The organism is Nevskia sp., assembly GCF_051860985.1.
Lineage (GTDB): Bacteria > Pseudomonadota > Gammaproteobacteria > Nevskiales > Nevskiaceae > Nevskia.
Map to the genome: position 1 here is coordinate 225,142 of NZ_JBIMKV010000004.1, position 57,008 is coordinate 282,149.

51 protein-coding genes and 1 pseudogene (1 of these 52 running past the window's edge) are annotated in these 57,008 nt (G+C 67.4%); 26 read left to right on the forward strand and 26 right to left on the reverse strand.

Going from position 1 to position 57,008, the window contains the following annotated elements:
• Nucleotides 1-88 precede the first annotated feature (88 nt).
• Entirely contained in the window at nt 89-1,501 is a 1,413-nt protein-coding gene (locus ACTIGJ_RS05995) for an OmpA family protein (protein WP_439639369.1), read from the reverse strand.
• Nucleotides 1,502-1,681: 180 nt separating this feature from the next.
• Here ACTIGJ_RS05995 and prfB point away from each other — a divergent pair.
• Together prfB and lysS are read left to right on the forward strand one after the other, a co-directional pair.
• A protein-coding gene (prfB, locus tag ACTIGJ_RS06000) for a peptide chain release factor 2 (RefSeq protein ID WP_439639370.1) occupies nt 1,682-2,777 on the forward strand; the annotation gives its coding sequence in 2 pieces (ribosomal slippage) (nt 1,682-1,753 and nt 1,755-2,777; 1,095 coding nt in all).
• A gap of 152 nt (nt 2,778-2,929) precedes the next feature.
• Nucleotides 2,930-4,465, forward strand: a complete 1,536-nt coding sequence (gene lysS / locus ACTIGJ_RS06005; protein WP_439639371.1) for a lysine--tRNA ligase — start codon at nt 2,930-2,932, stop codon at nt 4,463-4,465.
• Between the two features lie 89 nt (nt 4,466-4,554).
• Here lysS and ACTIGJ_RS06010 read toward each other — a convergent pair.
• The 6 genes and pseudogenes from ACTIGJ_RS06010 to ACTIGJ_RS06035 all read right to left on the reverse strand — a co-directional run.
• Nucleotides 4,555-4,872: pseudogene (locus ACTIGJ_RS06010) on the reverse strand (SDR family oxidoreductase); the annotation flags it as partial.
• 181 nt (nt 4,873-5,053) lie between these two features.
• Entirely contained in the window at nt 5,054-6,187 is a 1,134-nt protein-coding gene (locus tag ACTIGJ_RS06015) for a sulfate/molybdate ABC transporter ATP-binding protein (RefSeq protein ID WP_439639372.1), read from the reverse strand.
• A 34-nt stretch (nt 6,188-6,221) separates the two neighbouring features.
• Nucleotides 6,222-7,127 carry a sulfate ABC transporter permease subunit CysW gene (gene cysW / locus ACTIGJ_RS06020; protein ID WP_439639373.1) on the reverse strand — a complete coding sequence of 302 codons (906 nt, stop codon included), beginning with the start codon at nt 7,125-7,127 and terminating at the stop codon, nt 6,222-6,224.
• A complete protein-coding gene (gene cysT / locus ACTIGJ_RS06025) occupies nt 7,124-7,966 on the reverse strand; it encodes a sulfate ABC transporter permease subunit CysT (RefSeq protein ID WP_439639374.1) in 843 nt (280 codons plus the stop codon). The genes cysW and cysT overlap by 4 nt, the downstream gene beginning before the upstream one ends.
• Nucleotides 7,967-8,021: 55 nt before the next feature.
• Nucleotides 8,022-9,014 carry a sulfate ABC transporter substrate-binding protein gene (locus ACTIGJ_RS06030; RefSeq protein ID WP_439639375.1) on the reverse strand — a complete coding sequence of 331 codons (993 nt, stop codon included), beginning with the start codon at nt 9,012-9,014 and terminating at the stop codon, nt 8,022-8,024.
• 24 nt (nt 9,015-9,038) lie between these two features.
• Nucleotides 9,039-10,055, reverse strand: coding sequence for a sulfate ABC transporter substrate-binding protein (locus tag ACTIGJ_RS06035; RefSeq protein ID WP_439639376.1), 1,017 nt, complete (start codon nt 10,053-10,055; stop codon nt 9,039-9,041).
• 273 nt (nt 10,056-10,328) lie between these two features.
• Between ACTIGJ_RS06035 and ACTIGJ_RS06040 the strand changes: the two genes are divergently transcribed.
• Both ACTIGJ_RS06040 and ACTIGJ_RS06045 read left to right on the forward strand, forming a co-directional pair.
• Entirely contained in the window at nt 10,329-12,836 is a 2,508-nt protein-coding gene (locus tag ACTIGJ_RS06040; RefSeq protein WP_439639377.1) for a TonB-dependent receptor, read from the forward strand.
• A 249-nt stretch (nt 12,837-13,085) separates the two neighbouring features.
• Nucleotides 13,086-14,495, forward strand: a complete 1,410-nt coding sequence (locus ACTIGJ_RS06045) for an alginate export family protein (RefSeq protein ID WP_439639378.1) — start codon at nt 13,086-13,088, stop codon at nt 14,493-14,495.
• A gap of 19 nt (nt 14,496-14,514) precedes the next feature.
• Here ACTIGJ_RS06045 and ygfZ read toward each other — a convergent pair whose 3' ends face one another.
• Nucleotides 14,515-15,573 carry a CAF17-like 4Fe-4S cluster assembly/insertion protein YgfZ gene (ygfZ, locus tag ACTIGJ_RS06050; protein WP_439639379.1) on the reverse strand — a complete coding sequence of 353 codons (1,059 nt, stop codon included), beginning with the start codon at nt 15,571-15,573 and terminating at the stop codon, nt 14,515-14,517.
• Between the two features lie 192 nt (nt 15,574-15,765).
• On the opposite strand from ygfZ, the gene ACTIGJ_RS06055 reads away from it, so the two are divergent.
• The 13 genes from ACTIGJ_RS06055 (at nt 15,766) to ACTIGJ_RS06115 (ending at nt 23,891) form a co-directional block, all read left to right on the forward strand.
• Complete coding sequence (locus ACTIGJ_RS06055; RefSeq protein WP_439639427.1) at nt 15,766-15,852, forward strand: DUF1674 domain-containing protein; 87 nt, start codon at nt 15,766-15,768, stop codon at nt 15,850-15,852.
• A 63-nt stretch (nt 15,853-15,915) separates the two neighbouring features.
• Nucleotides 15,916-16,317 carry a succinate dehydrogenase, cytochrome b556 subunit gene (gene sdhC / locus ACTIGJ_RS06060; RefSeq protein WP_439639380.1) on the forward strand — a complete coding sequence of 134 codons (402 nt, stop codon included), beginning with the start codon at nt 15,916-15,918 and terminating at the stop codon, nt 16,315-16,317.
• A 74-nt stretch (nt 16,318-16,391) separates the two neighbouring features.
• Complete coding sequence (sdhD, locus tag ACTIGJ_RS06065; protein WP_439639381.1) at nt 16,392-16,772, forward strand: succinate dehydrogenase, hydrophobic membrane anchor protein; 381 nt, start codon at nt 16,392-16,394, stop codon at nt 16,770-16,772.
• 7 nt (nt 16,773-16,779) lie between these two features.
• Complete coding sequence (gene sdhA, locus ACTIGJ_RS06070; protein WP_439639382.1) at nt 16,780-18,567, forward strand: succinate dehydrogenase flavoprotein subunit; 1,788 nt, start codon at nt 16,780-16,782, stop codon at nt 18,565-18,567.
• A gap of 1 nt (nt 18,568) precedes the next feature.
• Complete coding sequence (locus tag ACTIGJ_RS06075) at nt 18,569-19,075, forward strand: DUF2939 domain-containing protein (RefSeq protein WP_439639383.1); 507 nt, start codon at nt 18,569-18,571, stop codon at nt 19,073-19,075.
• A gap of 59 nt (nt 19,076-19,134) precedes the next feature.
• A complete protein-coding gene (locus ACTIGJ_RS06080) occupies nt 19,135-19,920 on the forward strand; it encodes a succinate dehydrogenase iron-sulfur subunit (protein WP_439639384.1) in 786 nt (261 codons plus the stop codon).
• A gap of 89 nt (nt 19,921-20,009) precedes the next feature.
• Nucleotides 20,010-20,369: a YkgJ family cysteine cluster protein gene (locus ACTIGJ_RS06085; protein WP_439639385.1), complete on the forward strand. Its 360-nt coding sequence runs from the start codon at nt 20,010-20,012 to the stop codon at nt 20,367-20,369.
• Between the two features lie 83 nt (nt 20,370-20,452).
• Nucleotides 20,453-20,686: a succinate dehydrogenase assembly factor 2 gene (locus tag ACTIGJ_RS06090; RefSeq protein WP_439639386.1), complete on the forward strand. Its 234-nt coding sequence runs from the start codon at nt 20,453-20,455 to the stop codon at nt 20,684-20,686.
• A complete protein-coding gene (locus tag ACTIGJ_RS06095) occupies nt 20,655-21,116 on the forward strand; it encodes a protein YgfX (RefSeq protein ID WP_439639387.1) in 462 nt (153 codons plus the stop codon). Before ACTIGJ_RS06090 ends, ACTIGJ_RS06095 begins: the two co-directional genes overlap by 32 nt.
• Nucleotides 21,113-22,018: a DNA-3-methyladenine glycosylase family protein gene (locus ACTIGJ_RS06100; protein WP_439639388.1), complete on the forward strand. Its 906-nt coding sequence runs from the start codon at nt 21,113-21,115 to the stop codon at nt 22,016-22,018. The genes ACTIGJ_RS06095 and ACTIGJ_RS06100 overlap by 4 nt, the downstream gene beginning before the upstream one ends.
• Nucleotides 22,019-22,564: a methylated-DNA--[protein]-cysteine S-methyltransferase gene (locus ACTIGJ_RS06105; protein WP_439639389.1), complete on the forward strand. Its 546-nt coding sequence runs from the start codon at nt 22,019-22,021 to the stop codon at nt 22,562-22,564.
• Nucleotides 22,565-22,696: 132 nt separating this feature from the next.
• Nucleotides 22,697-23,326 (forward strand): urease accessory protein UreG, encoded by a 630-nt coding sequence (gene ureG / locus ACTIGJ_RS06110; protein WP_439639390.1) that lies wholly within the window; start codon nt 22,697-22,699, stop codon nt 23,324-23,326.
• Between the two features lie 61 nt (nt 23,327-23,387).
• The gene (locus ACTIGJ_RS06115; protein ID WP_439639391.1) at nt 23,388-23,891 is read left to right on the forward strand and encodes a D-Ala-D-Ala carboxypeptidase family metallohydrolase; all 504 of its coding nucleotides are present in this window, start codon (nt 23,388-23,390) and stop codon (nt 23,889-23,891) included.
• A gap of 21 nt (nt 23,892-23,912) precedes the next feature.
• On the opposite strand, the gene ACTIGJ_RS06120 is transcribed toward ACTIGJ_RS06115, so the two are convergent.
• The 16 genes from ACTIGJ_RS06120 to ACTIGJ_RS06195 all read right to left on the reverse strand — a co-directional run bounded on the left by ACTIGJ_RS06120 (nt 23,913) and on the right by ACTIGJ_RS06195 (nt 41,764).
• Nucleotides 23,913-25,175, reverse strand: coding sequence for a patatin-like phospholipase family protein (locus ACTIGJ_RS06120; RefSeq protein WP_439639392.1), 1,263 nt, complete (start codon nt 25,173-25,175; stop codon nt 23,913-23,915).
• Nucleotides 25,176-25,288: 113 nt separating this feature from the next.
• Entirely contained in the window at nt 25,289-25,969 is a 681-nt protein-coding gene (locus ACTIGJ_RS06125) for an urease accessory protein UreF (RefSeq protein WP_439639393.1), read from the reverse strand.
• Nucleotides 25,970-25,980: 11 nt separating this feature from the next.
• Nucleotides 25,981-26,439 (reverse strand): urease accessory protein UreE, encoded by a 459-nt coding sequence (gene ureE / locus ACTIGJ_RS06130; protein ID WP_439639394.1) that lies wholly within the window; start codon nt 26,437-26,439, stop codon nt 25,981-25,983.
• Nucleotides 26,440-26,456: 17 nt separating this feature from the next.
• Nucleotides 26,457-28,157, reverse strand: coding sequence for an urease subunit alpha (ureC, locus tag ACTIGJ_RS06135; RefSeq protein WP_439639395.1), 1,701 nt, complete (start codon nt 28,155-28,157; stop codon nt 26,457-26,459).
• On the reverse strand, nt 28,154-28,462 hold the full coding sequence (locus tag ACTIGJ_RS06140) for an urease subunit beta (protein WP_439639396.1): 309 nt from the start codon (nt 28,460-28,462) through the stop codon (nt 28,154-28,156). The genes ureC and ACTIGJ_RS06140 overlap by 4 nt, the downstream gene beginning before the upstream one ends.
• 7 nt (nt 28,463-28,469) lie before the next feature.
• A complete protein-coding gene (locus ACTIGJ_RS06145; RefSeq protein ID WP_439639397.1) occupies nt 28,470-29,045 on the reverse strand; it encodes a HupE/UreJ family protein in 576 nt (191 codons plus the stop codon).
• A gap of 19 nt (nt 29,046-29,064) precedes the next feature.
• Nucleotides 29,065-29,367, reverse strand: coding sequence for an urease subunit gamma (ureA, locus tag ACTIGJ_RS06150; protein ID WP_439639398.1), 303 nt, complete (start codon nt 29,365-29,367; stop codon nt 29,065-29,067).
• A 55-nt stretch (nt 29,368-29,422) separates the two neighbouring features.
• Nucleotides 29,423-30,292 (reverse strand): urease accessory protein UreD, encoded by an 870-nt coding sequence (locus tag ACTIGJ_RS06155; RefSeq protein ID WP_439639399.1) that lies wholly within the window; start codon nt 30,290-30,292, stop codon nt 29,423-29,425.
• Between the two features lie 54 nt (nt 30,293-30,346).
• A complete protein-coding gene (urtE, locus tag ACTIGJ_RS06160; protein WP_439639428.1) occupies nt 30,347-31,054 on the reverse strand; it encodes an urea ABC transporter ATP-binding subunit UrtE in 708 nt (235 codons plus the stop codon).
• Nucleotides 31,055-31,077: 23 nt separating this feature from the next.
• Nucleotides 31,078-31,875, reverse strand: a complete 798-nt coding sequence (urtD, locus tag ACTIGJ_RS06165) for an urea ABC transporter ATP-binding protein UrtD (protein WP_439639429.1) — start codon at nt 31,873-31,875, stop codon at nt 31,078-31,080.
• Between the two features lie 32 nt (nt 31,876-31,907).
• Nucleotides 31,908-33,011: an urea ABC transporter permease subunit UrtC gene (urtC, locus tag ACTIGJ_RS06170; protein WP_439639400.1), complete on the reverse strand. Its 1,104-nt coding sequence runs from the start codon at nt 33,009-33,011 to the stop codon at nt 31,908-31,910.
• Complete coding sequence (gene urtB, locus ACTIGJ_RS06175) at nt 33,011-34,708, reverse strand: urea ABC transporter permease subunit UrtB (protein ID WP_439639401.1); 1,698 nt, start codon at nt 34,706-34,708, stop codon at nt 33,011-33,013. Before urtB ends, urtC begins: the two co-directional genes overlap by 1 nt.
• A gap of 157 nt (nt 34,709-34,865) precedes the next feature.
• On the reverse strand, nt 34,866-36,131 hold the full coding sequence (urtA, locus tag ACTIGJ_RS06180; protein WP_439639430.1) for an urea ABC transporter substrate-binding protein: 1,266 nt from the start codon (nt 36,129-36,131) through the stop codon (nt 34,866-34,868).
• Nucleotides 36,132-36,191: 60 nt separating this feature from the next.
• Nucleotides 36,192-37,292, reverse strand: a complete 1,101-nt coding sequence (locus ACTIGJ_RS06185; RefSeq protein ID WP_439639402.1) for a hypothetical protein — start codon at nt 37,290-37,292, stop codon at nt 36,192-36,194.
• A gap of 174 nt (nt 37,293-37,466) precedes the next feature.
• On the reverse strand, nt 37,467-38,366 hold the full coding sequence (locus ACTIGJ_RS06190; RefSeq protein ID WP_439639403.1) for a response regulator: 900 nt from the start codon (nt 38,364-38,366) through the stop codon (nt 37,467-37,469).
• Nucleotides 38,363-41,764 (reverse strand): ATP-binding protein, encoded by a 3,402-nt coding sequence (locus ACTIGJ_RS06195; protein ID WP_439639404.1) that lies wholly within the window; start codon nt 41,762-41,764, stop codon nt 38,363-38,365. Before ACTIGJ_RS06195 ends, ACTIGJ_RS06190 begins: the two co-directional genes overlap by 4 nt.
• Nucleotides 41,765-42,011: 247 nt before the next feature.
• Here ACTIGJ_RS06195 and atzF point away from each other — a divergent pair, with 247 nt between their 5' ends.
• The 7 genes from atzF to ACTIGJ_RS06230 all read left to right on the forward strand — a co-directional run bounded on the left by atzF (nt 42,012) and on the right by ACTIGJ_RS06230 (nt 49,584).
• Nucleotides 42,012-43,811 (forward strand): allophanate hydrolase, encoded by a 1,800-nt coding sequence (atzF, locus tag ACTIGJ_RS06200; protein ID WP_439639405.1) that lies wholly within the window; start codon nt 42,012-42,014, stop codon nt 43,809-43,811.
• Between the two features lie 25 nt (nt 43,812-43,836).
• A complete protein-coding gene (gene biuH / locus ACTIGJ_RS06205; protein ID WP_439639406.1) occupies nt 43,837-44,520 on the forward strand; it encodes a biuret amidohydrolase in 684 nt (227 codons plus the stop codon).
• 88 nt (nt 44,521-44,608) lie between these two features.
• Nucleotides 44,609-44,995: an oxalurate catabolism protein HpxZ gene (gene hpxZ / locus ACTIGJ_RS06210; RefSeq protein WP_439639407.1), complete on the forward strand. Its 387-nt coding sequence runs from the start codon at nt 44,609-44,611 to the stop codon at nt 44,993-44,995.
• Nucleotides 44,996-45,061: 66 nt separating this feature from the next.
• Nucleotides 45,062-45,754 carry a GntR family transcriptional regulator gene (locus ACTIGJ_RS06215; RefSeq protein ID WP_439639408.1) on the forward strand — a complete coding sequence of 231 codons (693 nt, stop codon included), beginning with the start codon at nt 45,062-45,064 and terminating at the stop codon, nt 45,752-45,754.
• Between the two features lie 419 nt (nt 45,755-46,173).
• The gene (locus tag ACTIGJ_RS06220) at nt 46,174-47,079 is read left to right on the forward strand and encodes a hypothetical protein (RefSeq protein WP_439639409.1); all 906 of its coding nucleotides are present in this window, start codon (nt 46,174-46,176) and stop codon (nt 47,077-47,079) included.
• Nucleotides 47,080-47,135: 56 nt separating this feature from the next.
• Entirely contained in the window at nt 47,136-47,834 is a 699-nt protein-coding gene (locus tag ACTIGJ_RS06225) for a cysteine hydrolase family protein (RefSeq protein ID WP_439639410.1), read from the forward strand.
• A 139-nt stretch (nt 47,835-47,973) separates the two neighbouring features.
• Nucleotides 47,974-49,584 (forward strand): regulator, encoded by a 1,611-nt coding sequence (locus tag ACTIGJ_RS06230; RefSeq protein WP_439639411.1) that lies wholly within the window; start codon nt 47,974-47,976, stop codon nt 49,582-49,584.
• A 191-nt stretch (nt 49,585-49,775) separates the two neighbouring features.
• On the opposite strand, the gene ACTIGJ_RS06235 is transcribed toward ACTIGJ_RS06230, so the two are convergent.
• Both ACTIGJ_RS06235 and ACTIGJ_RS06240 read right to left on the reverse strand, forming a co-directional pair.
• On the reverse strand, nt 49,776-52,286 hold the full coding sequence (locus ACTIGJ_RS06235; protein WP_439639431.1) for a glycogen/starch/alpha-glucan phosphorylase: 2,511 nt from the start codon (nt 52,284-52,286) through the stop codon (nt 49,776-49,778).
• A 118-nt stretch (nt 52,287-52,404) separates the two neighbouring features.
• Complete coding sequence (locus ACTIGJ_RS06240; RefSeq protein ID WP_439639412.1) at nt 52,405-53,424, reverse strand: AraC family transcriptional regulator; 1,020 nt, start codon at nt 53,422-53,424, stop codon at nt 52,405-52,407.
• 121 nt (nt 53,425-53,545) lie between these two features.
• Here ACTIGJ_RS06240 and ACTIGJ_RS06245 point away from each other — a divergent pair, with 121 nt between their 5' ends.
• The gene (locus ACTIGJ_RS06245) at nt 53,546-55,072 is read left to right on the forward strand and encodes a flavin-containing monooxygenase (RefSeq protein ID WP_439639413.1); all 1,527 of its coding nucleotides are present in this window, start codon (nt 53,546-53,548) and stop codon (nt 55,070-55,072) included.
• A 587-nt stretch (nt 55,073-55,659) separates the two neighbouring features.
• Nucleotides 55,660-57,008: the 5' portion of a hypothetical protein gene (locus tag ACTIGJ_RS06250; RefSeq protein ID WP_439639414.1), read on the forward strand. 202 nt of this gene lie beyond the right edge of the window; the window shows 1,349 of its 1,551 coding nt (coding positions 1-1,349); the start codon lies at nt 55,660-55,662; its stop codon lies off the right edge, out of view.

The window sequence follows — 57,008 nt, forward strand, 5'->3', positions numbered from 1 at the left end:
GCGCAGGGCACAAAAAACCCCGCAGCGGTCGCCCGGTGCGGGGTCTTCGACGCTGGCCGCGCTAGCGCGGCCAGCGATCAGGTGCTGCTCAGCCTTCGACGGCCGGTTCTTCGGCCGGCGTTTCTTCCGGAGCAGCGGCTTCTTCAGCCGGCGCCTCAGCAGCCGACGATTCAGCGGCCGGGGCTTCTTCGGCGGCCGGCGCAGCGTCTGCCGGCGGCGCGGCTTCTTCAGCAGCCGGAGCGGCTTCTTCCGCCGGGGCGGCTTCTGCCGGAGCCGCTTCAGCCGGCGCAGCTTCCTCAGCCGGCGCGGCTTCCGCAGGTGCAGCTTCTGCCGGTGCCGCTTCCGAGGCCGGCACTTCGTTGGCCGGGGCTGCCGTCACGCCGGGGCCGGCCGATTCGGTGATCTTCAGCTCGACGCGGCGGTTCAGTTCGCGGCCTTCATCGGTCGCGTTGTCCGCCACCGGCTGCGATTCGCCGAAGCCCTTGCTGGTCATCCGGCCGGCGTCGACGCCGCGGCTGACGAGGTAGGCCATCACCGAGGCGGCGCGGGCATCCGACAGCTTCAGATTGTAGGCATCGCTGCCCTTCGAGTCGGTGTGACCATCGACTTCGACCTTGATGTCCGGACGGGCCAGCAGCGCGTCGGCAACCGGGTCGAGCAGGGACTTGGCGTTGACCGTCAGCTTCGACTTGTCGAACTCGAAGTTCACGCCACGCAGCACCAGCGTGTCGCCTTCCTTGCAGCCTTCGAGGCTGATCGGCTGGCCCGGAACCGGCGGTTCGCAGGGCTTCTCGGCCGGCGCGGCTGCCGGCTCTTCGACCGGTGCGGCTTCTGCGACCGGCACCACGGCCACCGGCTCGCTCGGGGCTTCAACCGCCGGGCCGGCACGGCCGCCGAGCGGAATGCGGAAGCCGAGGCCAATCACCAGATCCTGGAAATACTGATCCGGGCCGGAGTCGATGCCGAGCTGGTTGCGGCCATGCGCGTCATGGCGATACAGCGCTTCGAGGCGCATCGACAGGCCGGGGCCGAACGGGCCGAGCGCGTTCTTCGAGATCACGAAGTTGTAGCCGAGGCCGGCGTCGAACAGCGTCGAGGTGTAATCGGCGATCGGACCCTGCGCGTCCTTGCCCTGACCGCGCGACACGGCCAGACGCACGTAGGCGCCGCCGAAGATCGGGTTGGTCGGGAACGGGAAGATGTTGGCGCCCGCGCCGGCACCGTAGAGCTTGAAGTCCTTTCCAGCACCGCCGTTCGGCAGGTTGCTGTAGTGGCCGAAGATTTCGAGGTCGAGGTTGGCGGTGACCTTTTTGCCGATGGCGATGCTGCCGCCGGGGCCGTTGTCGCCCTGCGTCGACCGGCCATTGTCGAAGATCGTGTAGGTGCCCATCGGCGAGACGTAGAACCGACGGTCCTCGTCCTGCGCATGTGCGGTGGTCACCAGGCCCGAGCCGAGGGCCAGAAGCATCAGCCCCTGCGGCCGGATGCGGAAGTTCTTCATCAGTTTCCCCTGCGCTTTTGTTCGTGTGGTACTGCGGGTGGAATGCTCGGGTGATCCCGGCCGAACGATATGGTACCCGTCGACTCGGATTTTTATCACGATGCCGACAGCAGCGACAACCGATGTTCATCCCTCATTGGGCCGCGACTATACTGCGCGCCCGAACAAATCCCCAGTGCCGTGGAAATCAACCCGATCAAGAGCGAGATCACAGCCCTGCAGGCGCGTTTCGACGCCCTGCGGGGCTATCTTTGACTACGATGTGAAATGCGAGCGCCTTGACGAAGTCGTCAAGGAACTCGAGCAGAACGACGTCTGGGACAATCCGGAACGCGCGCAGGCCCTGGGCCGCGAGCGCGCGATGCTCGAAGGCATAACCCAGCCGCTGAACAAGGTTCGCGCCGGGCTTGCCGATGCGCTCGAGCTGCTGCTGATGGCCGCCGAGGAAGGCGACGAAGCTTCCGTCGCCTCGATTGCCCGCGAAGTCGACGGCTTCCGGGCGATCGCCGAGGACATGGAATTCAAGCGGATGTTTGCCGGCGAGGCCGACGCCAACAACTGCTTCCTCGACATCCAGGCCGGTGCCGGCGGTACCGAGGCGCAAGACTGGGCCTCGATGCTGCTGCGCATGTACACGCGCTGGGCCGAAGGCAAGGGTTTCAAGGTCGAGCTGCTGGAACTCAGCGACGGCGATGTCGCCGGCATCAAGTCGGCGGCGCTGCAGATTGAGGGCGAGTACGCCTATGGCTGGCTGCGCACCGAGACCGGCGTGCACCGGCTGGTCCGCAAGTCGCCGTTCGATTCCGGTAACCGTCGCCACACCAGCTTCGCCGGCGTTTACGTGTCGCCGGAGATCGACGACAAGATCGAGATCGACATCAACCCGGCGGACCTGAAGGTCGACACCTTCCGTTCCTCTGGCGCTGGCGGTCAGCACGTCAACAAGACCGAGTCGGCGATCCGCATCACCCACGTGCCGTCCGGCATCGTCGTCGCCTGCCAGACCCAGCGCAGCCAGCACAAGAATCGCGACGCGGCGATGAAGATGCTGCGCTCGCGCCTGTTCGAGCAGGAAATGCAGAAGCGCAATGCCGAGAAGCAGCGCATCGAGGACTCCAAGAGCGACATCGAGTGGGGCCACCAGATCCGCTCGTACGTGCTCGACCAGTCGCGCATCAAGGACCTGCGCACCGGCGTGGAAATCGCCGATACCCAGAAAGTGCTCGACGGCCATCTCGATCCCTACATCGAAGCGAGCCTGAAGTCGGGGTTGTGACGCCCGCAAGTCGTTCTCACGCCGAGAACGCGGAAACGCCGGGAACCATCAATGGCAACTCGAGACGGCCCCCTGAGTTGCGCACTGCTTTTCTCGGCCTACCTGCGTTGCCTGCCTGAGTCATCACGTTTTTCGCTGTCGAGTTTCAAGCCATGACCGACGAACAGAAGCCGCAGGACGAAAACCCCACGACCGGTCCCGACCGGTCGGAAGAAAACCATGTCATCGGCACCCGGCGCGAAAAGCTCGACCGCTTGCGCGCGGCCGGCCAGGCGTTCCCGAACACCTGGCGGCGCGATACCTTGGCCGAGGCGCTGCACGCCCGCTACGGCGCGCTTGAAACCAGCGAAGCCGTCGAGGCCGCCAGCGGTCGCCATCTGCTGGCCGGCCGCCTGATCGCCAAGCGCGTGATGGGCAAGGCCAGCTTCGCGCAGATCCAAGACATGTCCGGCCGCATCCAGACCTTCGTGCAGAACGAGGCGGTCGGCCTCGATCGCTACGCCGAGTTCAAGACCTGGGATGTCGGCGACATCATCGGCGTGGCCGGCACGATGTTCCGCACCAAGACCGGCGAACTGTCGGTGAAGGCCACGCAGATCGAACTGCTGGTCAAGACCGTGCGGCCGCTGCCGGAGAAGTGGGCTGGCCTGACCGACACCGAAATCCGCTATCGCCAGCGTTATGTCGACCTGATCGTCAACCCGGACGTGCGCCGCACGTTCCAGATTCGCGCTGGCACTGTGCGCGCGATCCGGCAGACGCTGGACGGTCTCGGCTTCGTCGAAGTCGAGACGCCGATGCTGCAGCCGCTGGCCGGCGGCGCCACCGCGAGACCGTTCGTGACCCATCACAACGCGCTTGATCGCGACCTGTTCCTGCGCATCGCGCCGGAGCTGTACCTGAAGCGGCTGGTGGTCGGCGGCTTCGAGCGGGTCTACGAGATCAACCGCAATTTCCGCAACGAGGGCCTGAGCACCCGCCACAACCCCGAGTTCACGATGCTCGAGTTCTATCAGGCCTATGCCGATTACCTCGAAGCGATGGACCTAGTCGAAACGCTGATCCGCAACGCCGCGCTGGCCACGCTCGGCACCACGAAGCTCACCTACCAGGACGTCGCGTTCGACCTCGCCGAGCCGTTCCGGCGCGTGTCGATGAAGGATGCGGTGGCCGAGCGCAACCCGACGCTGGATGCTGCACGCCTGTTCAATCGTGACTACCTCGCCGACGCTTGCAAGGCGCTGCACATCCCAGTCAAGCCCGAGTACGGCGCCGGCAAGCTGCTCACCGAAATTTTCGAGAAGACGGTCGAGGCCAAGCTGATCCAGCCAACCTTCATCATCGAATACCCGACCGAAGTCTCGCCGCTGGCCCGCCGCTCCGACACCAATCCGGACGTCACCGACCGTTTCGAGTTCTTCGTCGGCGGCCGCGAAGTCGCCAACGGCTTCTCCGAGCTGAACGATCCGGACGACCAGGCCGACCGCTTCCGCCGCCAGGTTGAAGCCAAGGACGGTGGCGACGACGAAGCGATGCTCTATGACGCCGATTACATCCGCGCCCTCGAATACGGCTTGCCGCCGACCGCTGGTGTGGGCATCGGCATCGACCGGCTGGTGATGTTCCTGACCGACTCGCCTTCGATCCGCGACGTGCTGCTCTTTCCGGCCATGCGGCCGGAAAGTTAAACAGTCCTCCGGCCATGCGGCCGGAAAGTTAAACAGTCTTCCGGCCATGCGGCCGGAAAGCTAAGCGATCTCGCGGCCGTGGCGTCCGGTCAGAGCTGGCTCATGCCGCCGTCGACGATCACCTCGGTGCCGACGATGAACGCGGATTCCGGCGCCGACAGGTGGAGCACGGTCGACGCGATTTCCGCCGGCGTGCCGAAGCGGCCGATCGGAATCTGGCTCTGGATCTGCGCGGCGGTGGCTTCGAGCGCCGGCGCGTCGAGGCCCAGCTTGCCGTAGATCGGCGTGCTCACCGGGCCCGGGCTCAGCACATTGACCCGTGCGCCGAGCGGGATCAGCTCGGCGGACAGTGTCCGGGCGAAGGAGATGACGGCGGCCTTGCTGGCGGCGTAGACCGAACTGTTCGGCTCGAGAAGACGATGGCTGACCCGCGCGAGCCGAACACGCTGTATGTCGGCTGGCGCGGCCAGCCCGGCGGCCGGGCGCTGAACGGGTGGCTCGAACAATTGCGCCAGCCCCGGCTCTGGCGCGCCAGCTGCTGCTGGGCGTCGACAGCCATGCTCTGCGCTAGCGGCGCGGTTGCGCCGTTCAGTTGCGGCTCCGCTCCCGGTGCTCGGCAACGGTCAGGGTCGGGTCGAAGCCGTTCTCCACTTCGGTGATCGTGGCCTTGCGCGGGAACAAGCTGTAGCGCGCCGGCCGCACGCGGATCGCGTCGCCGAGCTGCCAGCGCTGCACGGCCGGGTCCGGGTTCGGCAGTTCGATCTCGATGGTCTCGCCGCTGCTGAGCAGTTGCACGCCGAGGCGCAGCAGCAGGCCGGTGCGCTGGATCTCGACGACGGTGCCGGAGAGCGCGGCGGCGTCGCCGGAATCGGCAATGCGCAGTTCGTTCGGCCGGGTGTAGACGTTGACCGGGCCCTCGGGCGCGGCACCCGCTTCGGCCAGCACGGCGGTGGCCCCGTTGAGCAGCAGCGCGCCGCGTTCGACTCTTGCCGGCAGCACGTTCGGCGTGCCGAGGAAGTCGTAGACGAACGGCGTCGCCGGCGCATCCCAGACCTGGTCGGTGGTGCCGACCTGCTCGATGACGCCGCGGTTCATCACCACCACGCGGTCGGCCAGTTCCAGCGCCTCTTCCTGGTCGTGGGTGACGAAGATCGTCGTGTAGCCGGTTTCGCGATGCAGCTGGCGCAGCCAGCGGCGCAGGTCCTTGCGGACCTTGGCGTCGAGCGCGCCGAACGGTTCGTCCAGCAGCAGCACGCGGGGCTCGATGGCCAGCGCCCGGGCCAGCGCCACGCGCTGCTTCTGGCCGCCGGACAACTGCGCGGGGTAGCGCTTTTCCAGCCCGCCGAGCTGCACCAGTTCCAGCAGTTCGCGCACCCGCTGGTTGATGGTGGCGGTGTCCGGGCGCTGCTTCTTCGGGCGCACGGTCAGGCCGAAGGCGATGTTGTCGAACACCGTCATGTGCTTGAACAGCGCGTACTGCTGGAACACGAAGCCGACCTGGCGCTGCTGCACGGTCAGCGCGGTGGCGTCGATGTCGCCGAACTTCACCTGCCCGCCGTCGAGCGGTTCGAGCCCGGCGATGGCGCGCAGCAGGGTGGTCTTGCCGGAACCGCTTGGGCCGAGCAGCGCCAGCAGTTCGCCGGAGGCGATGTCGAGGTCGATGCCGCGCAGCGCGTGGAAGCTGCCGTAGTGCTTCTGCACGCCGCGAATCTGGATGTCCATGGGTCGTCTGGAAAAGGCTGGAGGCGTGGCGGGATCAGTGGCGGCGGGTGGCGGCCAGCTGATCGGCGTAGCGCCATTCAAGGAAGGACTTCACGGCAAGCGTGACCAGCGCCAGCAGCGCCAGCAGCGAGGCCACCGCGAATGCCGACACGAACTGGTATTCGTTGTAGAGGATCTCGATGTGCAGCGGCATCGTGTTGGTCAGGCCACGAATATGGCCGGACACCACGCTGACCGCGCCGAATTCGCCCATCGCCCGCGCGTTGCACAGCAGCACGCCGTAGAGCAGCGCCCACTTGATGTTTGGCAGCGTGACGCGGGTGAAGGTCTGCCAGCCGGTGGCGCCCAGGCTCAAGGCGGCCTGCTCGTCTTCGGTGCCCTGTTCCTGCATCAGCGGAATCAGCTCGCGGGCGATGAACGGGAAGGTGACGAACACGGTGGCCAGCACGATGCCGGGCGTCGCGAACAGCACCTTGCCGACGTGATCGCCGACAAACGGCTGGGCCCAGCCCTGGGCGCCGAAGATCAGCACGAAGATCAGGCCGGCCACCACCGGTGACACCGAGAACGGCAGGTCGATCAAGGTGATCAGGAACTGCTTGCCGCGGAACTCGAACTTGGTGATCGCCCAGGCCGCGCACAGGCCGAACACCAGGTTCAGCGGCACGGCGATCGCGGCGGCCAGCACCGTGAGCTGGATCGCGGCCAGGGTTTCCGGATCGGCAAAGCTTTCGAAGTACGGGCCGAAGCCCTTGCGCAGCGCCTCGACGAACACCGACAGCAGCGGCAGCAGCAGGAACAGCGCCAGAAAGCCGACCGCCACCGCCACCAGCAGGCCGCGCACCAGCGGCGGCTCGTTGATGACCGAATTGGTCTGCTTCAGCGGCTCGAACGGCAGATGCTGGTGCTGGCCCGGGCTTACATCGAGGGTGCCGCTCATGACTTCCTCCGCGCGCGCGCCTGCAGCAGGTTGATGGCCAGCAGCAGCAGGAACGACAGCACCAGCATCGTCGCGGCGACGGCCGTGGCGCCCTGATAGTCGAATTCCTCGAGCTTGATGATGATCAGCAGCGGCGCGATTTCCGAGACCATCGGGAAATTGCCGGCGATGAAGATCACCGAGCCGTACTCGCCGACCGCGCGTGCGAAGGCCAGCGCGAAGCCGGTGACCAGCGACGGGAACACGGCCGGCGCGATCACCCGCAGCACCGTGGTGAGCCGGTGGGCGCCGAGCGTGGCGGCGGCCTCCTCGAGATCGCGTTCCACTTCCTTGAGTACCGGTTCGACGGTGCGCACCACGAACGGCAGGCCGATGAAGGTCATCGCCACGATCACGCCGAGCGGCGTGTAGGCGACCTTGACGCCGGCCTGCGCCAGCACCGAGCCGATCCAGCCGGATTCTGAATACAGCGCAGTCAGCGCGATGCCGGCGACTGCGGTCGGCAGCGCGAACGGCAGGTCGATCACGGCGTCCAGCAGGCGCTTGCCGGGGAACTCATAGCGCACGAACACCCAAGCGACGATCGAGCCGAACACCGCGTTCAGCACGGCGGCGATCGCGGCGGCGCCGAAACTGAGCTTCAGCGCGGCCAGCACGCGTTCGTCGCTGATCACTTTCCAGATGCCGTCGAGGCCGAGGCCGGAGGCGCGGAAGAACACGCCGGCCAGCGGGATCAGCACGATCAGGCCGAGGTAGAAGATCGTGAAGCCCAGCGTCGGCGTGAGCCCCGGCAGGGTCCGCCGGGCGCGGCGCGGCCGGGGCAAGGCAGTGGCAGTCATCGGATCGGGTGCGGGAAAGCGGGCGGGGCGTCGGTGACGGGTGGGGCGCAGGACGCTAGCGGCGGGCGATGATCTGGTCGAACACCGCGCCGTCGGCGAAGTGCTGCGATTGTGCCTGCGCCCAGCTGCCGAAACCTTGCTCGATGGTGAACGCCGTGAGGGTCGGGAAGCGCGCGGCGTGCGCCTTCAGCACGGCGGCATCGGCGGGTCGGACGCCATGTTCGGCAAACAGCGCCTGGCCCTGCGGGCTGTAGTGATAGTCGAGATAGGCGCGGGCCAGCGCCTCGCTGCCGTGCCGGGCCGCCACCGCATCGACCACCGCCACCGGGTTGTCGGCGCGCACGGTCAGCGACGGCACCACCACCTCGAAGCCGGCGGCGGGGAATTCCTCGCGCAGCAGGGCGATCTCGCTCTCGAAGGTCAGCAGCACGTCGCCGGCGCCGCGCTGGGCGAACGTCGAACTGGCGCCGCGCCCGCCGGTGTCGAGCACCGGCACCTGGGCGAACAGCGCCTTGACGAAGGCCCGGGCGCTGTCATCGCTGCCGCCGGGGCGGGTTCGCGCGTACTGCCAGGCGGCGAGGTAGCTGTAGCGGCCGTTGCCGGATGTCTTCGGGTTGGGAATCACCAGGCTCACGCCGGGCTTGACCAGATCGGCCCAGTCGCGGATGCCCTTCGGATTGCCCTTGCGGACCACGAACAGGATCGCCGACCACGACGGGCTGGCCGCATGCGGGAAGCGGCTCGGCCAATCCTGGGCGATCAGCCCGCGGGCGGCGATGGCATCGATGTCCAGCGGGCTGTTCATCGTCACCACGTCGGCTTCCAGGCCGTCGATCACCGAACGCGCCTGCTTGGCCGAACCGCCGTGGGAGACGTTCAGCTTCGGTTCGATGCCGGTGCGCCGCTTCCATTCAGCGGCGAACGCGGCGTTGTACGCCTTGTAGAAAGGCCGGGCGACGTCGAACGAGGCGTTGAGCAGCTCGGGGGCGGCCGAGGCCGCCGTGGTCAGCGCCAGCAGCAGCCCGGCAAGGGAGAAAGACCGCAACATGGGCACGGCGCGATGCGCGGGAGGTCAGTGCGCCTTGTAGATCTGGTCGAACACGCCGCCATCGGCGAAGTGCACCTTCTGGGCGTTGGCCCAGGAGCCGAACACGCTGTCGAGCTTGAACAGTTCGATCTTCTGGAAGCGGGCAAGATCGGCCGGCGCGGCGTTTTCCGGCTTGGCCGGGCGAAAGTAGTGCTTGGCGGCCAGCTTCTGGCCCGCCGGCGAGTACAGGAAGTTCAGGTAGGCCTCGGCCTCGGCGCGGCTGCCGTGCTTGTCGACGTTCTTGTCGACCAGCGCCACCGGCGGTTCGGCGAGGATCGAATAGGCCGGCGCGACGATGTCGAACTTGTCCGGGCCGAGTTCCTCGATGGCCAGGAACGCCTCGTTCTCCCAGGCCACCAGCACGTCGCCGAGGCCGCGCTGCACGAAGGTGGTGGTCGAGCCGCGCGCGCCGGTATCGAGCACCGGCACGTTCTTGTAGACGGCGCTGACAAAGGCCTTGGCCTTCTCGGCATCGCCCGGGTTCTGCTTCAGCGCGTAGCCCCAGGCGGCCAGGTAATTCCAGCGGGCACCGCCGCTGGTCTTCGGGTTCGGCGTGATCACCGAGATGCCCGGCTTGGCCAGGTCGGACCAATCCTTGATGCCCTTCGGATTGCCCTTGCGGACCAGGAACACGATCGTCGAGGTGTACGGCGAGGAGTTGTTCGGCAGCCGCTTCTGCCAGTCGGCCGGCAGCAGGCCGCCTTTTTCGGCGATCGAATCAATGTCGTAGGCCAACGCCAGGGTCACCACGTCGGCTTCGAGGCCGTCGATCACCGCGCGCGCCTGCTTGCCGGAGCCGCCGTGGGACGCCTGGATGCGGGTGCTCTTGCCGGTCTTGGCTTTCCAGTCGGCGGAAAACTGCGCGTTGACGTCCTTGTACAGCTCCCGGGTCGGGTCGTAGCTGACATTGAGCAGATCGGCGTGGGAGATCGCCGTGCCGCCGGCCAGGGCGGCGACCAGCACCGAGCGGGAGAAACGGGACAGCAGCGGACGGAGGTTCATGCGCGGAACAGAAGGCCTGGAGAGGATTGCGGAGCGCGAATTATTGGCGAGCGACTATGGAACGTAAAAGACTTACAAGAATGTTTGAAATGCCACAGGTGAATAAAAATCTGCGGTTCTACCCGGCGGATCGCGCTTTTGAGGAATAAGAAATCTGGTTTATATCGCCGATGGCGTCTTTGATTAGTCAAATTCGATATTTAAATTTTTGTTTTTAGATCGCTACTGTGTGGCCGCCCGGATTGTCCGAGTTTCCTTCGACCACGCACGACGATGAACCACAACAACATTCCTTCCTCCCGTACCGCGCCTGCTGCGGTCGACGCCGCTGCGCCGCGTCCGTTCCGCCGCCGGCCATTCGGCAGCGTCGCCTCGATCACCGCGCTGTTCCTGCTCGGCGCCCAGGCCCAGGCGCAGACGCAGGAATCGCCTGCAAAGCCGGTGCCGTCGGCCGAAGCTGCCGTCGAACTGGCGCAGGCCGGACCGGCCGGCACCGAAGTGGCGCAGGCCAACACTCCGGTCAGCACCGCAGCGGTGCTGGAGGAAGTGCAGGTCACGGCCCGGCGCAAGACCGAGAACCTGCAGAAGGTGCCGATCGCGGTGTCGGTCGTCGGCGGCGATTTCCTCAATGAAACCGGCGGCTTCAACGTCAACCGCATCAAGGAAGTGCTGCCGACGGTGCAGTTCTACTCGACCAATCCGCGCAACTCGGCGCTGAACATCCGCGGTCTCGGTGCGCCGTACGGCCTGACCAACGACGGCATCGAGCAGGGCGTCGGCCTGTACATCGACGGCGTCTACTTCGCCCGCCCGGCGGCAGCGACGCTCGACTTCATCGACGTCGACCAGATCGAAGTGCTCCGAGGCCCGCAGGGCACGCTGTACGGCAAGAACACCACGGCCGGCGCGATCAACGTGACCACGAAGAAGCCAAGCTTCACGCCGGGCTCGACGGTGGAACTCTCGTACGGCAACTACGGCTTCCTGCAGGCGAAGGCCTCGCTGACCGGCCCGCTGACCGATGACATCGCCGCCCGCGTCTCGTTTTCCGGAACGCAGCGCGACGGCTTCATCTACAACGTTCGTAGCCAGGATGACGTCAACGACCTCAGCAACCTCGGCATCCGCGGCCAGATTCTCTACAACGTCCTCGACAACCTGAGCCTGACCCTGGCCGGCGACTGGACCCGCCAGCGGCCGGAGGGCTACACGCAGGTGATCGCCGGCGTCACGCCGACCCTGCGCGCCTCGAACCGCCAGTACGCCGCGATTGCCGCGTCGCTGAACTACACGCCGCCGAGCTTCAACGCCTTCGACCGCGTCACCGATGTCGATTCGCCGATTCGCTCGTACCAGGATCTCGGCGGCGGCTCGCTGACCGCCGACTGGAACACCGGTTACGGCAAGTTCACCTCGATCACCGCCTACCGCATCTGGGACTGGGACCCGTCGAACGACCGCGACTTCACCGGCCTGCCGGTCAACACCGTGTCGGCGGCGACCTCGTACCAGAAGCAGTGGTCGCAGGAATTCCGCTTCAACGGCGACATCACCAAGGAACTGAACTACGTGGTCGGCCTGTTCGGCTTCCACCAGACCATCAAGTCGAACCCGATCCAGACCACCGCGCTCGGCTCGGCCGCGTCGCGCTGGCTGCTGGCCGGCACCGCCAACGCCGACAACAGCGCGCTGCTCGATGGCCTGACCCAGCGGCTCAGCGTCGATTCGCTGTTCGACAGCGCCGCGCTGTTCGGCCAGCTGGAATGGACGGTCACCGATCAGATCCGCGTGCTGCCGGGCATCCGCCTGAACTACGACCGCAAGAAGGTCGACTACGACGCGCAGGTGACCGGCGGCCAGGACACTTCCGCCAATCCGAGCCTGCGCGCGGTGCAGCTGGCCCAGCTGCCGGCGCAGGTCTACGCGGCGGACATCGACGACACCAACGTCTCCGGCCAGATCACGATCGCCTACAACCCGATCGACAACATCGACACCTACGCCACCTACTCGCGCAGCTTCAAGACCGTCGGCCTGAACACCGCCGGCCTGCCGACCGACGCCAACGGCAATGCCGTGCTGTCGCTGGCCACCGTCAAGCCGGAAGACGTCAGCCACTACGAAGTCGGCGTCAAGGCGCGTCCGTTCCGTCGCGTCAATATCAGCCTGTCGCTGTTCAACACCGACATCGACGACTTCCAGGCGCAGGTCAACAACAACGCCGCCGGCGTGGCCCGTGGCTATCTGGCCAACGCCGACAAGGTGCGGGTGCGCGGCATCGAGTTCGACAGCAACGGCCGTTTCGGCGAGCACTTCAGCGCCTACACCTCGCTGGCCTACACCGACGGCAAGTACCGCCGCTTCACCGATGCCCCGGCGCCGCTGGAAGGCACGGGCGGCCCGGCGGCGGTCGATGCCTCGGGCAAGCGCCTGCCGGGCATCTCGAAGTTCGCCACCAGCTTCGGCGGCGAGTTCTTCACGCCGGTGGTGTTCCTGAAGCGTGACGGCGACTTCTTCGTCGGCCTCGACGGCAGCTACCGCTCGGGCTTCTCGTCGTCGGCCTCGCCGTCGACCGTGCTGAATGTCGAAGGCTACGAGCTGTTCAACGCCCGCATCGGCTTCCGCAGCACTAACGGCTGGGATCTGTGGTTCTGGAGCCGCAACCTGTTCGACAAGCACTACTACGAGCTGCTGTCGCCGGGCTTCGGCGGCACCGGGCTGTATGTCGGCCAGCCCGGCGATCCGCGGACCTTCGGCGTGACCTTCCGCGGCGAGTTCTGAAGAACGGCCGTTCGCCGCCGGTGTGATCCGGCGGCGATCACTGCTGCGTAGCGGACCGCCGGGCATCGGCCACGATGCCCGGCGGTTTTTCGTTGATTATTTTTCTGCCGGTCGGTGATCCGGGGTGGCGCTGGTTTTAGAATGAAGCGGCGCAGTTTCGGCGCTCTTTTAGATCATTACCGCATGTATTTCCTCGCCTCGCCGTCGCCGCGCCCTGTCCACCGGCGGCCCGGATGCTGGCCGGCTGCCGTGCTGGGCGCCGCGCTGCTGCTGACCCAGGCCGGTCCGGCTGGAGCCGAGGCGCTGCCAACATCGGCTAGCGATGCAGGCTCGGCGGCGCAGGATTACTACGTTGAGCGGCGCAGTTACGGCACCCGCCGGGTCAGCGAGCCGCCGCCGTACGTGCAGCAGCTGAACAAGACCTGGCTCGGCGAACTCGACGGTTTCGGTGACATCGACTGGCTTGACATCGGTCTTGACCACCGCACCCGCTTCGAGATCCGCGACAACGATTACCGGCGCGCCGTCAACACCGTCGACCAGCCGTTCCTGCTGCGCACGCGCGCTTACCTGGCGGTCAAGAACCGTTTTGATCCGCTGCGTTTCACGGTCGAGATCAGCGACGCCCGGCGCTACAACGGTGATTTCCCGCGCGACGTCCGCGACTCGAATTTCCAGGAACCGATCCAGTTGTACGGCGAGCTGTTCTTCAAGCAGTCCTGGCTGGCCGATCAGCAGCTCAGCGTGAAGTTCGGCCGCCAGGCCTTCGAATATCTCGACCGCCGGCTGCTGGCGCGCAACGAATTCCGCAACACCACCAACAACTTCGACGGCATCCGCGCGATCCTCGGCAAGCAGTCCGATGCCTGGCAGGTCGATGCGCTGCTGCTGCAGCCGATTCTGCGCGACGACAACGGCTTCGACCGGCGCGACAAGGCCAACACGCTGATCGGCGCGATCGGCGACTACCGGCGCTACTCGAAGTTCATCACCGTGCAGCCGCTGTACCTGGTGCTGAAACAGGACGGCCGGAAATCGCCAACCGGGGTCGAGCGCGAGATCCACACGCTGGGCGTTCGCGGCTACGGCATCGTCGGCAGGACCGGCTTCGACTACGACGCTTCCTACTACCGCCAGCGCGGCAACGACGGCCCGCGCAAGCACGATGCCCAGGCCTACACCGGCGAACTGGGCTACACCTTCGCGCATCCCTGGAAGCCGCGCCTGAGTGCGGCCTACAACTACGCCTCCGGCGACGACAACCCGAACGATGGCCAGAGCGGCCGTTTCGAGCGCCTGTTCGGCTTCGCCCGGCCGTTCTCGCAGAACGATTACTTCCAGTTCGAGAATCTGGAGGCGCCGAAGCTGCGCGCCGAGATTTCTCCGACCCGCGACCTGCAGTTCGACGCCGGCTTCAACTGGTACTTGCTGAACTCGCCGACCGACCGCTGGAACAACGCCGGCCTGCGCGACGCCAGCGGCCAGAGCGGCCGGTTTGTCGGCCACGAAGCCGATGCCCGGGTGGCCTGGCGGCAGTCGCGCTACTTCCAGACCGAGGTGCTGTACGCCTACTTCAAGGCCGGCGAATTCCTGCGCGAGGCCGGGCGGGGCGGCACCTCGAACCTGCTGTTCGTGCAGCTGACCTTCAGCGCCTTCTGAAGCGCCTTCCGGGCGGCGGTTAGCGCAGGACGTCGACGGCCGGGCCTTCGCTGCTGCCGATGCGCAGGTCGCCGGCTTCGGCCTGCGCCGTCTGCAGCACCACCAGCAGGGCCTGCCCGCCCTCCGGGTGCAGCGCGTGGTCGAGCACGTCGCCGACCGCCTGGCCTTCACCGCCGGCGACCACGATCGGCGCGCCGCGCACCACCGTGCCGGCCGGGGTCCGCGCCACGAACATGCGCCGCTTCAGATTGCCGAGGTAATGCAGGCGGGCCACGATTTCCTGGCCCGGATAGCAGCCTTTCGAGAAGCTGACGCCTTCGAGCTTGTCCAGATTCATCATCTGCGCGACGTGCTGCTCGGCAGTTTCCGGATGCAGCGCCGGGAAGCCAGCAAGGATGTCGGTCAGCCGCCAGGCTTCGGTGCCGACCGGGCGCGCATGGGCGGCCAAGGTCGGCCACAGCGCCGCCAGACGGGCCGCCGGGCCGTGCAAGGTGTAGCGGTTCTGCGGGCCGCGCCGGCGCATCACGACGATGCCGTCGACCTCGGCGCACAGGCACAGCACGCTGGGCACCAGCAGGCCGGCGGCGTCGAGCACGCGATCGGCATTCGGGCCGGCGATGCCGATCGACACCACGTCGCTGCCGGCGTCGTCGAGCTGCACTTTCGAGCGCATCACGAACATCTTCAGGCGCTTGAGGGTGGCGGCCAGCAGGCTGCGGCTGGTTTCCATCCAGATCTCGTCACCGGCGCGGATCGCCGCGAAGATCGCCAGTACCCGTCCCTTGGGATTCGAGTAGCTGGTCAGCTGGCCACGGGTCGGCGTCAGTTCGCGCAGGTCGTTGCTGAGCTGGCCCTGTAGGAAGGCATCGGCGTCCGCACCCCGGACCCGCAGGCTGCCGCGATCGGCAAGCGGGGCGACGACGTCGCTGGCCAGCGCCGCTGCCGCCTCGGCGCGGCGATCGCCGAAATCGGGCAGGCCATCGGCGCCAAGCCGGGCGCCGACCGTGTCCAGCCAGTCGAAACCAGGGGGAAACCCGAGGGCCGCGGACGCATTATCAGCGAGCGTTAAGTTGTTCAATCGATACGGTTCGTTGCCATGAATATCGGAATTTTGTCACACTAGACGGGTTACGCAGACCCATCGAACGTGAGCTCCCCGAATCCTCCAGAAGCACCCGCCGCGACCGGCAACCCGCCGATTGCTGCACCGCAGTCTGCCCCCGAGCCGACTGCCGATGCTCTGGTGTCGCCACTTCCCGAACCGGCCGCCGTGCCTGAAATCGGCGGACGGCGGGACGGAACCGATCCGACCCGTTTCGGCGATTGGGAAAAGGGCGGCCGCTGCATCGATTTCTAGGCCGCAACTTTCACGACGATCTCTGCACGTGACGCCATCCTCCCTGCCGGAAAGCCCAAGCCCATGTCCGTGAAGCCTGCATCGTCGAACCGTCCGCTATCGCCTTTCATGATCGGCCCGTACTACCGGGCGCAGCTGACGTCGATGCTGTCGATCACTCACCGTCTGACCGGTCTGGCGCTCGCCTTCGGCACCGTGTTCCTGGCCGCCTGGGTCACCGCTGCCGCCGCCGGTCCGGAAGCCTTCGGCGTGTTTGCCGGGCTGGCGCAGTCGGTCATCGGCAAGCTGCTGCTGGTCGCCTACACCTGGGCGCTGCTCTATCACCTGTGCAACGGCATCCGGCACCTGTTCTGGGATACCGGCCGCGGTTTCGATCTGAAGTCGGCCTATGCCAGCGGCTACACCGTGGTGGCCGCTTCGCTGGTGCTGACGGCTTCCGTCTGGGCGTTCGCCCTGCTCGGCTGAGCCGATCCATCCCCCGGGTCCGCGCCATCGACGACGCGGATGACCGCCCAAGCTTCATCAATCTGGAGAGTGTTATGAGTCTTCGTTCACCGCTGTCGCAGGCCCGTGGCCTGGGTTCGGCCAAGGAAGGTGTCGGTCACTGGTGGGTCCAGCGCCTGACCGCCCTGGCGCTGATCCCGCTGACCCTGTGGTTCGTCGTCAGCGTCGCCCGCTTCCCGCTGCTCGACCACGCCACCCTGGTGGCCTGGATCAAGGCGCCGCTGGTCGCCGTGGCGCTGGTGCTGTTCTTCCTGTCGATGATTCATCACGCCGCGCTCGGCGTGCAGGTGGTCATCGAGGATTACGTTGGCAATGAAGGCGTGAAGCTGGTCAGCATCGTGCTCGCCAAGTTCGCCCTGTACGCCATTGCCGCAGCCAGCGTGTTCGCGGTGCTCAAGATCGCCTTCGGAGCCTGATTCCCCCATGTCTTACAACATCGTTCATCACGAATACGACGTCGTCGTCGTCGGTGCCGGCGGCGCCGGCCTGCGTGCCACCGTCGGCCTGTCGCAGGCCGGCCTGAAGACCGCCGCGCTGACCAAGGTCTTCCCGACCCGCAGCCACACGGTTGCTGCCCAGGGCGGCATCTCGGCCGCGCTCGCCAACATGGGCGAGGACGACTGGCGCTGGCACATGTACGACACCATCAAGGGCTCCGACTGGCTCGGCGACCAGGATGCGATCCAGTACATGTGCCGCGAAGCGATCCCGGCGATCATCGAACTGGAGCACTGGGGCGTGCCGTTCTCGCGCACCCCGGAAGGCAAGATCTACCAGCGTCCGTTCGGTGGCATGACCACCAACTACGGTGAAGGCACCGCGCAGCGCACCTGCGCCGCCGCCGACCGTACCGGCCACGCGATGCTGCACTCGCTGTACCAGCAGTCGCTCAAGAACAAGGCCGAGTTCTTCATCGAATACTTCGCGCTCGATCTGCTGACCGACGCCGACGGCTCGGTGCACGGCGTGCTGGCCTGGGATCTGGCCACCGGCAGCCTGCACCGCTTCCGCGCCAAGCAGGTCATCCTGGCCACCGGCGGCTACGGCCGTGCCTACTTCTCGGCCACCAGCGCCCACACCTGCACCGGCGACGGCAACGCGATGGCGCAGCGCGCCGGGATTCCGCTGCAGGACATGGAATTCGTGCAGTTCCACCCGACCGGCATCTACGGCTCGGGCTGCCTGATCACCGAAGGCGCGCGTGGCGAGGGTGGTTACCTGACCAACTCGAAGGGCGAGCGCTTCATGGAGCGTTACGCGCCGAACCGCAAGGACCTCGCCTCGCGTGACGTGGTCAGCCGCTCGATGACCATCGAGATCCGCGAAGGCCGTGGCGTGGGTCCGGAAGGCGACCACATCCACCTGCATCTGGAGCACCTCGGTCCGGACGTGCTGCACAAGCGCCTGCCGGGCATCTCGGAGACGGCGAAGATCTTCGCCAACGTCGACGTCACCAAGGAGCCGATCCCGGTGCTGCCGACCGTCCACTACAACATGGGCGGCATTCCGGCCAACTTCCACGGCGAAGTGGTGACCAGCCTCGACGGCCAGACCGACACCGTGATCCCGGGCCTGATGGCCGTCGGTGAAGCGGCCTGCGTGTCGGTGCACGGCGCCAACCGCCTCGGCTCGAACTCGCTGCTCGATCTCGTCGTGTTCGGCCGCGCCGCCGCGCTGCACGCCGCCAAGATCGTCAAGCCGGGCTCCAAGCACGGCAAGATCTCCACCGAGTCGGAAGACAAGGCGATCGCCCGCTTCGACAAGCTGCGCCACTCGACGAAGGGCAGCCGCGGCACGGCGGAAATTCGTCTGGAGATGCAGAAGACGATGCAGAACCACGCAGCCGTGTTCCGCACCTCGGCGTCGCTGACCGAGGGCGTGGCGAAGATGAAGAAGACCATCGAGTCGTTCGCCGACGTCAAGGTCGCCGACAGCTCGCTGGTCTGGAACTCCGACCTGATGGAGACGCTGGAACTCGACAACCTGCTCGGCCAGGCGCTGATCACCGTCGCCTCCGCCGAGAACCGCCACGAGTCCAGAGGCGCCCACGCCCACGAGGACTTCCCGGATCGCGACGACGATCAGTGGACCAAGCACACGCTGGCCTGGCGCAACAACAACACCCAGGTGCAGTTCGGCTATCGCCCGGTGCACATGAACGTGCTCGACGACGAAGCCAAGGTCATCCCGCCGCAGAAGCGTACCTACTGACGTGAAGCGCGCCGTTGCCACCGGTGCCGTCGTCGTGCTGCTGATCGCAGCCGTGGCGACGGTTGCGCTGCCGCTGCTGGCCCTGCAGGGCCTGCGCGACGCGCTGACCGCGCGCAACGGCGAGGCGCTGGCGCAGCTGGTCGATGCCGACCGCCTGCGCGGCAGCCTGGCCGCCCGCATCCGTGCCCGCTATGCCCAGGGGCCGGACCAGCGGGTGCCGATCGAGCCGGTCGTCGAGCGGCTGCTGACGCCGTCCGGCCTGATCGCCGCGATCTGCGACGGCGGCGCGCTGACCGTCGATGGCCGGGTTCCGACCGGCTGCGACCTGCACGGCAGGCTCGGCGACCTGCGCTTCGAATCGACGCACCGCTACAGCGCGGCGCTCAGCCGCAACGGCGCGGTGGCGGCCACCGTCGTCATGGATCGCGCCGGCCTGCACTGGCGGCTGGTCGATCTGGTGCTGCCGCCTGCCGCGTATGACCAGTTCAAGGATTCGGTCCTGAACTGATCGCCCACCTCAAAACACCCCGGATTCACATCCCCGGTTTCAAACTCTGGAGCAACCTCATGGCACAGCTCACGCTTCCCAAGAACTCGAAGATCGACCGCAACGCCGGCAAGGTGTTCAAGGCCCCGGCCGGTGCCAAGAACGTTCGCGCGTTCAAGATCTACCGCTACGATCCGGACACCCAGGCCAACCCGCGCGTCGATACCTACGAGATCGACATGGACAAGTGCGGCCCGATGGTTCTCGACGCGCTGATCAAGATCAAGAGCGAGATGGACTCGACCTTGACCTTCCGCCGCTCCTGCCGCGAAGGCATCTGCGGTTCCTGCGCGATGAACATCGACGGCACCAACACGCTGGCCTGCACCAAGGCCTGCGACGACGTGAAGGGCGAGGTCAAGATCTATCCGCTGCCGCACATGCCGGTGGTCAAGGACCTGATCCCGGACCTGACCCACTTCTACGCCCAGTACGCCTCGGTCGAGCCGTGGCTGAAGACCGACACCCCGGCGCCGACCCGCGAGCGCCTGCAGAGCGAGGAAGACCGCGCCAAGCTCGACGGCCTGTACGAGTGCATCCTTTGCGCCTGCTGCTCGACCAGCTGCCCGAGCTACTGGTGGAACGGCGACCGCTACCTCGGCCCGGCCGTGCTGATGGCCGCCTATCGCTGGCTGGTGGATTCGCGCGACGAGGCGACCGGCGAGCGTCTGGACCAGCTCGAAGATCCGTTCAAGCTGTACCGCTGCCACACGATCATGAACTGCTCGAAGACCTGCCCGAAGGGTCTGAACCCGGCCAAGGCGATTGCCGAGACCAAGAAGATGCTGGTGGAACGCCGCGGCTGATAGCCGCTGGTGTCAAAAGCAAAGGCGGCCTGCGGGCCGCCTTTGTCGTTGTGGCGCAAGCTGCTTGAAGCCGATACCGGGATTCCGCCATGAGCCTGTCCGAAGACGACCAGATCATCGACACGCTGCGCCAGCGGATTCCGGCCTTCGCCTGCGTGCCCGGCTGCCACGACTGCTGCGGCCCGGTCACCGCGTCGTCGACCGAGATGGCGCGGCTGCCGCGTCGCAGCTCCGCCGTCCGTGAAGCCGCACTCGACGCGCTGAGCTGCCCGCATCTCGGCCCGCAGGGCTGCACGGTGTACGAGGAGCGGCCGCTGATCTGCCGGCTGTTCGGCACCACGCCAAGCCTGCCGTGCCCGCGCGGCGCGGGGCCGGAGACGAGGGTGGCGCCGGCGGTCGAGCAGCGCATCCACTGGTTCGCCAGGCGGACGCGGCAGGTGCTGGTCTGAGCGGCCGCCGGGAGCGCCGCGCGCTGCGCCGGCCGCGACCCCATCGGCGATAATCCGCCACCCTCTTTCCACCCGTTCCCTCCATGAGCGATCTCGACCGTCTCCGCTTCCTGTGCCGCCGCGGCATGAAGGAACTCGACGTGCTGTTCGGCGGTTTCCTGGCCCGTCACTACGAAACCGCCACCCCCGAGGAAAAGTGGGTGTTCCTGCGCCTGCTCGAATGCGAGGACCCCGACCTCTGGGCCTGGATCATCGGCCAGACCCCGCCACCCGCCGCGTACGCCCATGTCATCGAACGCCTTCAGCGCAACGATTGAACTGCAGCTGCGCGCCAGCCTGCGCGGTATGCAGCTGGTGGTCGGCCTGCATGTGCTGGCCGCCTCGCTGTCGATGGTCGCGCGGCCGCCGGATCACCTCGGCCTGCTGCTGTCCGGGCTGCTGCTGGTCTCCTGGTTCAGCCTGCGTCGCCACCCGCTGATCGGCTTCGGCCCGCGCGCGCTGAGCCGCCTGATCTGGCACGCCGACCGTCCGGACTGGCGCATCGAGACCACGGCCGGCGCCGCAGCCGATGCCACGCTGCTGCCGTCGACGGTGGTCACCCGTTTCGTCATCGTGCTGAATTTCCAGCTCGCCGACGGCAGCCGCCGCAGCCGCGCGCTGTTCGGCGACGAGACCGATCCCGAACTGCTGCGCCGCCTGCGGGCGCGGCTCAAGGCGGGCGACACGCGCACCCGGACCGGCGCGTGACGGCCGCTGCCGGGACGCTGCGGCTGACGCTCGACTACCGGCCGCCGCTGGCCTGGGACGCGCTGCTCGGCTTTCTAGGCGGGCGCGGCGCTGCGGGGGTCGAAGCGGTGGTCGATGGCCGCTATCTGCGCACCGTGCGGATCGGCGAGCGGCAGGGCTGGCTGGCGGTGTCGTCGACCGGCCGGGATGACGCGCTGGCCGTGGAACTGTCGCCGTCGCTGGCATCGGTGGCCGGCCCGCTGACGACCAAGCTGCGCCAGCTGCTGGATCTCGATGCCGATCCGCTCGCGATCGCCGGCGTGCTGGGCGCCGACCCGATCCTGCGGCCGGTCGTCGAAGCGGTGCCGGGCCTGCGCGTGCCCGGCGGCTTCGATGGCTTCGAGCTGACGCTGCGCGCGATCGTCGGCCAGCAGGTCACGGTCAAGGCGGCGACCACCCTGTTCAGCCGCTTCGCCAGCGCCTTCGGCGAACCGGCGCAGACGCCGTTTGCCGAACTGCGCTTCCACACGCCGCGCGCCCGGCTGATCGCGGAGGCCGACCTGCAGACGCTGATCGACCTCGGCCTGACCGAACGCCGGGCGCGCACCATCCATGCGGTGGCGGGCGCCTATGTCGCCGGCGAGCTGAGCCTGGAGCCGGGCTGCGATCAGGCTGCCGAACTGGAACGCTTCCGCCGCATTCCCGGCATCGGCCACTGGACCTCGAACTACGTGGCGATGCGTGCATTGCGCGACGCCGACGCCTTCCCGACCGGCGATCTGGCGCTGTGCAACGCCCTCGGCGGCGTCAAGCCGAAGGAAGCCGACCGTGCCGCCGAGGCCTGGCGGCCATATCGCGCCTATGCGGCGCTGTACCTCTGGCGTCTGCTGCGCATGGGCACGCAGACCGACCGGGGCGGCTGAATGACGCTCGGCAAGCGCGAACTGCGGCAGGCGGTGGCGGCGGTGACGGGCAACCCTCAGGCACCGGCTACCCGCTACTGCATCGCGCCGAGCCCGATCGGCGAACTGCTGCTGTTCGGCGATGGCACGGCGCTGCAGGGCCTGTACATGGAAAGCCACGAGGTCTGGCCGCAGAAGCAGCCGGACTGGATCTGGGACGAAGCGCCGTTCAAGGGGGTCGTGGTTCAGCTGTTCGAATACTTCGCGCGCAAGCGCGCCCGTTTCGAGCTGCCGCTGGCGCCGCAGGGTACGCCGTTCCAGCAGCGTGTCTGGGCGGCGCTGCTGGAGATCCCGTTCGGCGTCACCATCAGCTACGGCGAACTGGCGACCCGCCTGGGTGACCCCAAGGCCAGCCGCGCCGTCGGCCTGGCCAACGGCCGCAACCCGATCTCGATCATCGTGCCCTGCCATCGGGTGATCGGCGCCAACGGCCATCTCACCGGCTACGGCGGCGGGCTCGATCGCAAGGAATGGTTGCTGCGCCACGAAGGCGCGCTGCTGCTCTGACGGTCTGGCAATACGTCATCTGACCGGCGGCCGATAGATCGCCGAGCGCTTCCGGACCGGCCGCCGGCCGTTCGCGTGGTACGCCGCTTGCTGCATGCTGGCGCAATTCCCAGGCACGAGGATGCACCCCAGATGAGCACACGATCCGAAGCCCTGCGGCTGGGCGTTGGCGGGCCGGTCGGTTCCGGCAAGACGGCACTGGTAGACAGCCTCTGCAAGCGGATGCGCGAGCGCTTCAACATCGGCGTCGTCACCAACGACATCTACACCCGCGAGGATCAGGAGTTCCTGATCCGCAGCGCCGCACTCGCCCCGGAGCGCATCCGCGGTGTCGAGACCGGCGGCTGCCCGCATACCGCGATCCGCGAGGACGCCTCGATGAACCTCGCGGCGATCGACGAGCTGAACCGCGATTTCGACAACCTCGACCTGATCATCGTCGAGAGCGGCGGCGACAATCTGGCGGCCACCTTCAGCCCCGAGCTGTCGGACCTGACGCTGTACGTGATCGACGTCTCCGCCGGCGACAAGATCCCGCGCAAGGGCGGGCCGGGCATCACCAAGTCGGACCTGCTGATCATCAACAAGATCGACCTTGCGCCCTATGTTGGTGCGTCGCTGGAAGTCATGGACCGCGATGCCCGAAAGATGCGCGGCGAGCGGCCGTTCGTCTTCACCAACCTGAAGACCGGCCAGGGGCTGGACGAGGTGATCGCCTTCATCGTCCGCCAGGGCATGCTGACGCCGAGCCTGGCTGGCTGAGCTTCTGCCGGCGGCGCGGCTGCACTACGCTGCGGCGGTCCTGCCACCGGAGCCGAGTGCCATGCCGCAGATGATCTCGAAGTACTTCTCGCTGGAAGAGATGTGCCGTTCCGATCTCGCCGATCGCAACGGCATCGACAATCTGGCGCGCGATCCGGCGGTGATCGCCGCGCTGACCGATCTGGCGACCCGGCTGCTCGATCCGATCCGCGAGCACTACGGCCGCTCGATCCGGCCGAACTCCGGCTATCGCTCGCGCAAGCTGGAGGAAAAGCTCTACTTCAAGAAGGTCGCCGAGCTGAAGCGCAGCGGCGGCGCGGCTGCCGTCGACGCCTGGTTCAACGCCAAGCAGCATCCGAAGGGCGAAGCGGCGGACCTGGAAATCCCCGGCGTGCCGAACGCGAAGTTCTACGAGTGGATCAAGGGCAGCGGCCTGGAGTTCGACCAGCTGATCCTCGAAGGCGTGACCCGGCCCGACGACCCGACCTCCGGCTGGGTGCATGTTTCCTACCGTCGCGGCCGCAACCGCCGCAAGGCCTTCCTGATGGCCGACACCGGCCTGTAGGCCGCCAGCAAGCCGGATCGGTCAGTCCTCGGCCTGTCCCCGGCGGTCGCCGGCCGGCGGCTGGCGCAGGAAGGCCTCGATCTCGTCGATCCGCCGCGCGGCGTCCTCGTAGCCGATGCGGATCAGCTCGCGGGTGAACCGGGTGTCGAACAGCAGATAGCTGGTCAGGTCGGCGCTGCGGGCATCCGGTGCGCCGAGCGCGTCGAGCAGGTAGCGCACTGTGGCCGGAATCCGGTGCTTCATCGCGTCGGCGATCATCGCCAGGTCTTCCGACGGCGCGATCGCCAGCGGCTCGACCACCCGGATCGGCTCGCGCATGCGGCCGCTGACCGCTTCGCGGCTGGCTTCCGGCATCGCCGCGATCAGTTCGTTCATCCGTTTCAGATGATCGAGATCGGCGTCGAGGTGATCGAGGAACACCGCGTTCATGAACACGCCGCAGATCTGCGACAGCGGCGGCCGGCGCAGCGACGGGCCGAGGTCGCCGGCCAGCGGCGCCAGTTCGGCACGGGTCAGGTGATCGGCGGTGTTGGCGCAGCGGATACCGATCGCCAGCACCCGGCTGGCGCCGAGGCGGATCGCCGGGCTCATCGGCGTGGTCAGGCGCAGCGCGCCATCGCCGAACCAGGCGGTGGCGCCGTCGATCTCGACCGGCGCCGGCGGAAACACCACCGGAATCGCCGCCGAGGCGCAGATGTGCGGAATGCCGATCTTCGCCTTCAGCGCCACCCGCCGGCTCTTCAGCCACAGCGGATGTCCCGGCTGGCCTTCGATGAAGGTGTAGGACTTGCCGGAGTGATAGCCGGTGGCGGTCACTGCCAGCGCGTACAGCTGGCCGGCCGCCAGCGCCCGGGCCGTGCCGTCGACCGGCAGATGGGCGCGCAGGAAATCCGGCAGCGGCGCGGTGTCGAGCAGCGACTGCAGCCGGCCGGCGCCCAGCAGGCTGCCGGTAGCCGCGTCGAGGCCCAGCCGCAGGCCGTTGCGCAGCAGCGCGCGCAGGTCGGTGCGGTAGACCTGCCGGGCTTCCAGCTGCGACCACAGGAAGGCCAGCCGCCGGGTGGCGCCGTGGAAGTCCTCGCTGCCGCCGGCAATCATCAGGCCGTTGATCGCCCCGGCCGAGGCGCCGGTGACGATCGGGAACGGCGATGGCTTGTGGCGCAGCGCCGGCAGCTCGCCGATGCGCTTCAGCACGCCGGCCTGATAAGCGCCGCGCGAGCCGCCGGCGGTCAGCACCAGGCCGGTCTTGCGGCGGAAGCGCCAGGCGGCGTCGATATGGCCGGTCATCGGAACGGCTGCTGCTGGGGGCTGCGCATGGCGTCTGCTCCGGGGCGCGGGCTGCCGGGGTCGGCTGTTCAGGGCAGCAAGACAGGTGCCAGCCGAGACCGCCGGCCTGGGAATCAGGAGCGGAACAGTCTCGAGTACTGGGTTTCGTGGCGGGCGCTGGCGATGCCCTGCATCGGGCTGGCGATGCCGATGTCGTCATCGTCGATGGCGGCGGCGCTGTCGACGATCTCCGGAATCCGCTGGATCAGCCGGCCGATCAGCCGCTGGCCGGCGTTCTGGCCGAGCGGCACCAGCTTGATCGCCGCCAGCACCTGGTTCTCGCACCAGCTCCACAGGTAGCCGGTCGCGGCATCGGTGGCGCCGATGTCCCAGCGCACCGCCGCCAGCGCGAACAGGGCCGCGTGGCTGGCTTCGGGCTGGCCGACCCAGGTCTTGGCCTCGTTGATGCCGTGCTCGACCAGCACCCGCGCCAGCGCGGTGCCCAGATGACGATCCTCGGCGCGCAGCTCGGCGGTTTCGCGGGCGGCGATCAGCTGGGCACTGAGCCGCCGGGCCCGCGCCGGGCTGCGATCGGTCCACGCGGCGTGCAGGCGTAGCAGCAGCGGCAGGTCCAGTGTCCCGATCGCATGCTCGGCGAGGCCGGCGATCCATTCGCCGCTGCTGGCGGCGTCATGCACGAGGCCATGTTCGACGGCGTCCTCCAGCCCCTGCGAAAAATGGAAGCCGCCGATCGGCAGCGCCGGGCTGGTCAGGTTCAGCAGGCGGAGCAAGGCGGTACCGCCGCTGCCATACATCGGCGCCGTCCTCAGCCGTGACCGTGGGCGTGGCCGTGGCCGTGGCCACCACCGTAGGCGCCGCCTTCCGGCTCGAACGGCGCTTCCTCGACGGTCACCGAAAAGCCCTGGCCGCGCAGCATTTCGTCGAGCGCATGGTCGTGCCGGAAGCGCAGCCAGCCGGCGCCGATCTGCACCGGCACGTGGCGGTTGCCGAGGTGGTAGCTGGCCCGCGCCAGCCGCCAGGGGTCATCGCAGCGGACGGTCGACACGACCTCGTCGGCGGCGACGATCTCGACGATCCGGCCGTCGTCGGCCTGCAGGCGGTCGCCGCCCCGCAAGACCAGGCCGCGTTCCAGCCGCAGGCCGACTTCCTCGCCGGTCGACAGCTTCGCCAGCTGCCGGCTGCGGGTGCGCAGATCGAACGGCAGCTCGATGCGGACGTTGGCGGCGCTGCCGTCGTCGCCGAGGTGCTTGGTGATGGTCAGCATCCGGTCACGGGCTCGGGCTAGAACAGAAAATAGCGCTGCGCCAGCGGCAGTTCGGCCGCCGGCTCGCAGTGCAGGCGCACGCCATCGGCGCGCACCTCGTAGGTCTGGGCGTCGACCTCGATCTTCGGCATCAGATCGTTGTGGATCAGGTCGCGCTTGGTGATCGTGCGGGTGTTGCGGCAAGCGACCAGCCGCTTGCGCAGGCCCAGGCGCTCGCGCAGCCCGCCATCGCGCGCGGCCTTGGAGACGAAGGTCAGCGAGGTCTCGGCCACGGCGCCGCCCAGCGCGCCGAACATCGGCCGGTAGTGCACCGGCTGCGGCGTGGGAATAGAGGCATTCGGGTCGCCCATCGGCGCGGCGGCGATCATGCCGCCCTTGATGATCATCGCCGGCTTGACGCCGAAGAACGCCGGCTGCCACAGCACCAGATCGGCAAGTTTGCCGACTTCCACCGAGCCGATCTCGTCGGCCACGCCGTGGGTGATCGCCGGGTTGATCGTGTACTTGGCGATGTAACGGCGCACGCGGAAGTTGTCGTGCCACGACGGGTCCGGGCCGAGCGCGCCGCGCTGCACCTTCATCTTGTGCGCGGTCTGCCAGGTGCGGGTGATGACCTCGCCGATGCGGCCCATGGCCTGGGAATCGGAGGAGATCATCGAGAACGCGCCGAGGTCGTGCAGGATGTCCTCGGCGGCGATGGTCTCGCGGCGGATGCGGCTTTCGGCAAACGCCACATCCTCCGGAATGCCGGGATCGAGGTGATGGCAGACCATCAGCATGTCGAGGTGCTCGTCGACCGTGTTGACGGTGTACGGCCGGGTCGGGTTGGTCGACGACGGCAGCACGTTCGGCTCGCCGGCCGCCTTGATGATGTCCGGCGCGTGGCCGCCGCCTGCGCCTTCGGTGTGATAGGTGTGGATCGCCCGGCCCTTGAACGCCGCGAGCGTGGCTTCGACGAAGCCGGATTCGTTCAGCGTGTCGGTATGGATCGCCACCTGCACGTCGTACTTCTCGGCGACGCTCAGGCAGTTGTCGATCGCCTTTGGCGTCGTGCCCCAGTCCTCGTGCAGCTTGAGCCCCATCGCGCCGGCTTCGATCTGCTCCTCCACCGCGGCCGGCAGCGCCGCATTGCCCTTGCCGAGAAAGCCGAAGTTCAGCGGCAGGCTTTCCACCGCCTGCAGCATCCGGGCGAGATGCCAGGGCCCCGGCGTGCAGGTGGTGGCATTGGTGCCGGTGGCCGGGCCGGTGCCGCCGCCGATCAAGGTCGTGGTGCCCGACATCAGCGCATCCTCGGCCTGCTGCGGGCAGATGTAGTGGATGTGGGCGTCGATGGCGCCGGCGGTGACGATCTTGCCTTCGCCGGCGATGATCTCGGTGCCCGGGCCGATGACGATGTCGACGCCCGGCTGCACGTCCGGATTGCCGGCCTTGCCGATGCCGCTGATCCGGCCGCCCTTCAGCCCAAGGTCGGCCTTGACGATGCCCCAGTGGTCGATGATCACGACGTTGGTAATCACCGTGTCGGCAGTCAGCCGGCTGACCCGCTGGCTCTGGCCCATGCCGTCGCGGATCACCTTGCCGCCGCCGAAGCTCACTTCGTCGCCGTAGACGGTGTAGTCGCGCTCGATCTCGATGATGAGCTGGGTGTCGGCCAGCCGCAGGCGGTCGCCGGTGGTCGGGCCGTAGAGGCTGGCGTAGTCGGCTCGGCTGATCTTCACAGCGGGCCCTCCACCTTGCCCTGGAAGCCGTGGACGATGCGGTCGCCGTCATAGGCGACCAGTTCGATGTCGCGCGCCTGGCCCGGCTCGAAGCGCACGGCGGTGCCGGCCGGGATGTTCAGCCGGAAGCCGCGCGCAGCAGCCCGGTCGAAGTGCAGCGCGTCGTTGGTTTCGAAGAAGTGGTAGTGCGAGCCGACCTGGATCGGCCGGTCACCGGCATTGGCCACGCGCAGCTGCACGGTGTCGCGGCCGGCGTTGAGTTCGATGTCCGGGCCGTCGAGCGGCAGCAGTTCGCCAGGAATCATGGCCGCCTCAGAGTCCGAGCAGCAGGCCGCCGCCAGCCGCCGCCACGGCGGCACCGGCCAGGCGCAGCCCGAGCGGATGGCGGCGGCTGGCCAGCGCCAGCGCCGCGCCGGCCAGGTGCAGCAGCACGGTGGCGGTGACCATGCCGGACAGCCAGGCGACGGTATCGGCCGACGCCGGCAGCTCGGCGCCATGGGCGTAGCCGTGGAACAGCGCGAGGCCGCCGGCCAGTACGCAGGCCGGCGTCAGCGCCAGCGTCCGGCGCAGCATCATCAGGCTGCCGAACACCAGCAGCGACAGCGCGATCAGCAGCTCGGCCGCCGGCAGCCGCAGCCCGGCGAGGCCGAGCAGGGCGCCGGCCAGCATGCCGGTCGCGAACGCGGCCGGTACCCGCCAGCTGCCGGCCCGCCGGGTGGCGGCCGCCCAGCCGCCGACCGCGAGGATCGCCAGCAGGTGGTCGAGCCCGGTCAGCGGATGCAGCAGGCCGGCGACGAAGCCCGGCGTCTCGTGCCCCGGGTGGGCGAGGGCCAGGCTCGGCAGCAGGCCGAACGCAAGGATCACGGCAGTGAGGCGGGAGGCGGTCATCGCGGGCTCCGGGGGCGGTTCAGGGAATCGGGTTGTGGACGGTGACCAGCTTGGTGCCGTCCGGAAAAGTGGCTTCGACCTGCACGTCGGCGATCATTTCGGGGATGCCGTCCATGACCTCGTCGCGGCTCAGCAAGGTGGTGCCGTAGCTCATCAGCTCGGCAACCGAGCGGCCGTCGCGCGCGCCTTCGAGGATCGCGGCGGAGATGTAGGCGATCGTTTCCGGGTAGTTCAGCTTCACGCCGCGCGCCTTGCGCCGCTCGGCCAGCAGGCCGGCGGTGAAGATCAGCAGCTTGTCCTTCTCGCGGGGACTCAGTTCCATGGTGTTCCTGTCTCGGGTGAGCGGTTGCAGGGAGGCCGGCCGGCGGCGACGCCGTTCATGTCGCCCAGATGCGCGGCAGCACCGCCGGCCGGCCGAGCAGGCGCGGCCGCAGCGCCCGCCACAATGCCAGCAGCGCCCGCATCGCGGCATCGGTCTGGCGCGCCAGCACGCGGCCGATCAGCACGCCGTCGACCAGGCTCAGACCGGCGCTGACGCCGGCCAGCGGCGCCACCGCGTCCCGCGCGGCGCCGAGGTCGTCGGCCGTCGCCGGGCATGCGACAAACGTGCCGAGCGCGGTCGCGCCGTCGAGCCCCCAGCGGCTGCCGAACGCTGCGCCGCCGCCCTGCAGCAGCAGCCGGTCGAGCAGCAGCGGCTGCTCGCCGCGCCACAGCTCGAAGCCCTGCACGACGCGGCCGCTGTCGTAGCGCTCGTCACGGGCCGGCAGGCCGTAGGCGGCCAGATCCCAGCCGATGAAGCGGGCGCTGGCATCGAGCCGCACCAGGGTCTGCTGGCGTACCAGCGCGCCGGGGTAGTGGATGGTTTCCTGCGGCAGCCATTCCAGCGTCGCGCCGTCCTGGAGCCGTATTTCGACGCGCTGCCGCGCCTCCGGCCCGGCGCTGCGATAAAACTTGCCGGCGGCCGGCGTGGTGAGCAGCACCTGGGCGGCGCGTTCGGCGCTGATCCGCAGGTCCAGCCGGTCGCCGCCGACGACGCCGCCCGGCGGGTGGACGATGTAGACGTTGCAGACCGGCCCGTCCGGGTAGAACGGCCGCTGCACGCGCAGCGGTCCGAAGTGGCTGCGCCGCACCAGCCGCGTGTGGGCCGCCGGCAGCGCCGGGTCGCCGGCGAAGCCGAGGTCCAGCCGGGCCTGCCAGCCTCGGCCGGGGACGGTCTGCGGCAGTACATTCGGATCGAGCGCTTCCATGCCGGACGCCTTGCATCCACCGTGCCGGATTTCGCCGGCCCGGCGTCGCGCGGCTCAGACCGTCAGATGCTTTTTGACCAGATCGTCGGTCAGCCCGGCGATCGGGCCACGGGCGACGGCGCGGCCCTTGTCGAGGATCACGAAGTCGCTGGCTACGCGGCGCGCGAACGGCAGCTTCTGTTCGACCAGCAGCACGGTCAGGCCGAGATCCTGGTTGAGCTTGAGGATCAGATCGCCGATGTCGGCGACGATGTTCGGCTGGATGCCTTCGCAGGGCTCGTCGAGGATCAGGAGCCTCGGCTCCAGGGTCAGCGCCCGGCCGATCGCCAGCTGCTGCTGCTGGCCGCCGGACAGATCGCCGCCGCGCCGCGCGCTCATCTGCTTCAGCACGGGAAACAGGCTGTGGACGTAGTCCATCAGCTCTTTCTTCTTCGCTGATTTCAGGCCGCGCGCCTCCAGCCCGACCCGCAGGTTTTCCTCGACCGTGAGCTGCGAAAAGATCTCGCGGCCCTGCGGCACATAGCCGATGCCTAAGCCGGCGCGCTTGTCGGCGGCGACCCCGCGCAGCTCCCGGCCGCCGTCGTAGACGATGCTGCCGGAGGCGGTCGGGATCAGGCCCATCAGGCATTTCAGCAAGGTGGTCTTGCCCATGCCGTTGCGGCCCATCAGGCACAGCCGGGCGCCGCGCGGCACCTCGACATCGAGGTCCCACAAGGTGTGGCTGCCGCCGTAGAACTGGTTCAGGCCGCTGATCTTCACCATCGAATCGCTCATCGTCGCGCCCCTTATTCGCCGAGATACACGCGCTTGACCTGCGGATCGTTCTGCACCTCGTCCATCGAGCCCTCGGCCAGCACATGGCCTTCGTGCAGCACGGTGACCTTGCGGGCGATGGAGCGGACGAAGTTCATGTCGTGCTCGACCACCACCACCGAATGCTTGCCGGCCAGGCCGACCAGCAGCTCGGCGGTGCGCTCGGTTTCCTGCGGCGTCATGCCGGCCACCGGTTCGTCGACCAGCAGCACCAGCGGGTCCTGCATCAGCAGCATGCCGATCTCCAGCCACTGCTTCTGGCCGTGCGACAGCGCGCCGGCACGGGCCGCGCGCTGGTCCTTCAGGCCGATGATGCCGAGCACCTCGTCGATGCGGTCGCGCTGCTGCGGGCTGAGCTTGGCGAACAGGATCTTCCACACCGACTTGTCGCAGGCCATCGCCAGTTCGAGGTTCTCGAACACCGTGTGCTCGGGGAACACGGTCGGTTTCTGGAACTTGCGGCCGATGCCGGCCTGGGCGATTTCCGGCTCGCTCATGCCGAGCAGATCCAGCGTCTGGCCGAACCAGACCGAGCCGGTGTCGGGCTGGGTCTTGCCGGTGATGACATCCATCATCGTGGTCTTGCCGGCACCATTCGGGCCGATGATGCAGCGCAGTTCGCCGGTCTCGATGTAGAGGCTCAGATCGTTGAGCGCCTTGAAGCCGTCGAAGCTTTTGGTCACGCCTTCGACGTACAGGATGATGTTGTGGGACAGATCCGGGCTTGGCGCATTGGTGCTGCGCCGGCGGCCGGTGGGCTTGGTGCGCAGGCCGACCGGGCCTGTCGTGGCGGGAGAAGTGCTCACGAGGCTTTGGCTCCACGGGCAGGGATGAGACCGACGACACCCTTCGGCAGGAACAGCGTGGCGACCACGAACAGCGCGCCCAGCGCGTACAGCCAGATTTCCGGGAACGCGGCGGTGAACCAGGTCTTCGCGTAGTTGACCAGCACCGCGCCGGCGACTGCGCCGTACAAGGTGCCGCGCCCGCCGACCGCCACCCAGATCACCACTTCGATGGAGTTGATCGGCGCGAACTCGCCCGGGTTGATGATGCCGACCTGCGGCACGTACAGCGCCCCGGCGATGCCGGCGAGCATCGCCGAGAACACCCAGATCCACAGCTTGTACGACTCCACCTGATAGCCGATGAAGCGGGTGCGGCCTTCGGCATCGCGCACCGCCTGCACGACTCTGCCGAGCCGGGAGGCGATCACGTAGCGGCAGCCGATGTAGCCGATCGCCAGCGCCAGCGCAGTGACCACGAACAGCGCTACCCGCGTGGCCGGCTGCGTCAGATCGAAGCCGAGCAGTTCCTTGAAATCGGTCAGGCCGTTGTTGCCGCCGAAGCCCATCTCGTTGCGGAAGAAGGCCAGCAGCAGGGCGAAGGTCAGCGCCTGGGTCATGATCGACAGATAGACGCCAGTGACCCGCGAGCGGAACGCCAGCCAGCCGAACCCCAGCGCCAGCAGGCCCGGCACCAGCACCACCATCAGCGCCGCCAGCGGGAAGTGGTTCATGCCTTCCCAGAACCACGGCAGTTCCTTCCAGTTCAGGAACACCATGAAGTCCGGCAGGATGGGGTTGCCGTAGACGCCGCGCGGGCCGATCTGGCGCATCAGGTACATGCCGATCGCGTAGCCGCCGAGCGCGAAGAACGCCGTGTGGCCGAGGCTCAGGATGCCGCAGTAGCCCCAGACCAGATCGACCGCGATCGCCAGCAGCGCGTAGCACAGGTACTTGCCGAACAGGGTCACCGTGTAGGTCGACAGGTGCAGCAGGCTGCCTTCCGGCACCAGCAGGTTGAGCACCGGCACGGCCACCGAGGCGATGGCGAGCAGGCCGAGCAGCACCTGGCCGCCACGGTCGGCCTTCAGCGCCGACAGCAGCAGGGATTGGTTTTTCATCAGTGGCCCTCCGCCGCGCGGCCTTTCTGCGGGAACAGGCCCTGCTTGCGGCGCTGGATGAACAGGATGATGAACACCAGCATCGCGATCTTGGCCATCACCGCGCCCACGGCCGGTTCCAGCAGCTTGCCGGCCACACCCAGCGTCATGCCGCCGATTAAGGTGCCCCACAGGTTTCCGACGCCGCCGAAGACCACCACCATGAACGAATCGATGATGTAGCTCTGGCCGAGGTTGGGACCGACATTGGTCAGCTGCGACAGCGCCACGCCGGCGACGCCGGCGATGCCGGAGCCGAGGCCGAAGGTGATCGCGTCGATACGATCGCTGTTGATGCCCATCGAGCGCGCCATCGCCCGGTTCTGCGACACCGCGCGCACGGTCAGCCCCAGCGAGGTCCGGCGCAGGATCAGCTGCAGGGCTGCGAACACCAGCAAGGTGAACAGCACGATGTAGAGCCGGTTCCAGGTCAGCGACAGTGCATCGTTGATCACCCACTGGCCGCTCATGAACTCCGGTGTCGCCACGGAGCGGTTCAGCGGCGAAAAGATCGAGCGCACCAGCTGCTGCAGGATCAGGCTGATGCCGAAGGTGGCCAGCAGCGTTTCCAGCGGCCGTCCGTACAGGTGCTTGACCACGCCACGCTCGATGGCGATGCCGACCAGCCCGGACACCACGAAGGCGGCCGGAATCGAGATCAGGATCGACGCCGCCAGATGGTTCGGCAGCAGCAGCTGCACGACGTAGGCGGTGTAGGCGCCGATCATCATCAGCTCGCCATGCGCCATGTTGATCACGCCCATCACGCCGAAGGTGATGGCCAGGCCGATCGCCGCCAGCACCAGCACCGAGCCGAGACTCAGGCCGAAGAACAGCGTCTCGATCACCGAGTACAGCGAGCGCTTCAGGCTGATCGAGGAGATCGCCAGGCTGGCGGCGGCGCGCACCCGCTCGTCCGCTTCGTTGGCCGGATCGCGCAGCGCTTCGAGCTTGGCGATGGTTTCACCGGCCAGCGAACCGCTGAGCACCTGGACGGCGGCCAGCCGGAGATCAGCGTTGTCGGAGGCGAGATCGGCGCTGGCCAGACCGAGGTCGATGGCGCGCTGCACGGCGGCATCGGTTTCGGCGGCGCGCCGTTCGCGCAGCAGCGCCAGCGTGGCGTCGTCCGACGCGCGCAGCATTTCCCGCACTGCGCCGAGCCGCACGGCGGCGTCCGGGCTGCCGAGCGTGAACGAGGCCACGGCACTGCGCAGCAGCTTGCGCAAGGCGTTGTTGGAGCCGACCTTGGTGAAGCCGTCAGCGGGTTCCGGGCCGGACTCGGCCAGGGTCACCGGATCGGTCAGCACAAAGGAACTGGCGTCGCCGGCGTCGGATTCGGCGGTGATGAACACCGCGCCGTCGGCGTCGCGGACGTGCAGGTGATCCTCCAGCCAGGCCTTGAGCACGGCAGCGGTGTTCGGGTGGCGGGCGGCCAGCAGCTCGTCGAGCAGTGCCGCGCGCTCGCTCAACGAGGCGCTGCCGAGCGCGCGCAGCACGTCGGGAAAAGTGGTGGGGACAGCGGGTGCCGCTTCGGCACTCGCGACGGCGGCCGCAGCCGGATCGGGTGCGGCTGACGGCTCCTGCGCGAGCAGCGGCAGGCTCGCAGCAAGGCATGCGGCCAGCCAGCATCGTCGCAGCGAGGTCGTGAATCGAATCATCGCGAACGCCTCCGGAAATGGGGAGCAGCCCGATCAGGCAAAGCAAGCTCCGGGCCGGGCCATTTCCGGCCCGGAGACTTGCCCCACCGCGGTGCTGCTTGCTTCGGAAGCGGGCGGCGCGGGCATCGTTGGCCGCGCCGCCCGCCGGATCACAGGCTCAGTTCGAGCACTTCTTGGTCTTGGTGTTGTAGTTGCCGCACTTCAGCTTCACCCAGTCGGACTCCAGATCCTTGGAGCCGTCGAGGAAGTCGGACCAGGCGTCGCCCGGCACTTCGCCCTTGGTCTGCCAGACGGTCTCGAACTGGCCGTCTTCCTTGATCTCGCCGATGTACACCGGCTTGGTGATGTGGTGGTTCGGCAGCAGCTTGGCGGTGCCGCCGGTCAGGTTCGGCACTTCCAGGCCTGGCAGCGTTTCGATGACCTTCGCCGTGTCGGTGGTCTTGGCCTTCTCGACCGCCTTCACCCACAGGTTGAAACCGATGTAGGTCGCTTCCATCGGATCGTTGGTGGTGCGCTTGTCGTTCTTGATGTAGCTCTTCCAGGCCTTGATGAACGCGGTGTTGGCCGGGCTCTTGACGCTCTCGAAGTAGTTCCAGGCGGCGAGATGGCCAACCAGCGGCTTGGTGTCGATGCCCGACAGTTCTTCTTCGCCGACCGAGAACGCGACCACCGGAATGTCTTCGGCCGAAATCTTCTGGTTGCCGAGTTCCTTGTAGAACGGAACATTGGCGTCGCCGTTGATCGTGGAGACAACAGCCGTCTTCTTGCCGGCCGAGCCGAAGGCCTTGATCTTGGAAACTTCGCTCTGCCAGTCGCTGAAGCCGAACGGCGTGTAGTTGACGATGATGTCGTCGGCCTTGACGCCCTTGGCCTTCAGGTAGGCCTCGAGAATCTTGTTGGTGGTGCGTGGATAGACGTAGTCGGTGCCTTCCAGCACCCAGCGCTTCACGCCGAGATCCTTCATCAGGTAGTCCACCGCCGGAATCGCCTGCTGGTTCGGCGCGGCACCGGTGTAGATCACGTTCTTCGACGATTCCTCGCCTTCGTACTGCACCGGGTAGAACAGCAGCGAATTGGACTTCTCGAACACGGGCAGTACCGACTTGCGCGACACCGAGGTCCAGCAGCCGAACACCACCGACACCTTGTTCTTGTCGATCAGCTCGGAGGCCTTTTCGGCGAACAGCGGCCAGTTCGAGGCCGGATCGACGACCACGGCTTCAAGCTTCTTGCCGAGCACGCCGCCCTTCTTGTTCTGCTCGTCGATCAGCATCAGGACCGTGTCCTTCAGCGTCGTTTCGGAGATCGCCATGGTGCCGGACAGCGAATGCAGCACGCCGACCTTGATGGTGTCGTCGGCCGCCTGGGTGGAGAAGCTCAGCGCGGCGGCCACGGCCAGCAGCGCGGTTTTCATCGGATTCATCTTCATCGGGATTCCCTCGTGTTGGGTGATCGAAATGGATTCGGGACAGTCAGCCGGCGACTAGATCTGCACCTGCAGGCCGACGCCGATCTGGGTGGCGTCGGGCAGGCCGGCGTCGAGCTTGGTGTCCTTGTAGAACAGGCTGATCCGGGCATCGAAGGCCTTGATCAGGTAGTTGACGTTGAACTCCAGAGTCGTCTGCTCGTATTCCGGGCCGAGGCCGCTGGTGTCGTTGAAGCGCGCCGCGCCGTACTTGCCGAGCAGCTGCACCTTGCCGATGCCGACCTTCTGCGGAAACAGGTAGGCGCCCAGGCCGTACCAGCCGTTGGAGTCGGTGTAGCTGCCATCGAAGCCGCCGTAGCCGCCCAGCTGGTCGTAGCGCGCCGCTTCGGCTTCCAGCGTCACCACGCCGCCGTTCGGCAGCTTCTTTTCCAGCAGCGCATCGAGTGTGTAGGCGTGCTTGCCGGCCGAGGTCTGGCCGGCGATGCCGACCGCCAGCAGATCCTTCTCGCCGTAGTAGGTGCCGTTCAGGTAGTAGCCGGCTTCGGCATCCCAGAAATCCAGCTGCACGCGGCCGGCGGTGATGACCTCGCCTTCGCCCTGCGTCGACGGTGCATCGAAGACGCCGAGCGACACCTTGGCGATGCCGAACTGGCCCCAGTAGGCGACACCGTTCTGGCGGCCCTGGACATAGAACGGATAGCCGTCCTGCACGCCGTCCTCGTAGACATTCCAGTGGCTGGCGTAGAACGGGCCGTAGAGGTTGGCGCGGTCCGACGGCGGCAGGAAGCGGCCGGCCCAGAAGTTCAGCGTGTCACCGAACTCGAAGCGGGCGACGGCATCCATGACCTGCAGGTTGTCGGACGACGAGGAGTAGTCGGTGTTGAACATCAGCTTGATGTTCTCGGTCACCGAGCCGCCCAGATAGATGCGCGCGTTGTTGACGTTGAAGTCGTTGACGGTATTGCTGCCGCCGCTTGGATTGGTGCTTTCGAACTGCGTGCGCAGGCCGGCGCCGATCGAGATCGGCGGCAGCTTCAGTTCAGCGGCGTGGCTGGTCGCCGGCACCGCGGCCGCCGCGCAGGCCAGCGCGCCGATGGCGGCGGCGGTGATCAGCTTGCTGGGCGATGCGCCGAGCATCCCGGTGTTGCAGTCGTTCATGTGGTTCCCCTGGTCAATGGATGGATCGAAGGCATGGCTCCGCCCGCACCGGGTCGTCGAGACCCGGCGTGTTTGCAGCCCGTCACTGGTGTTTGCCGCTGTTCCGGCGCGCTCCCATGCGCCGTTGTTTCCACTTTTCTGCTTGCGTGGGTACTTGCTGGTGGTCGGTGCTCCTCAGCTGGCCAGCACGCCGAGACGGCTGCGGTTCAGCGCCACGGTGGCGGCCGCCGTGCGCGTCTCCACACCGAGCTTGGTGAAGATGTGTTCGAGGTGCTTGTTGACCGTGCGCGGGCTCATGTCGAGCACGCTGGCGATCTCCGGATTGGTCTTGCCGAGCACGATCCAGTACAGGACATCGGCTTCGCGGGCCGTGATGTTCAGCAGCCGCGCCAGCACTTCCGGCTCCGGCACGCTGGCCATCCGCTGCACCAGCAGGCGGCGTGGACCGAGCCGCGCGAAGCTCAGCCGCTGGCCGTCGGCATGCAGGCTGAAGGTCGGCGAGCCGGCGTCGCCGCAGTCCAGCCAGCGCAGCAGCGGTGCCGGCAGCCGATGGCCGGCATCGCACAGCGGCGCCAGCCAGGTCTGCGCCAGCGGCGTCGCCCAGCTCAGCCGGCCGGCCTCGTCGATGGCGACGATGGCATCGCCGGCGGCATCGGCCGCCGCCTGGGTGTCGGACACCAGCCGCGCGTTGCGGACATGCGACGCGATGCGGGCAATGACCTCGGTGGCGCGGATGGGCTTGGTCACGTAGTCGATGCCGCCGGCCTGGAAGCCCTGCACCACGTGCTCGCTGTCGGTCAGGCCGGTCATGAACACCACCGGGATCGGCCGCGTCGACAGATCGGCCTTCAGCCGCCGGCAGGTCTCGAAACCGTCGAGGCCCGGCATCACCGCATCGAGCAGGATCAGGTCCGGCGGCTGGCGGCGCGCCGATTCCAGCGCCGCCAGCCCGCTGGTGGCGACGCGCACCGTGTAGCCGGCGGCATCGAGCGCGTCGTGCGCCACGGCCAGGTTTTCGGCGACATCGTCGACGATCAGGATGGTCGCGCCGGCGGCGGGCGGGTGGCTGTTCATCGGGCCTCCATGCCGAGCGCGCGCAGATAGTCGGCGAGCTGGAAGGCCTTGACCGAGGCGCGCAGCTTGCGGGTCTGCCGGTGGTAGCGGCTGTCGAGGCGGTCGATCTCGTCGAGCTTGCTCAGGATGCCGCGCACATGACCGAGTGCGCCGAGTTCGCGCAGCGACTGCGCCAGATGATCGGGGAGGGCCTCGTCGTCGGCATCGGCTGCAGTCGCCGCCGGGCCGGCGATCCAGACCAGCCCGAGCGCGTCGCGGATGCGGTCGAGCAGCAGCGCGACGCCGACCGGCTTGACCAGGTAGTCGCGCGGCGCGATGCCGGCGGCGGCGGTGCGGCCGGCTTCGAAGGCATCGGCGGAAATGATGATGATCGGCAGGTGCGGGTGGCCGTTCTGCGCTTCGTTGGCACGCAGCAGCCGCGCCGTTTCCCAGCCGTCGATGCCGGGCATGCCGATGTCGAGCAGCACCAGATCGGGGCGCACATGGGCGACCTGGCGCAGCGCCTCGATGCCGGAGGCGGCTTCGCTCAGCTCGAAGCCGAGCGGCTCCAGCACGTTGATCAGCAGGCGCCGGTCGACGGCTTCGTTGTCGACCACCAGCAGGCGCCGGCGCGGCCCGGCATAGCCGCTGATGTCCGGCAGCGCGGCCGACAGCGGCGCCCGCGGCTCGCGCACTTCGGGCAGGAACAGGCGAATCTCGAAGCGGCTGCCGGCGCCGGGCGTGGAGTCGACGGTCATCTCGCCGCCCATCAGGCTGGTCAGCATCTTGGCGATGGTCAGGCCCAGGCCGGTGCCGGTCTCGCCGCTGGCGGCCACCTGGCTGCCGCGCTCGAACGGCTGGAAGATGCGGTCGATCTCGTCGGCCGGAATGCCGATGCCGGAGTCGCGCACTTCGAAGCTGGCGATGTCGCCGCGCCAGCGCAGCCGGAAGCTGACGCCGCCGGTCTCGGTGAACTTCACCGCGTTGCCGACGATGTTGATCAGGATCTGGCCGAGGCGTTTCTTGTCGGCGCGCACCACGGCCGGCACCTTGCCCTGCTCGTCGTAGACGAAGGTGATGCCCTTGTTGTGCGCCTGCAGCCGGAACATGCCGACCGTCTGGGCGAGGAATTCCGGGAAGCGCAGCTCGTCGATGTCCAAGGTCAGCTTGCCGCTTTCGATGCGGGCGATGTCGAGCAGGCCATCGACCAGCGACAGCAGATGATCGCCGCTGCGGCGGATCACGTTGACGGCATCGCGCCGGGCCGCCGGAATGCTCGGATCGTGCTGCAGCATCTCGGCATAGCCGAGGATCGAGTTCAGCGGCGTGCGCAGCTCGTGACTGATGCCGGTGACATAGCGGCTCTTGGCCTGGTTGGCGCGGTCGGCCGCGCGCTTGGCGGCCTGCAGCTCGATGTCGGTCTTCTTGTGCGCCTCGATCTCGCGCATCAGCAGCGAGGTCTGGCGGTTCGATTCTTCTTGGGCTACGCGCCGGCTTTCGCCGTTCAGCACCAGCCACCAGCAGAGCACGGCGGCGATCACCACCAGCACCGCGTAGAGCTTCAGGAAGCCGGCCTGCAGCGCTTCCTGCAACGCCGCGTCGCTGGCCACCAGCAGCGAGGATTCCTGCACCCAGATCAGCGCCAGCGCAGCGCCCAGCACGCCGGACACGATGCCGAACAGCAGCAGGTAATGGCCGAGGCGCGAATCGAGCCGCGCCGCCAGCGGTGTCGGCAGCAGCCGCTTCAGCGTGGCGTTGATCTGCTCGCGCAGGCTGGCGCCGGGCTTGCAGGCATCGTGGCAGCGGGCGTCGAGCGAGCAGCACAGCGAGCAGATGTTGCCTCGGTAGGCCGGGCACAGCGCCATGTCCTCGCGCTCGTAGACCTTTTCGCAGATTACGCAGCGGTGTTCGGCGGCGGCCTTCAGCGCGGCATCCGGCTGCCGCGCCAGGTAGTAGCGGCCGCGCGTGGCGAAGGCGATCAGCGGCGCGCAGACGAAGGCCGCCAGCAGCGCGATGAACGAGGAAAACGCCTGCGCCAGCGGCCCGAACACGCCGGTGAACGCGGTGATCGACAGCGCCGAGGCGATCACCATGCTGCCGACGCCGACCGGGTTGATGTCGTACAGGTGCGCGCGCTTGAACTCGATGCCGGGCGGCGACAGGCCCAGCGGCTTGTTGATGACCAGGTCGGCGACGATGGCGCCGACCCAGGCGATGGCGACATTGGAGTACAGGCCGAGCACCTGCTCCAGCGCCTTGAACACGCCGAGCTGCATCAGGATCAGCGCGATCGCCACGTTGAACACCACCCAGACCACGCGGCCAGGGTGGCTGTGGGTGACGCGGGCGAAGAAGTTCGACCAGGCCAGCGAGCCGGCATAGGCGTTGGTGACGTTGATCTTCAGCTGGCTCAGCACCACCAGCAGCGTCATCGCGCCGAGTGCCACGGCCGGCGAGTCGAACACATAGCCGAAGCCGATGCGGTACATCTCGGTCGGCTCCAGCGCATTGGCCTGCGGCACACCGGCACGCAGCGCGATGAAGGCGAGGAAGGCGCCGCCCAGCAGCCGCACCGCGCCCATGCCGATCCAGCCCGGGCCGGCGACGATCAGGCAGGCCAGCCAGCGGCGGCGGTTGTCCTGCGTGCGCTCCGGCAGGAAGCGCAGGAAATCCACCTGCTCGCCGATCTGCGTGACCATCGCCATCAGCACGCTGGCGGCTGCACCAAACTGGATCAGCGAGAACGTCGTGCTGCCGCCCGGTGCTGCGAAATCGGGCAGCTCGCGCGCCAGTTCCGGCGCTTTCCAGATCACGAAGAGAAAGGGCAGGACCAGCAGCACCAGCCACAGCGGCTGGGTCCAGGCCTGCAAACGGGAGATCAGGGTGATGCCGTGCGTCACCAGCGGAATCACCACCAGCGCGCAGATCAGGTAGGCCGGCGTCAGCGGAATGCCGAAGCACAGCTTCAGCGCCAGCGCCATGATCGTGGCTTCCAGCGCAAAGAACAGGAAGGTGAACGAGGCGTAGATCAGCGAGGTGATCGTCGAGCCGATGTAGCCGAAGCCGGCGCCCCGGGTCAGCAGATCCATGTCGACGCCGTAGCGCGCGGCGTACCAGCCGATCGGCAGGCCGGTCAGGAAGATCACCAGGCTCACCGCCGCGATCGCCCAGGCGGCATTGGTGAAGCCGTAGGACACCAGCAGCGAGCCGCCGATCGCTTCCAGCAGCAGGAACGAGATCGCGCCGAACGCGGTGTTGGCCACCCGGAACGCGCTCCACTTGCGGGCCGAACGCGCGGTGAAGCGCAGCGCGTAGTCCTCCAGCGTCTCGTTGGCCACCCAGGTGTTGTAGTCGCGGCGGATCTTGATGATCCGCTGCTCCTGAGGGGCGGTGCTGACGGTGGCGGGCTTGGCGCTCATGGCCCGATCCAGCGCGCAAGAAGCCTGCCCCGGGCGGCGCTGGCGGGTACGTCAGATGACGTAGCGCCTGACGCGCCCCGGCGCCGCGCCGTTGCAGACCGCCTGCCGCGCGGCCATCGCGCCTGCCGCGCAGGACGTGCTGGCGGCTTCTGGCATGTCGCTTGCGAGGTCATGTACGCTTACTTGTATACAAAAACAGAGCGAGCCACCTGTGGCGCCCGACGCGGTTTCCGAACCCGACACCCTGATGCCGCTGCGCGTGGCCGAACTGCGCGCCGCGATGCGCCGAGGCGCCTTGACGCCCAGCGCCCTGCTGCGCCGACTGCTGGCCGCGCGCGACCGCGCCGACCGTCCCGAGGTCTGGATCTCCCAGCCGCCGGATCCCGTATTGCTGGCGCAGGCGCAGGCCTTCGATGCGTTGCTGGCGCGCGAAGGCCCGGCGCTGCTTGATCGGCTGCCGCTGTTCGGCCTGCCGTTCGCGGTCAAGGACAACATCGACGTGGCCGGCGAGCCGACCACGGCCGCCTGTCCGGCCTTCGCCTATCGGCCGGAGCGGTCGGCACCGGCAGTCGAACGGCTGCTGGCGGCCGGCGCGCTGTATCTGGGCAAGACCAATCTCGACCAGTTCGCCACCGGCCTGGTCGGCACCCGCTCGCCGTACGGCGTGGTGCGCAATGCGATCGATCCGGACTATCTGTCCGGCGGCTCGAGTTCCGGTTCGGCAGTGGCGGTGGCGCTCGATCTGGCGGTGTTCGCGCTGGGCACCGACACCGCCGGCTCCGGCCGTGTGCCGGCCGGCTTCAACGGCGTCGTCGGCCTGAAGCCGAGCCTCGGGCTGGTGTCGACACGCGGCGTGGTGCCGGCCTGCCGCAGCCTGGACTGCGTGTCGATCTTCGCCGGCAGCGTCACCGATGCCTGGTCGGTGCTGGCGGTGATCGCCGGCGTCGACGCCGAGGACAGCCGCTCCCGCGCCGTGCCGATGCTGGCGCCGCTGGCGCGCGCCGCGCGGATCGGCCTGGCGGCCGAACCGGTGTTCTTCGGCGACTCGCTGGCCGAGACGGCCTACGACGCGACGGTCGAGGCGCTGCGCCGCGAACCGGCGCTTTCGTTTACGGCGGTCGATCTGACGCCGCTGACCGCCGCGGCAGAACTGCTGTACGCCGGTCCGTGGATCGCCGAGCGCCGGATTGCCGTCGGTGAAATGCTCGCGACGCAGCCGGATGCCGTCGATCCGACGGTGCGCGCGGTGATCGCTGCCGCGCCGCCGTTCAGCGCCGAAGACCTGTTCCGCGCCGAAGACCGGATGCGTGGCTACCGCGCCCACGCGGCGCGGCTGTTCGAGCGGATCGACGTGCTGCTGGTACCGACCGCGCCCTGCCATCCGCGGATCGCCGACGTACAGGCCGAGCCGGTGGCCCGCAACAGCGAGCTGGGCTGGTACACGAACTTCGTCAATCTGCTTGACCTCGCCGCGCTCGCAATTCCCGGCCTGCCGCGCGGTGACGGCCTGCCGTCCGGCATCACGCTGATCGGCCCGGCCGGCAGCGATCACCGGCTGGCCGCGCTGGCGGCGCGCCTGCAGCCCCTGCTGTCGTCGGCCGGCGCCGAGACGGCGCCCGGCCTGGCGGCGCTGCCGCTGCCGTTCAACGAGCCGACGATCGCCGTGGCCGTGGTCGGCGCGCACCTGGAAGGCCAGCCGCTGAACTGGCAGCTGATCGAATGTGGTGCGCGCTGCACCGCGCGAACGCACACCGCCGCGCACTACCGGCTGTATGCGCTGGCCAACATGACGCCGGCCAAGCCGGGACTGGTCCGGGTGGCGGGGCAGGGCGCGGCGATCGAGGTCGAGGTCTGGGAAATGCCGCAGCGGCAGTTCGGCCGGCTGATGGCCCAGGTCGGCGCGCCGCTCGGCATCGGCACGCTCGAACTGGCCGATGGCCGCACGGTCAAGGGTTTCATCTGCGAGCCGATCGCCGTGGTCGGCGCGGTCGACATCACCCACCACGGCGGCTGGCGGCATTACCTGGCCGCGAACCGGCCGGCCTGAATTCCTGCGCGAGGATCTATCCGAGATGGCTTTCCCGACCGTTGCCGCCGAACCCTATGCCTGGCCGTTCGATGGCGGCTTCACGCCGGCCCGCACGGCGCTGATCATCATCGACATGCAGACCGACTTCTGCGGCGCCGGCGGCTATGTCGACACCATGGGCTACGACATCGCGCTGACCCGCGCGCCGATCGAGCCGATCCGGCGCCTGCTGGGCCGGATGCGGGAACTGGGTTTCACCATCATCCACACCCGCGAAGGCCACCGGCCGGACCTGTCCGACCTGCCCGCCAACAAGCGCTGGCGCTCGCGCCAGATCGGCGCCGGCATCGGCGATCCTGGCCCCTGCGGCAAGATCCTGGTTCGCGGCGAACCGGGCTGGGACATCATTCCGGAGCTGTACCCGATCGACGGCGAGATCGTGCTCGACAAGCCCGGCAAGGGCAGCTTCTGCGCCACCGACCTCGAACTGATCCTGCGTACCCGGGGCATCACGCATCTGGTGCTGACCGGCATCACCACCGACGTCTGCGTGCACACGACGATGCGTGAAGGCAATGACCGCGGCTTCGAATGCCTGCTGGTCGAGGACTGCTGCGCCGCCACCGATCACGGCAATCATCTGGCGGCGCTGAAGATGGTCAAGATGCAGGGCGGGGTGTTCGGCGCGGTGGCGACCTCGGAGGCCTTGCTGGCCGCGCTGTCCTAGTGCGGCCACCGCGCGCCGCCGCATCGCGATCAGGCCGGGCCTGCGATCGGTCTGCGATCGGTCTGGCGCGGCCCTTATCCTTGGCGTCATGACACCCGACCAGATCAACCGTCCGGCAGCGCGGGCCTCGCTGCGCGCGGCTTTCGACGCCTACGAAGCCGCCCTGCTGCGCCACGACATCGCAGCGCTCGACGCCTTTTTCCACGACGCGCCGGAAACGCTGCGCTACGGCGTGGCCGAACTCGACTACGGCATCGAGGCGATCCGCCGCTATCGCGCGGCCGCAGCGCCGGTGCATCCCGGCCGGACTCTGCGCAACGTCGTGATCCAGACCTTCGGCGAGGATTGCGGCAGCGCCGCCTGCGAGTTCGTCGCGCCAGATACCGCACTGATTGGCCGCCAGACCCAGACTTGGGTGCGCGTCGACGGTGCATGGCGCATCGTGACGGCGCACGTGAGCCTGCTGGCGCCCTGAGCGCGATGCGGGGCGGGATGCGGCGGCGGTAGACTGCGGCGTCTCTTTCCCTTTCTCCGCACGACCATGGCGCAGCAGCCGGCCAACCCGCTGGGTGAACAGATCTACCTGCGGGTGAAGGCGGAAATCTTCGATTTCCATCTGCTGCCGGGCGATCGCTTCACCGAGACCGAACTGGCCGCGCGCCTCGGCGTGTCGCGCACGCCGATCCGCGATGCGCTGTACCGCCTGCGCCGCGAAGGTTATCTGGAGGTCGGCTTCCGCAGTGGCTGGAGCGTGGCGCCGTTCGACTTCGTGCGCTTCGATGAACTCTACGACCTGCGCATCCTGATCGAGTCGCATGCCGTGGAGAAACTGTGCGCCCTGGAAGACGAGTTGCCGCTGGCCGCGCTGAAGGCTGCCTGGCTGGTGCCGGCGGACAGCCGCGAAACCGATCCGCGCAAGATGGCCGGGCTCGACGAAGCCTTCCACTGCGCGCTGGTCGAAGCCGCCGGCAATCGCGAGATGTTGCGGGTGCACCAGGAACTCACCGAGAAGATCCGCATCATCCGCCGGCTCGATTTCCTAAAGGAAAACCGGATCGCCGCGACCTATGACGAGCACGCCAAGATCCTGCGGCTGATCATGCGGCGCAAGTCGACCGAGGCCTTGATCCTGCTGCGCTCGCATATCACCCAGAGCAAGAGCGAGGTGCGCAAGATCACCCTGCACATGCTCCACGATGCGCGCACGACGATGCGCGAATCCGCCGCGACCTGAGCGCCTGAAGGCCGCCGGTCCACAGCACCGGCAGCGACCACCCGCACCGGTGCAAGGCTGAGCCGATCGCGGCCCCGCAGGCGCTGCGGGCCGATCGCTTCTTTTTCGATTCCTGCGCTCGTGATTCCGGCTGCCTGGTTCGGTGGCCGCGGGTCGCGTTCGCGCTCAGCGCCCCGAACCCTGGACCTCCGCCGTTGCAGAGCATCGGCGACGCGCATGGCCGCGTTCGCGCGCCGACGAGTTGGCACGCGCTTTGCTCGTATTAAATCCAAACTTGTATACAAAAAAGGATTCATAAAACGGCAAAGCGAGCTCGGTCTTGGCGCGGACAGGCGAACAGCGGATGCGGTGGGCATCCGGGACCGGGCAACGCGGCACCTTCGTCATTCACCGATTCCGGACCATCCGGGGAGCTTGCGATGCACAAGAAGTCTTGGCGACTCGCGACATTGCTGTCGGGCCTGCTGGCGCTGATGCCAGCTGCAACGCGGGCGGCCGATGCCGCGCCGGGATCGGCGATCCACGGCTTCGCCGACGTGACATTGAAGAACGACTACATCACGCCGCGCGGCCTGCTGGTCACCAACCAGGGCGTGACCACGCAGATTCTCGGCGGGCTGGTCTTCCTGACGCCGGGCGATACCTCGATCGTGGTCGGCATCTGGAACGACATCAATTCCGACGGCGCCGACTACAACCGACCGTCGAACGTCGGTGCCTGGAACGAGTTCGATTACTTTGCCGGCATCAACTGGCAGGCGACACCGAAGCTGAAAGTCGGCGCCAGCTACGTGGTGTTCCTGAGCCCGCCCGGCGTGTTCCAGACCGAACACAACATCGAGTTCAGTGCCTACTACAAGGACCCGTACTCGTTGAACCCGTACCTGAAGGTGTTCTGGGCCGTCGGCGGCGATTCCACCGTGGTGCTCGGCCGGCGCGGCGATACCTTCGACGTGGAGATTGGCGCCAATCCAAGCTACACGTTCAAGTCGATCGGCCTGACGCTGTCGGCCCCGACCTGGATCACCATCGGCCCGAAAAACTTCTGGTGCGATCCGAATTCGGGCGCTGCCCAGTTCGCGTCGACGATCACCGGCAGCAGCTGTGCCGGTTCCAACTTCGGCGTGTTCTCCACCGGCCTGAAGGCCAGCCTGCCGATCACCGCGATCGGCCCCGCTTACGGCGGCTGGTCGTTCAACACCGGCGTCCAGTACTACAACCTGCTGAACGGATCGCTGGTCGACGCCCATGCGCTGACCGTCAATTCACCAAAGGGCTACCGCCACGTCGTGGTGCCGTTCGCCGGTGTCGGCTTCGGCTTCTGAACACCGTTGGCACTGTTCCTGCCCGCCTGCACGAAGCCTACGCCAGGAGATCGCGCATGAGCCCGTCCCCGAATGCCGTCGAGATCGCTGCGGAGCCGTATCCGTTCCTGTTCGACCCGGCGGCGTGCGCGCTGCTGATCATCGACATGCAGCGGGATTTCCTGGAGCCCGGCGGCTTCGGCGAAATGCTCGGCAATGATGTGTCGCAGCTGCGGCGGACCATCGCCCCGAACCAGCGGCTGCTGGCGGCTTGGCGTGCCGCCGGCCTGACGGTGCTGCATACCCGCGAAGGCCATCGCCCGGATCTCTCCGACCTGCCGCCGTGCAAGAAGATTCGTGGCCGCGCTGCGCAGAGCATTGGCGACCGCGGCCCGATGGGCCGCATCCTGGTTCGCGGCGAAGCCGGCCACGACATCATCACCGAGCTGTATCCGCAGCCCGGCGAACCGGTGATCGACAAGCCCGGCAAGGGCGCGTTCTGGGCGACCGACCTGCACGCGATCCTGCAGCACCGGGGCATCCGGCAACTGGTGGTGACGGGCGTGACCACCGAGGTCTGCGTCAACACCACGGTGCGCGAAGCCAACGACCGCGGCTACGACTGCTTCGTGCCCGAAGACTGCGTCGGCAGCTACTTCCCAGCGTTCCAGGACTACGGTCTGCGGATGATCAAGGCGCAGGGCGGCATCTTCGGCTGGGTCGGGCACTCCAGCGCCGTGATGGCCGCCATCGAAAGCAGCACCGCAACCCCATGACGGATCGTGCTCCATCAGTCATTCCGGCGAGAGCCGGAATCCAGAGCCCGGCGACGTTCAGCGCACCGCCGCACCGAACCCGCGCTCCCATCCCTTGCAGAACCCATCCGGCCGCACGACGCAACACGAGGTGATCGACATGGCTAGCACCGCGACCCCTGCATCCGCTTCCCGCTTCAAGCCCGCGCTCTGGGTGCCGGGCGACTGGAACGCCTTCTTCGGCTTCGGCACCAATATTCTGGTCAACATGCTCACGCTCACCGCGCTGCTGCGCTACGTGCTGAAGCTGCCGGATGACCTCGTATTCGGCCGCATCCTGCCGGCCACCGGCCTGATGCTGTTCCTGTCCACGCTCTACTACGCCTGGCTCGGCTACAAGCTGGCCAAGGCGGAAGGCCGCAACACGGTCTGCGCGCTGCCGTCCGGCATCAGCGTGCCGCACATGTTCGTCGTTGTGTTCGTGATCATGCTGCCGATTGCCGGCAGCACTGGCGATCCGGTGAAAGGCTGGGAAGCCGGCCTGACCTGGGTGTTCGTGCAGAGCTTCGTGCTGATGCTGGGCGGCTACATCGCGCCCTACATCAAGAAGATCACCCCGCGCGCAGCGCTGCTCGGCGCACTGGCCGGCGTGTCGATTGCCTTCATCTCGATGCGCCCGGCGCTGGAGATGTACAGCGACCCGGTGATCGGCATCGTCTGTTTCGCGATCCTGCTGGCCAGTTGGTTCGGCGGCGTGCGCTACTTCAAGGGCCTGCCGGCCGGATTGGTGGCGATTGCCGTCGGCTCGCTGATCGCTTGGGGCGGGCTGGCGTTCGGCGTCAATTTGGGCGGAATGAGTGTCGCCAAGCTCGGCGATTCATTCGCCAGCTTCGGCTTCTCAGTGCCGCTGCCGGCCTTCGGCCACATCTTCTCCGGCTTCGAGTTTCTGGCCGTGATCCTGGTCACCGCGATTCCGTTCGGCATCTATGATCTGGTGGAAGCGATGGATAACGTCGAGTCCGCCGAAGCCGGCGGCGACAAGTTCCCGACCACGCGGGTGATCACCGCCGACGGCGTCATCAGCCTGATCGGCTGCTGCCTCGGCAATCCGTTCATCAATGCGGTCTACATCGGCCATCCGGGCTGGAAGGCGATCGGCGGCCGGCTCGGCTACTCGGCGGCGACCGGCGTCATGGTGTTGCTGCTGTCCTGGTTCGGCATCCTGGCCTTGATGAGCGCGCTGATCCCGCTGGTGGCGATCTCGCCGATCCTGCTCTACATCGGCATGCTGATCGGCGCCCAGGCGTTCCAGGAAACCCCGCGCGCCCACGCGCCGGCGGTGATCATCTCGCTGATCCCGCAGGTCGCCGGCTGGGGCAAGCTGATGATCGACAGCGCCTTGGGCGCCGCCGGCACCAATGTCGCCACCGTCGGCCTCGACAAGCTGGCCGGCACCGGCGTGCTGTACCACGGCCTGGAAATCCTCGGCAGCGGCGCCATCCTGACCAGCCTGGTGCTGGCCGGCGTGACCGCCTGCATGATCGACCGCACGTTCGCCAAGGCCGCGACGTTCGCACTGGCCGGCGCGGTGATGACCTTCTTCGGTTTCATGCATTCGGAGGCGATCGGCATCGCCCGCATGCCCGGCGTGGCGCTGGCCTACCTCGGCGTGGCGGCCCTGCTGTATGGCTGCGCCAGGTTCGGGAAGGTGTCCGCCCGTGAGCCGGAGGCGGACGACATGCATGGCGAGGCGATTGCGGCCAGCACCTGAAGTTTTTTTGAAGTGAGCATTCGGGATGAATGCATCAGGTGCTTCATCGCGATCGCCATTCCGGCGAACGCCGGAGTCTTAAGCGTGAGATGTCCCGAGAAATAGCAGGTAGGTCACAAGCCAATTGAATTCCGAAATGGAACGAAAACGCCCGCATTCGCGGGCGCTTTCGTCTCCGATGCAAGGCGAAACTACGACATAAACTCCACCCGCACATCCTCCTGCGACAGTAAAGGCACCGGCACCGCCTTCGCCCCCCAGATATCCGTGCAGTATTCGCCAATGGTCCGATCCGACGAAAACATCCCTGACCGGGCGCTGTTCAGGATCGACATGCGTGTCCAGCTGTCGCTGTTGAGGAAGGCGCTGCCGGCCCGGGTGTGAGCGTCGGAATACGACGCGAAATCGGCGAACAGGCAGTACGGATCGTGGTGGACCAGGCTGTCGACCAGCGGCCGGAACAGTTCGCCGTCGCCGCGGCTGAAGTAGCCGTGGCGGATCAGGTTGATGACTTCCTTGAGCTCGGGGTTGCGATCGGCCCATTCGGCTGGCCGGTAGCCGGATGACTTGAGGGCGGCGACTTCTGCGGCGTCCATGCCGAACAGGAAGAAGTTTTCCGCGCCCACCTGTTCACGAATCTCGATGTTGGCGCCGTCCATGGTGCCGATGGTCAGCGCGCCGTTCATCGCGAACTTCATGTTGCCGGTGCCGCTGGCTTCCTTGCCGGCCAGCGAGATCTGTTCGGATAGGTCGGCGGCGGGGTAGATGCGCTGGCCGTTGGTGACGCTGAAGTTCGGCAGGAAGGCAACGCGCAGGCGATCGCGGACGGCTGGGTCGCGGTTGACGACATCGCCGATGGATGTGATCAGCTTGATCATCAGCTTGGCCATCCGGTAGCCCGGTGCAGCCTTGCCGCCGAAGATGAAGGTGCGCGGCGTCATCTCCAGGTTCGGGCTGGATTTGAGCCGGTGATAGAGCGCGATGATGTGCAGCGCGCTCAGGTGCTGGCGCTTGTATTCGTGGATGCGCTTGACCTGGATGTCGAACATCGACGATGGGTCGACCGCGACATTGCAGCGCTTGCGGATCACATCGGCGAAGTCGCGCTTGTTGGCACGCTTGATCTCGCGCCAGCCGGCGCGGAAGGCGCTGTCATCGGCATGCATTTCCAGTTCTTTCAGCTGCGACAGGTCCTTGATCCAGCCATCGCCGATAGCGTTGCTGATGTGCTTGGTCAGCCGCGGATTGGCCAGCACGATCCAGCGTCGCGGCGTGACGCCGTTGGTCTTGTTGCTGAACTTCTCGGGCCAGAGTTCGTGGAAGTCCTTCAGCACGTCGGCCTTGAGCAGTTCGGTATGGAGGGCTGCCACACCGTTGATCGCATGGCTGCCGACGCAGGCGAGATGCGCCATGCGCACGTAACGCTCGCCGGATTCGTCGATCAGGCTCATGCGGGTGATGCGGTCGCCGTCGCCGAAGTAGCGGCTGCGCACTTCTTCGAGGAAGCGGGCGTTGATCTCGTAGATGATTTCCAGGTGACGCGGCAGCACCCGCTTGAATAGTTCCAGCGGCCAGCGTTCCAGCGCCTCGGGCAGCAGGGTGTGATTGGTGTAGCCGAAGGTCTTGCGGGTGATCTCCCAGGCCTGCGACCACGGCAGGCCGTGCTCGTCGGTCAGCAGCCGCATCAGCTCGGCGACGGCGATTGCCGGGTGGGTGTCGTTGAGCTGGGCGGTGAACTTTTCGTGGAAGCGGTCGAGTGGAATCTTCTGCGTCTTGAGAATGCGCAGCATGTCCTGAATCGAGCAGGACACGAAGAAGTACTGCTGGGCCAGTCGCAGTTCCTTGCCTTCGATGTGTTCGTCGTTCGGGTACAGCACTTTCGACAGGTTTTCCGAGATCACTTTCTGAGTGACCGCGCCCTGGTAGTCGCCTCGGTTGAAGACGTCGAAGTCGAAGGACTCCGGCGCTTCGGCCTTCCACAGCCGCAAGGTGTTGGCGGTGTTGTTCAGGAAGCCGAGGATCGGCGTGTCGTAGGGGATGCCCATCACCGTGCGGTTCGGCACCCAGCGCACGTGCAGGCGGCCGGCCTCATCCCAGCGGCTTTCGGTGTGGCCGCCAAGCTTGACCTCGGCCGCCCATTCCGGCCGGCACAGCTCCCAAGGATTGCCATAGCGCAGCCATTTGTCGGTCTTCTCGACTTGCCAGCCATCGACGATGGTCTGGTGGAAGATGCCGAACTCGTAACGGATGCCGTAGCCGATCGACGGCACTTCCAGCGTCGCCAGCGAATCGATGAAACAGGCGGCAAGCCGGCCGAGGCCACCGTTACCCAAGCCCGGCTCTTCTTCCTCGTAAAGCAGGCTGTCGAGGTTCAGGCCGAGGTCGCTCATCGCCTGGCGGGCGACGTCGAACAGGCCGAGGTTGATCAGGTTGTTGCCGAGATGCGGCCCCATCAGGAACTCGGCCGAGAAGTAGCAGACCGTGCGTGCGCCGGTCTTCTGGTACTCGTTGGCGGTGGAGATCCAGCGTTGCAGCAGGCGGTCGCGCACCGCGTAGGCGAGGGCGAGGTAGTAATCGGTCTTGGTCGCCAGCGCCGGGAACTTGCCCTGCGTATAGAACAGGTGATGCAGGAAAGCGTGCCGCAGGCGCAGCACCGGGTCGTCCGGCGTGTCGCTGAGGCGGCGGTTGAATTCCTGCGGCATGGCGTCGGGCTTGTTCACGCGGCAGCTCCAGCGGGGGAGGGAAGGTCAGCAACGGAAGCAGCAAAATTCGTGCTGATGTCGAACGGCCAGTCGCCCGACCAAGCTGCCGGTGCCGCCTTCAGCTGCGAAACGCGCTTGGCGACACGCCTTTCCAGCGCTTGAAGGCATGCGTGAAGCTGGCTCGTTCGGCGTAGCCCAGCCGTTCGGCGACTTCGTCCATCTTCATTCGCGCGGTGGACAGCAGTTCCTCGGCCAGCGCCTGCCGCACTTCGTCGGCCAGCGCACGGTAGGAGGTGCCTTCGGCGGTCAGCAGGCGGCGCAGGTGGCGCGAGGTCATCCGCAGTTCGGCGGCGATGGCATCCATGTCCGGCATCTGGCCGGGATTCTTCAGCAGCCGGTCGCGGACCCGCCCGGCCACGCCCGCCCGGCCGCGACGCCGCGCCAGCAGCGCCCGGCACTGCTCCTCGCAGGATTGGCGCATCAGCTCGTTGGCCTGCGGCAGCGGTTCGGCAAACAGCTGCAGATCGAATTCCAGATGGCTGCGCGGGCTGTTGAAGGCCGGCATGCAGCCGAACATCGCCTGCAGCTGCGGACCCAGGCCGGCGGTTTCCGGGAAGCGCAGCTGCACGCTGCAGGGCAGCACCGGCGCGGCCAGCAGCTCGCGGTTCAGGGTCATGATCGCCGCCATGTCGCGCAGCACCACGAACTGCGACAGCTTCGGCGGCGCGTTGCGCTCGTCGATCACCAGGCAGGCGGTGCTGGCGCCGTGATCGAGCCAGACCCGGTTGACGCTGTAGGTCAGATCCAGATAGCGCAGGCCGACGTTCACGGCGCTGCCGAGCGTGGCGCTGGACGCCATCGCGAAGCCCCAGATGCCCATCGTCGTCAGGTGGTAGCGGGCGCCGGCCTTCAGCGCCAGCTCGACATCGCTGACGCCGCGCGCGCCGAGGGCTTCGATCAGGTTGGCGATCACCCGGAATTCCTGCACGGCGTCGATCTCGGCATTCGGGTCGTCGAGCAGCGCCGGGGCGATCGCCGTGCCGCGCAGGCAGACGGCGCGGTCGAGCGCGTATTCGTCGGCAAGGCCGCAGAGCAGCCGGGTGCTGGCAATGCCGCGGCGGACGTGGGGATCGGACATCGGCGGAATCGGTCGGGCGATGTCCGAAATTATCACGCACCGGTCCGCCACGACCATCCCGCTACGGCCCGCCTGCACCTACAGTGCTGACGGTCGATTTCACCTTTCCCGGAGCACTCGCATGGTTCAAGCCGCCTCAAAGCCCGTCAGCGTCGCCATCATCGGTACCGGGTTCGGAGGGCTGGGGCAGGCCGTGTACCTGAAAAAGGCCGGCATCGAATCGTTCACGATCTACGAGAAGGGCGACGAGGTGGGCGGCACCTGGCGCGAGAACACCTACCCGGGCGCGGCCTGCGATGTCCCCTCGCATCTGTACTCCTACGCGTTCGAACCGCATTACCCCTGGGCCTATCGCTACGGCAAGCAGTCGGAAATCCTCGGTTATCTGAAGCACGTGGCCGGCAAGTACGGCCTGCGCAAGCACATCCGCTTCGGCAAGCAGCTGACCGATGCCCGGTTCGACGAACCGCGCGGCGTCTGGACGCTGCACTTCGCCGATGGCTCGACGGCGGAAGCCAACGTGCTGGTGTCGTCGGTCGGCCAGCTGCACCAGCCGCAGATCCCGAGCATCAAGGGGGCAGAGTCGTTCGCCGGCACCGCGTTCCATTCGGCGCGCTGGCGCCACGATCTCGACTTCCGCGGCAAGCGCGTCGCGGTGATCGGCACCGGGCCGAGTGCGGTGCAGTTCGTGCCGGCGATCCAGCCAATCGTCGGCCACATGGATGTCTACCAGCGCTCGCCGGGCTGGACGGTGCCGAAGGTCGACCGCCAGTTCAGCAAGTTCGAACGCTGGCTGCTCGACACGGTGCCGGCGCTGCACACGCTCGACCGGAATCGCATCTTCTGGTGGTTCGAATTCCTCGGCTCCGCGCTGCAGCGGCAGTCGCCGTTCAATGGTGTGGCCACCGCGATCTTCCGTAACGCGGCGCGGCTGCTGATGAACATCCAGGTCAAGGACCCGGCGATGCGCGCCAAGCTGACGCCGAACTACGCGATCGGCTGCAAGCGCGTGCTGCTGTCCAACGAATGGTTGCCGGCGCTGACCGCGAAGAACGTCGATCTGGTCACCGACGGCATCCGCGAGATCGTGCCGGAAGGCATCGTCGCCAACGACGGCAGCCTGCGGCCGGTCGACACCATCATCTACGGTACCGGCTTCGAAGCCACCGGCTTCCTGGCACCCATGACCATCACCGGCCGTGGTGGCCAGACGCTGAACCAGCGCTGGCAGGACGGCGCCGAAGCCTACATGGGCATGACCGTCTCGGGCTTTCCGAACCTGTTCATCCTCTACGGCCCGAACACCAACCTCGGCGCCGGCTCGATCATCTACATGCTCGAAGCGCAGGCGAAGTACGTCACCCAGGCCGTACAGACCCTGCAGCAGCGGCGGCTGCGCTGGCTGGATGTGAAGGAAGGCGTGATCTCCGCCTACAACCTGATGCTGCGTCGGCGCAGCAAGGAAGATTCGGTCTACGAGACCGGCTGCCAGAGCTGGTACATCACCGCCGATGGCAAGAACACGGTGAGTTGGGTCGGCTACATGAACGAGTACGCCAAGCAGGTGGCGATGCTCAACCTCGAAGACTTCGAGACGATGGCGGCGGCAACTGCGATCGAGGTGGAGCCGGAAGCTGCGGCGGCCTGATCGGGCGAGATGGCGTGAAAGATGGACCCGTCAAGGTGCACTCAGTGCGCGGTGGCGGGATTCAGAGGCGAGTCTCGATTCGTTACTCGGCGCCGTCGGCGCTGACGGGTAGAAGTCCATCCCCGACGAAAGTGCCTTAGGCGTCCATGCGTCGGTGACCGCCCACGTCGTGCTCGCGGTGGGCTATCGCCTGTTCCGTACGCGCCAGCAAACGCATCCCCATCCTCCATCTGATGCGGTCTCTGAAAAGCGAGGACGGTTCACCACGCTGAAGTAGCCAAGCCGACGTCGTGGCTCTCGGTCTCGACGTGTCGGGCGCGGTCAAGAATCGTCTTTTGCTGGGCGGCCAATGGCGGTCGCGCCCAAGCATGTCGGTGCTGCTGACAAGCCCCCTGAACGCGATCAGTGATTTCCGACATGATTGCTGTCAGCGACTTCTCATTAGCGTCCACGCGCCGCAGGCGCTTCGGTTCGGGGGAACCATGACGACGGGCCATCCTTTCCCAGCGCACGCTTTTCCGCTGCCGCGCAGCGCGTTTCGCTACGGCCGTACCGGACCCTGGCCGCAGCCGGCGGCGGACCAGCCGATGTTCATGGCTGCCGAGGTCATGCACCTGCCGAAAGCCGAACAGAAGCACTGGGACTGGACGGTGCGCCTCAACTATTTGAAGGCGATGCTGACCAAGACGCCGCTGGCGCTCTACAACTGGTTCATCCACGGCCGGATCGATCATCTGTCCGACCTCGAATGCGCCTGGATGCTGACCACCACCTGCTACGCGAAGTACCTGCGGCGACGCACGGCGGCGGATCTGGCCGGCAGCGATTTCGCCGCCCACCTCGGGCCGCTGGACCCGGAGCGCGAGTACCTGATTTCCGATTTCACGACGATGCAGGACCTGACGCCGTATCCGGGCATGTTCGTCGCGCCGACCGTCGTGCTGTACAGCCGCGCGAAGTCGGCCAAGGACTACCAGCTGCTGGCGATCTCGATCGGCCATCTGCAGGGCGAGCACTGGCAGCATCTGGTGATGACGCCGGCCGATGGCCCCGCCTGGACGCTGTCGAAGTACTACGCGGTGCAGGGCGCAGCGCACATGACCTCGCTGTCCGGCCATCCGGCCACGCACTTTCCGTACGACACGGTCAATGCGATCACGGTCAGTGCCATTCCCACTGCGCATACGCTGTTCAAGCTGCTGGCGCCGCATCTGGAACTGCATCTGGCGGTCGATCACGCGGTGCTCGAAGGCGGCGATTCCATCGTCAGCGAGCGTCACGGCGAGTTCTATGCGCCCTACGTCTGCGACGGCACCAACATCCGCCAGCTGGTGCCGACCGGCTACATCGGCTATCCGAATCCATTGTCGAAGTACCAGCCGTCGGACACGCCGGGCCCCAACTACCTGCCGTGGCGCTACCCGAAGGCGGCGCCGTCGATCCCGACCGATTACGGCCGCTTCCTGGCCGAGTACTACGAGACCGTGCGCGGCTACGTGCGCGAGGTCATCGCGCCGCTCGCGCAGGACGACGATGGCCCTGTCGAGCCGCTGGTGCAGGCCAGCGTCAAGGACAAGGCCACGCGCGATGTGCTGGCGGCCGGGCCGGCCGGCGCCCGCCTGCAGCGCGAGGAAGAGCGCTTCTACATCCGCCGCTGGGCGCACTACATCGCCCAAATCCTGCCGGGCTTCCCGGACGAGGACGCGATCCTGGCCCCTGGTGCGTCCGGCGATCCGTACCCGAACCTGGTCGCCGCGCTGACCACCTACATCTGGGACGTCGGCATCGCCCACGGGCTGGAGCACAACGCCTACTACAAGCTCGGGCCGCACCGCACCGGCTTCCGCGTGCGGATTCCGCCGCCGGCCGGGCGCGACATCCCGGCCTTCCGGCGCCGCGACGTGCTGCACGGCTGGGACATGTTCAAGTCGACGCT

Coding starts and splice junctions, on each gene's coding strand:
- ACTIGJ_RS05995 (WP_439639369.1), bottom strand. CDS start 1,501: ATGAAGAACTTCCGCATCCGGCCGCAGGGGCTGATGCTTCTGGCCCTC.
- lysS (WP_439639371.1), top strand. CDS start 2,930: ATGACCGACGAACAGAAGCCGCAGGACGAAAACCCCACGACCGGTCCC.
- ACTIGJ_RS06015 (WP_439639372.1), bottom strand. CDS start 6,187: ATGGACATCCAGATTCGCGGCGTGCAGAAGCACTACGGCAGCTTCCAC.
- cysW (WP_439639373.1), bottom strand. CDS start 7,127: ATGAGCGGCACCCTCGATGTAAGCCCGGGCCAGCACCAGCATCTGCCG.
- cysT (WP_439639374.1), bottom strand. CDS start 7,966: ATGACTGCCACTGCCTTGCCCCGGCCGCGCCGCGCCCGGCGGACCCTG.
- ACTIGJ_RS06030 (WP_439639375.1), bottom strand. CDS start 9,014: ATGTTGCGGTCTTTCTCCCTTGCCGGGCTGCTGCTGGCGCTGACCACG.
- ACTIGJ_RS06035 (WP_439639376.1), bottom strand. CDS start 10,055: ATGAACCTCCGTCCGCTGCTGTCCCGTTTCTCCCGCTCGGTGCTGGTC.
- ACTIGJ_RS06040 (WP_439639377.1), top strand. CDS start 10,329: ATGAACCACAACAACATTCCTTCCTCCCGTACCGCGCCTGCTGCGGTC.
- sdhC (WP_439639380.1), top strand. CDS start 15,916: ATGTCCGTGAAGCCTGCATCGTCGAACCGTCCGCTATCGCCTTTCATG.
- sdhD (WP_439639381.1), top strand. CDS start 16,392: ATGAGTCTTCGTTCACCGCTGTCGCAGGCCCGTGGCCTGGGTTCGGCC.
- sdhA (WP_439639382.1), top strand. CDS start 16,780: ATGTCTTACAACATCGTTCATCACGAATACGACGTCGTCGTCGTCGGT.
- ACTIGJ_RS06080 (WP_439639384.1), top strand. CDS start 19,135: ATGGCACAGCTCACGCTTCCCAAGAACTCGAAGATCGACCGCAACGCC.
- ACTIGJ_RS06085 (WP_439639385.1), top strand. CDS start 20,010: ATGAGCCTGTCCGAAGACGACCAGATCATCGACACGCTGCGCCAGCGG.
- ACTIGJ_RS06090 (WP_439639386.1), top strand. CDS start 20,453: ATGAGCGATCTCGACCGTCTCCGCTTCCTGTGCCGCCGCGGCATGAAG.
- ACTIGJ_RS06095 (WP_439639387.1), top strand. CDS start 20,655: ATGTCATCGAACGCCTTCAGCGCAACGATTGAACTGCAGCTGCGCGCC.
- ACTIGJ_RS06105 (WP_439639389.1), top strand. CDS start 22,019: ATGACGCTCGGCAAGCGCGAACTGCGGCAGGCGGTGGCGGCGGTGACG.
- ureG (WP_439639390.1), top strand. CDS start 22,697: ATGAGCACACGATCCGAAGCCCTGCGGCTGGGCGTTGGCGGGCCGGTC.
- ACTIGJ_RS06115 (WP_439639391.1), top strand. CDS start 23,388: ATGCCGCAGATGATCTCGAAGTACTTCTCGCTGGAAGAGATGTGCCGT.
- ACTIGJ_RS06120 (WP_439639392.1), bottom strand. CDS start 25,175: ATGACCGGCCATATCGACGCCGCCTGGCGCTTCCGCCGCAAGACCGGC.
- ACTIGJ_RS06125 (WP_439639393.1), bottom strand. CDS start 25,969: ATGTATGGCAGCGGCGGTACCGCCTTGCTCCGCCTGCTGAACCTGACC.
- ureE (WP_439639394.1), bottom strand. CDS start 26,439: ATGCTGACCATCACCAAGCACCTCGGCGACGACGGCAGCGCCGCCAAC.
- ACTIGJ_RS06140 (WP_439639396.1), bottom strand. CDS start 28,462: ATGATTCCTGGCGAACTGCTGCCGCTCGACGGCCCGGACATCGAACTC.
- ACTIGJ_RS06145 (WP_439639397.1), bottom strand. CDS start 29,045: ATGACCGCCTCCCGCCTCACTGCCGTGATCCTTGCGTTCGGCCTGCTG.
- ureA (WP_439639398.1), bottom strand. CDS start 29,367: ATGGAACTGAGTCCCCGCGAGAAGGACAAGCTGCTGATCTTCACCGCC.
- ACTIGJ_RS06155 (WP_439639399.1), bottom strand. CDS start 30,292: ATGGAAGCGCTCGATCCGAATGTACTGCCGCAGACCGTCCCCGGCCGA.
- urtE (WP_439639428.1), bottom strand. CDS start 31,054: ATGGTGAAGATCAGCGGCCTGAACCAGTTCTACGGCGGCAGCCACACC.
- urtC (WP_439639400.1), bottom strand. CDS start 33,011: ATGAAAAACCAATCCCTGCTGCTGTCGGCGCTGAAGGCCGACCGTGGC.
- urtB (WP_439639401.1), bottom strand. CDS start 34,708: ATGATTCGATTCACGACCTCGCTGCGACGATGCTGGCTGGCCGCATGC.
- urtA (WP_439639430.1), bottom strand. CDS start 36,131: ATGAATCCGATGAAAACCGCGCTGCTGGCCGTGGCCGCCGCGCTGAGC.
- ACTIGJ_RS06185 (WP_439639402.1), bottom strand. CDS start 37,292: ATGAACGACTGCAACACCGGGATGCTCGGCGCATCGCCCAGCAAGCTG.
- ACTIGJ_RS06190 (WP_439639403.1), bottom strand. CDS start 38,366: ATGAACAGCCACCCGCCCGCCGCCGGCGCGACCATCCTGATCGTCGAC.
- ACTIGJ_RS06195 (WP_439639404.1), bottom strand. CDS start 41,764: ATGAGCGCCAAGCCCGCCACCGTCAGCACCGCCCCTCAGGAGCAGCGG.
- atzF (WP_439639405.1), top strand. CDS start 42,012: ATGCCGCTGCGCGTGGCCGAACTGCGCGCCGCGATGCGCCGAGGCGCC.
- biuH (WP_439639406.1), top strand. CDS start 43,837: ATGGCTTTCCCGACCGTTGCCGCCGAACCCTATGCCTGGCCGTTCGAT.
- hpxZ (WP_439639407.1), top strand. CDS start 44,609: ATGACACCCGACCAGATCAACCGTCCGGCAGCGCGGGCCTCGCTGCGC.
- ACTIGJ_RS06215 (WP_439639408.1), top strand. CDS start 45,062: ATGGCGCAGCAGCCGGCCAACCCGCTGGGTGAACAGATCTACCTGCGG.
- ACTIGJ_RS06220 (WP_439639409.1), top strand. CDS start 46,174: ATGCACAAGAAGTCTTGGCGACTCGCGACATTGCTGTCGGGCCTGCTG.
- ACTIGJ_RS06225 (WP_439639410.1), top strand. CDS start 47,136: ATGAGCCCGTCCCCGAATGCCGTCGAGATCGCTGCGGAGCCGTATCCG.
- ACTIGJ_RS06230 (WP_439639411.1), top strand. CDS start 47,974: ATGGCTAGCACCGCGACCCCTGCATCCGCTTCCCGCTTCAAGCCCGCG.
- ACTIGJ_RS06235 (WP_439639431.1), bottom strand. CDS start 52,286: ATGCCGCAGGAATTCAACCGCCGCCTCAGCGACACGCCGGACGACCCG.
- ACTIGJ_RS06240 (WP_439639412.1), bottom strand. CDS start 53,424: ATGTCCGATCCCCACGTCCGCCGCGGCATTGCCAGCACCCGGCTGCTC.
- ACTIGJ_RS06245 (WP_439639413.1), top strand. CDS start 53,546: ATGGTTCAAGCCGCCTCAAAGCCCGTCAGCGTCGCCATCATCGGTACC.